Here is a 57437-nt window from a genome sequence, read left to right as displayed (position 1 = left end):
AGGTATTGAAATAACTGACCTCCACGTTTCTTATCAGACCAAATATAAAGATAAATCGTTTCATGGCTAATCCGCACTTTGTGTTCTTCTCGCAACCATCCTGATATTTGCTCGGGACTCCATTCGAGTCGAATCTTTGAGTTAATTAATGCAATGAGGCTACTCGTCATTTTAATTGCTTTACGAGAATGTAATCGACGATGATGTGCAAACGATTGGGCTTGTTTAATGCGATATCCTCGCTTACCTGTATTACGAGAAAGCTCTCTACTGATAGTTGATTGACTAACTTTTAACTGTTGCGCAATTTTATTTTGACTCAGACCTATTTTCTTTAAAGCATAAATCTGGCATCTTAGCCCATAGGTCAGTTGTTTATATGTTTTCATTGTTGCATCTCTTGCCGGAGAAAAAGCGATAAGCATATATTCAGCTGACCGCTTTTTCTACTAATTCAAGTTATGCACTTATAATCTGAATCCAAGACATTAGGTTCACCTCTGCTCTATCAAGTAGAAGTAAAATAGCTATTTAACTGTCCTAGTTCATGTCTCTGTTCATATTAAATATATTATGGGCAGGGACATAAGTGCAGGCAATGATATAAGTGATTCAAATAAAGGTAAATCACGTGCTTAATTATCAAATATTATTACCACAGCAGTACAAATCGATGCCTTGGAAAAATGGCCTTGGTAATACGCTTGAAATTGAACGTTATGACGATAAAAATGGGCTATGTTTTCGCATTAGCCAAGCGAGTGTAATTGAAAATGGTCTTTTCTCTGACTTTAGTCAATTACAACGGACTTTGGTATTGCTGTCAGGTAAAGGCATAACACTTAAACATTTTGCAATTGAGTATTTGGATCAACAACAGAACCATAAAGTTAGGTATGTTAATGAATTAATCAAGCCATTAGATATGGCTCACTTTGATGGAGGCGATAAAACGTTAGCAACACTCCATGATGGAAAAATTGAAGATTTAAATATTATGATTAGAAAAACGGATACAACTGCAAACGTTACTGTAATGGAGTTGGGGCGACCATTGGTAATATCAGAATCCCATAAACTATTATATAGCGCTTATTATGCTAATAGTATTTGTAGCTTGCGCCTAAATGAATATAAAGGAAATTCTCATGTTGTTGAATTACCGAAACATAGTTTAATACGTTTAAAAGTAGATCCCAGGTTAATAAACAGTTCTGACAGTAATTTTGCTACTGGCTCGAGTGATGCAAGTGAACATACTCAGGTTACTTCTATAATAGTAACTAAAGGCTCTGGTGTATTCATCGACATCTCAAGTTTAACGGATTAGTTCTAATATTTGTTTGAACTCGGGATCTCGGCAATCTTTTACTAATTCATATAAGCACATTTCTAAACCAGTCGTATTAACACCGCTATTTTGTAATGCATTAATAGCAAGTTGTTTATTCACTGCAAGGCGAGAGCCAATACAATCACTAACAAGTTCGACCTTGTAACCTAGCTCCGTCAACCCTTTTGCAGTTTGATATACACAAATATGCGCCTCAATGCCGCATATTAACCAAGTTGATACATTGGTAGCACCGATTAGATCTAGAAAATCAGGTGAATCACAGGCATTGAAGGTATATTTTGTTATCAGTTCAATATCATCAAGCAAAATGCTTAACTCATCAACGGTAGAACCTAACTTTTCTGGGTTTTGCTCTAGCCAAATAATAGGTAAATCAAGCGCCTGTGAGCCTTTGATTAACTTTTCACAATGACTTATCAAAGTATCACTATCATCCACTAAACGCGCTAGTTTTCCCTGAATATCAACGACAATAAGTCCGGTATTTTCTCTCATTAACATATGAACCTCCTATTCGAGCGACTATGTTTCTGATATTAATCTGAATCATTGATAATCTAAAGCTATTTTCTAGTGCGTCTTGGAGATGGCTGTACTGCTACAAATAATCAATTCCTTTGAATATAGATTAGCGAAACGCTATAACCGCCACCTGTCACCTTCTATTTATACCCGTTACTTATACCTGTTGATGCCCATTAACGATATCCATTATTTGGGCACCTTGCAGTTTTATATTTTCACTTTAAAAGTAACGGCTATAAAACAGTCTCAATTCGCACTTGAATTAAAGCCTAGATTCGCATAAAAAGTGCAAGTGCAATTATTTTCGAGGAACAATAATACTCAGTAAAAACAATAAACAACCACTCACCACAATCGACGGGCCCGATGGTGTATCGTAATAATAAGAACCAAGTAATCCACCAATCACCGAAAAGCAGCCAATAACAATAGCTAATATAGCCATCATTTCTGGTGTGCTTGCAAAACGACGAGCGGTCGCAGCGGGAATAATCAATAAAGCCGTTACTAATAACATACCCACCACTTTCATCATGATCGCGACGGTTAAAGCTATCAAGCCTAAGAAAAGCCAGTTGGTACGATCCACAGGAAGCCCTTCTACTCGCGCTAAATCTTCATGAATGGTGATCGATAACAGAGGCTTCCAAATCCACATTAACCCTAAAAGAGCAACGCCACCTGCACCATAAATCCAATACAGATCGGTAGCACTTATTGCAAGAATGTCACCAAATAGATACCCAACCAAATCTATTCTTACATCATCCATATACGCTAAGGCGACTAACCCCAAAGAAAGTGAACCATGTGAAAGGATACCTAGTAAGGTATCACTGGTTAATTGACGTTGATATTGGCTAACAAAAAGTAATATCGCCAATGTTTGGCAAATAATAAAAATGCCTAGTGTCAGGTTAATATTTAAAATAAAACCTAATGCAACGCCTAGTAATGCTGAATGAGATAAAGTATCTCCAAAATAAGCTAAACGGCGCCAGACCACGAAAGAACCAAAGGGACCCGCTACTAATGCTACGCCAATTCCCCCTACTAAAGCTCTTAATAAAAAATCATCAATCACTTTTTTTACCCTCTAAATGTTCACAAAATTGGTTATGTTGATGGCTGTGATCATGCTCAGTAAGTGCATGGTTGTGCTCGTGACTTTTTTCATGAACGTACAATGCCAAATGACTTGCTGCATGCTTTCCAAACAACTGTGCATAAGCAGGATGACTAACAACGACTTCAGGCGTACCACTACAACATATATGCTGATTTAAACAGAGCACCCTATCTGTGGATGACATGACAAGATGAAGATCATGTGACACCATCAAAATGGCACAGTTTCTCTCAGTTCGAACTCGGCTGATAAGGCTATATAGTTCAGATTGGCCATGCACATCAACACCTTGTACAGGTTCATCAAGCACTAATACATTGGGATTACGTATTAACGCACGCGCCATCAGCAAACGTTGTAGTTCACCGCCTGATAATGTGTGTAACGGAGCATCAATGATATGTTCTGCACCGACTTCTGCTAATAATTCTTCAAACGGTTTTTTATGAGTTGTTTTTGCTAATGCTAAAAAACGCCTAACTGTCATTGGAAAAGTGGGATCAATATGAATTTTTTGAGGCACATAACCAATGGTTATATTGTCGGCAAGCTGCACCGTACCGGAGGTTGGTTTTTGTAATCCAAGTGCGACTCGTAAAAGCGATGTTTTACCTGCGCCATTTGGCCCAACGATGGTCACTATTTCGGCGGGATTTAGTTGTAAATTAATATTCTCTAAAAGCGTTCGTTCTCCTAATACTAGGTTAATTGCATTTAAATTAAGTAATGCTTTATTCATATAATTTCTTATTCCTTACTCGGCTACAAAGTTATAATTTTTGGCCTGTTCAATGACTACTTGCTCTTGTTTAATTATTACAAGCGACTATTTACTAATAGAAAATAGTGCAAGAAAAATATAAATTAAAAATAAGTAATGTTATCTTATAACAAAATAATGCGTTATATTATAACACCACGTACCGTTATAATATAACAAATTTCATATACTACTTAAGAGAATGCAAGATGAAAAAATTATTATCCCCATTCATATTGATTACAGCCCTACTACAACATTCAGTAAATGCGGCTGAAAGCCCGCAGGTTGCTGTTAGCATTAAACCGATTCACTCCCTGGTGAGTGGTGTTATGGAAGGGGTTGGTACACCACAGCTGATCGTTAAAAGTGGTTCACCACATGGATATACTTTGCGCCCATCAGAGGCAAGAACATTATCACATGCAGATCTAGTTATTTGGGTTGGTCATGAGCTGGAAAGTTTTCTTGATAAGCCGTTAAAAACCTTAGCAAAAGATGCCAAAAAACTTGAACTGGCAGACCAGTTAGCTGGGTCATTGTTGACAAAACGAGACTTTGGAAACTGGGAACATCATGATCATAGTGAGCATGCTGCACATGATGATGACCACGACGATCATAAAGAGCATGTAGCACATGATGATGACCACGACGAACATGAAGAGCATGTTGCACATGATGATGACCATGAAGATCATAAAGAGCATGCAGCACATGATGATGACCACGGCGAACATGAAGAGCATGAAGAGCATGTTGCACATGATGACGACCACGACGGTCATGAAGAGCACGCTGCACATGATGATCATGAAGGTTCTATGGACCTACATATCTGGCTTTCACCTAGTATTGCTCAAAAAGTTGTTGATCAAACTAGCAAAATGTTAATTGAAATAGATCCAGCTAATGCTAAGCAATATGAAATAAACACAGTGAAAATGACAGCGAAAATAACAAAGCTTGATCAACAATTACAGCAGAAACTAGCACCAATACAAACAGTTCCTTACTTAGTGTTCCATTCTGCATATCAATATTTTGAAACGAGTTATAACTTAAATGCTGTTGGTTCTGTAACCATTGACCCTGAAAGAAAGCCTGGAGCGAAAAGAATTACTGAGATACGAAAAAAAGTGCGTGATTTGAAAGCACGTGCAGTATTCAGTGAACCTCAATTTGAATCAAAATTGGTTACTACCATTATTGAAGATACTGGTGCAAAAACAGCAACCTTAGATCCACTGGGTGCGAATATTACGGCAGGACCAGATGCTTATTTTGAATTAATGAATAACTTAGCTGACGACTTAGTCAAAGGTCTTGAATAAGGTATTAAGTAAGTTCTAAAATTAAGAAACTGATGTTAATAATGTTTAACAAAATAATTTTACCGTTTACCTTATAAACATTAATTAAAAATCGGTCTTGTGATCAATTTTCAAAGTGATTCAAGATCGATTCTCCTTAGCTTTATGTGTCACCGTTATTTACTGCAAAACTATATGCTTCAAGGTTACAAATTCCATTACGATTAATGACTCTTCCCTCTCCTATATTGTTGATTAAGTACTACAAATACATAGGCACCTACTGCCAATTAAGATGCGATTTCCCGTCACTAAACAAACTATAAGGTAAGATGTCAGATGATTACATTTAGAGAAATGTAGGGTGTTGATGGTTAAATTAATGGATGCAGAACTAATAGGATTAATGTATTAAAAAGTAGTTATTAACATAAGTTACTTGTTGCAATGCTTGCTGATTTATAAGGAATTGAATTGACATGCATCAGGCATAGAAATGATATAGGCAAATGGAACAGTACACTGAAGGAACTTGGGAAAACTGTAAAGGAAAATCTATTCGGTGATAATAAAACCTCACATAGGATAAGCAAAGCAAAAAAATACTGCTACTTATGTGAATGTTTATCTTTAACAATCGACCAATAATTAATTAATGGTTGAGTCGTTAACCTTGAACAACACAAAAATAACAGTACTGTTAAATATCTATTTAACTCCTTGATATAATGCAAGCTTTCACTTTCATTATATCAAGGGTAGTGTAGTGATATATTTTTTGAGTATTATTTGTTTAGCTTTAAAAAATAATCAAAGATTTCTGGAACGTTACCGTTACCCATATCTGCATCAACTGCCGCTTGCAGATTTGCAGAAGTACCTTCAGCAATTTCAGAAACAGTGCCTAAATCTTTAACCATTTCTAAGAAATAACCTAAATCTTTATTTGCATTGGCAATAGAGAAGCCTAAGTCACTTACGCCATCTACTGCATATTTTTTACAAAAGCCCATAAATGGTGAGTTAGATGGGCCTGTTGACATGATATCGAACAATTGTTGGCGATCAACACCCGCTTTATCTGCAACTGCAAATGCTTGAGACATTGCTGTTACTGTTGTCATACCCATGAAGTTATTGATCAACTTAGTTGTATGACCAGCACCTAAAGCACCAAGGTGGAATACGTTTTCACCTTGTTCTGCAAGTACAGGTTTAACTTTATTAAATGTTTCTAAGTCACCAGCAGCCATGATGTTTAATAAACCATCTTTAGCGTGTGCAGGAGTACGACCAAGTGGCGCATCAATCATACCTGCGCCTTTAGCTGCAAGGTCTGCACCAATTTTACGAGTTGATGCTGGAATAGAAGTACCAAAATCAACTAATACAGAACCTTCTTTAATACCAGATAGGATACCGTTATCGCCGTAAACAACCATTTCTACAACTTTAGAAGTTGTAAGACAAAGCATAACGATATCACTTTTTTCTGCTAATTCTTTTCCAGTAGCAACTTCAGTTGCATTACCGCGAGCGATAACTGCAGCAACTGCATCTTTATTAAGATCCATTACATTAACTTGAAAACCACGTGTTTGTAAGTTCTCAACCATATTGCCGCCCATAAGGCCAAGTCCGATGAAACCGATGACTGGTTTAGTCATAATCTAACTCCTTAAATAGTGTTTATTTGTATGTTTGTATTATTATATAATTGATGTATCTAGAATATAGACCTATTACACAATAAGCAACGTCGAAGCACTCAAAAATGTAGATAAAGTCGATTATTTACTTAATTAGTTGCTAGTTATGTTATCCAGCGCTAATTATTTAAATTGAATAGATTATTATTTAGACTACGGAAAGTGATTTAACACATTGATAAAATACGTAATACTCGCAATTATTTTAGGGATACCAAAACTAGAATATTATAACGTAAAGAAATGTGAGGCCCTTGAAGTGAAGAGTTAACATGGAAATAAATAGAGTGAAAGGCAAAATTAGGATGAGGTTGACTTGTTGTTGTAATCATCATATTTGCAAGTAATAACAAATACCAATCCGCATAAAAACTGATCAATATTGCTGGTTAAAATTAATGAACACTTCGTTGTGATCAATCTCAATAGCTAGCTATTACTCAATCAAACGCCTTGCCCTCATTGAGTTTCCTTCGTAATTTTTGACCATTTAACTTTTAGCCATTTAACTTTTAACCATTTAATTAAGCGGGACAGTATGAGACGCAATAAATGCAATGTAATAGCTTGAGGTGACGTCAATGTAACGTTTTTGTTAATATAACTACTAAAGCTCTCAAGAGTTATAGCTGAAAGCTTTAGCAATTTGATGATGAAGTTGACTGTAATATTCATTCAAGGTTGAATTAACATTATAACTATAAAAACGTTAACTAATCCCAATCCCATTCGTAATAAGCATCCACGGCTTGATATAGACCACTAGAAGCTTCTATATAAAACTGTTTAAACAATTCATAACGTATAGCAAAAATGGTAAATGAATCGAATACACCAACACCATAGCTGATTTCAACGCCCGGTGCGATAGTCCCTTTAATGCCTACAGATTGTTGGTCACCCTGCCCACTTGAGGCGAGTGATAAATCATCAATACCCACACTTTTACCAATGTTACCCATTACACCATCGGTTTGGCCTGCCCCTAAATCTATTAATATAGAAGCAAGTTGATTGTTATTGCTATCACTTGAAGCATTAGCAATAGAGTAACCTCGAGTAATGTAAGATAAAGCATTCTGTTGCGACATCGCAGGCTCAGAGAAAATAGTTAACTGCAATTGGTGTGGTGTCCCTGTTACTCGCACACCAGCGGTTACGTTGTCTTCGGTATCATTAGGATCACGTATAGCTTCAATGTTGAGATAAGGTGCATCCGGTTGTCCTTGAAAAACGATACGACTATTTTGTAACACTAACTGTTGTGCTAAGGCTTTATAACTTCCCTTTGAAAAGGTCAATTCACCGTTAACAGTCAGTTCTTTTTTCAGTGCTTTTTTAACAATTAAATCTCCGTGAATATAAGAGTCTAAACCGATTGCTTTTAATCGAAGCTGGTCACCTAATGATACTTTTACTTTCATTTTAATCGGTAAATCAGCACTAGTCTCTTTTTCTTTGGCATCGACAACTATCACATCGTTAGAGACGCTAACGGCACCTTCAGGTAACTCTTTGACCGTAATATTCCCTTTATCAACGGTGATCACGCCATCTACACGGACATGGTCATCTAAAATAACATCAATATTAGGACTCACATAAAGCTCAATTTTTCCGTAATCTTGAATTAACATCTGATCGGCTTCGAAGTGTATTTTACCTTTCAAATTTTGGTTCCAATCGAGCAAACCATTGATATCAGCACGCCCATTCGTTTCTTTATTAGCTGCATCCGAATTACGCATGTTAGCAATACGTTGCGGTATATTAATGGTACTGACTGCTGTGTCTTTAATTGCGACTATGGTATCCAGTAATACATTTGATTTTTTCTTAGCTGGCTTTTTAGTATTTGTGAAAAAATAACCATCAATTTTTGCTTGATTGTCATCTATATCTACTTTTGCATTTAGATCAGTAATTCGTAAAGGTGCACTCGGCGCTTTTACAGATGCATCTGCGATTAATACCTGTCCTGCTAAAGAAGGTTTTTCAAGTTTTCCTTTAACTTTAATATCTGCTTGTAGCTGCCCTGTTAGCTTATCTACCTGTGGAATTAAAATGGCAAAGTTGTCGAAATCAGGCACTGATAAATCTAGGGTTGCATTGATTTGTGGAGTTGCCTGATAAGGTGTTATGTACCCTTCAACGTTTGCGTTAATAAGACCTTCAGATAATGCTTTTACACTAAAATCAGTTTGTTGCTTACCTGTCTTCATTTCAATATGAAATTGTTCTACAGGATAACGAATAACTTCTTTGGTGTTTTTATCAGTATTGATATTTAAAGCCATTGCATCACCGTTAACTTCTAGGTCAATACTTGGTTTCTGATTATTTTTCCAAAATACATCTACATTTGCAGCAAGTGCGCCTTCAAGTGTTAATGTATCGGGAATAAAAGGCGTTAATGATGCAAGTAAAAAGTCATCAATATTGATTTTTATATCACCATTTTCACCTGCACTAAATTTTTTAATACAAAGTTGGCCATTTTGATCTTTGTTATTGTTAGTTGCTAACCAACAATGAGGGGTTAAATTTATTGTTTGTTGCTCTGTGGTAACAGTAAATGGGTCTTTTAAAACTAATAGTCCCTGTACCGTTTCAATAACTCCCTTATCTAGAATAGCCGACCAAGTATTAAGTTGTTGTTCAAAAAGCACCGTTAAGTCGGTGTTGACCATTTTACTTTTTAAATCGACATTAACTTGATGCTGGACTTTTATATCGGCGACCGCATTAGGTTTAACATCAATTTTTATTGAATCTATTTTTTGACCATTGCTTCGAATGTTGTTGGCGTTAATGGCAAGGTTAGCCACAGGCAAATCAGATAGCATTGCTTGCCCTTTAATGCTTAAAGCTTCAATATCGTTATCCAAATAACTTAAGTCTTCGACATCTAAGTTACTGTCTATTTCAATTTTATCAATGCTACCCGCTAAGTTAACCTTGCCTTTGATTTTACCGCGACTATCTGCAATAATGTTAGTTAGGTTTTGAATATCCAAATCGATACTCAGGTCATTTTTATCTGCCACTTTACCATTCACTAACATTGAATTTTCAGCATTGTTAATCGCTAGATTATTAATGCTGAAACCTTGATTGGCATCACCACTTGCTTTGCCTTTAATCGTTAATGGGCGTTTAAGGTAGGAGCCATTGAGGTCTATAACAGGTAAATTAAAGGTCCAAGCTGGTTGTTTGTTGTCGGCTAACGGCACACTAACAGAATGTTGAATATGGCCACTTAATTGACCTGGGTAGTCTTTACTTAATTCATTAAAGTTAATGCCATTAATACTTAAATCACCCTTCCACGCAAGGTTGCTTAGCCAATTTAAATTCCCGTTAAGTTGTACGTCTCCCTGTAATGTTTTAACCATTAACGTTGATAAATCAAAGGACTGTAAATTACCTTTACCCTTTAAATTGATATCCGCAGGCGGTAAGTCAGTCAGGTTAAGGTGACTATCAAGCTGTAATTGGTAATTATTCAAGTTGCCTTTACTAGCAAGGTAACCTTTGCTACTGGAGATTTCAGGCTCACCGGATAAAGGCCAGTTGAATTGATCCCACTTAACGGTTAATTGATGTGGTAAGTTTTCACTGTATAAATCCACCGCACTATCAATTTTTGCATTAATTAATTGGCTCAACGTAATTGAAGAATGTAAATCAGCTAAATCGCCTTGACTGTTTAACTTTAATTGTTGGCCTTTTAATAATGTTGTAGGCTGAAGATCTTTAATTTCTTTGAGTGTTGCTTGTAAGGCTAAATCCATCGGATAACGTTGACTAAGGTCAATATCACCGGAGATGGCTAGATTTGCTTCAGGCAAATCCAGGTCAAACTGTTCAATAGTTAATTTAGAACCAAAAAAGGTAAATTGGCTGTTTAATTGATTAATAGAAACTAAATCTTTTTTGTTTTGGATTAGTTTAAAACCCTGCACGTCTAATTGTTTAACCGTTAAGTTAACGGGTAAGATTATTTCAGGTAACGTTTTGTCAGTTAAAATAGCGGGAAAACTTGAAAGTAGTTGCTGGCGTGTTTGTTGGTTTGTTTGAGAGTTACTCTTTTTAGTTGCGCTATCAACTTCAGCATCCGCTAAAATAACCGTTAATCCTTTAATACTGTTACTTAGTGCTAAATTATTATCTTGCCCATCAGCTTTTAACAATAGCTGTTTAAGATCAACCTCTACACCTGCCACCTTCACATGGGTATTGTTAATCGCCAGATCTTTAATATTTACACGTAGAGGAAACTCTAAAACAAATGGTTCTGCATTTGGGTCTTCTGGTTGTGCGGGTGTTTCTGATTCTGGTATATTTATATCTGCGCTTGCGATTGTTAATGACTCCAGGCACAGCTCTTCTATTAGACAATTCCAATCAAATTCGTAACTAAGATCCTTGAATTCATACAACGCATCACCATCGACCCAACGTATTTTTTCATAAACAGGTGAATAAAAAAGACTGCCCTGCTTTAATGACATGGTTAATCTAGGTTCAAATTTTTGTATGGTATTAAGAATTAAATTATTACCTTGGTGCGTAAACAGACCTAAACCAGTGATAAAAAGCACTAAAATAATGAAAACAAATAGAGTAAAGAAAATACGTTTGAGATATTTTCTAGTTAACAACAGAAAACTCATAGTTCAGGCCCAATCATTAAATGAATCTTGAATGCATCACCGGTATCAGTTAAAGGTACGGCAACATAAAAACGAATAGGTCCGACGGGCGATGCCCATACAACTCCTGCGCCAGTGCCTACTGAGAGAGGTTCAGAAAAATCTTCGGTTGCTGTACCGACATCAGAAAATGCAGCTATTTTCCAGTTTGGTGCGACTGGAAAACGATATTCAAGGCTCGCTGTCGCAAGGTATGAACCACCAATCAAATAATCTTCGGAGTCCCTTGGTGCCACTTCTTCGTAATCATAACCCCGTATACTTTGGTCCCCACCTGTAAAGAAACGCATCGATGAAGGCACGTTATAGATTGAATCAGAAAAAATGGCGCCGGCTTCAGCTGACGCAATAAACTGGTGGCCACTATAAGTTCTGATAAATTTAGTTTGCCCATAGACTTTGATCGCATCCGCCGTAGAAAATAAACTTTCATTAGCAAACTCAAAATATACTAACTGTTTGTCCCCCCAATCGATATTGATTCCACCTTTACTTCTAATTCGGCTAAAACTAACACCAGGTAAAACTAATGAGGTAGAGAACTCCTGTTGACCCTGGGTACCGGACTCATTATCAAATCGAAGATAAATAGTACGCAACCAATCATTATCTAAACGCCAATTACGATTAAAACCAACTACAGACTGTTCAGTATCGGTATCGTTTTGATCCAGCACTTTATAACCGGCTTGAATTGAAAAGTAGTTATAAAGCGGATCTTCTAAGGGGATTTTATAGGTGGCAGACGCTTCCTGTTTAGGGACTGAAGCGGTAATATTTGTTTCAAATGAATGACCATATTGATTGATCCATGGACGTGTCCAACGAAATTTACCTCGCACACCTTCATCGGTGCTAAACCCTAAACCTGCATTAAATGAATCCTCTGGTTGCATATAAGTTAATACGTGCAAAGGAATCAATCGACCTTGCTTTTTTCGTATGTCGGGTAAAATAGTGATGCTTTTAAAATATCCAGTATCGTTAAGGTCTTGATTGAAAGCATTTAATATTCCCGTATCAAATGGGTCACCTTGTTTAAAATTAAGTAATGATTTAACAAACTCTTTAGCGGGCGTTTCTAGGTCAAAAATTAAATCGCCAAACTGATATCGCTTACCACTTTCAAACCATAAATGAATAATTGCGGTATTGTTTTTTTGTGTAACCTCAACTGACGACTTAGTATATTTTGCATCAAAAAAACCATAGCGTAAGGCCAAGCTTCTAGCACGACTTTTAGCAGATTCGTATTCACCGTGATCTAAAAAGTCACCTTCCTTGATTGGAAAGTTAAGCATTAGTTGCTGGAAGTTTTTATCGTGTAATGCTTCACCTGTAATACGTAAATCAACCGCTGAAATGGTGGTACGAGTACCAAGATCTACATCGACGGTAACGGTTTGCTTTTTCTCATCGCCAGTCACTGAAGGAGTGATTTTTGCTTGGTAATACCCTAATGCCACTAAACTCTCTTTACCTGTTACAACGACTTCATTCAAATAGGTCTCATCATCGGCGTTGTCAGGTACCGATAGGCCATTTAAAAAAACTTTTAAATTTGCACTGGCTTTATTGTCTTTGATACCTTTTATCTCGAAGCTTACATTTGCAACTACGTTGCTTGAAACAAGACTTAGTAAACAACATAAATAGAGTTTATAAATATTTTTCATTAACTATTAGGCTTCTCAAGTTTGATTGTCGAATTTTGCAATTTAGTTTCTTTGTCTTTCCTACTATTTAATAATTTTTGGAAATCGATGGTCGTTAACGGTGCACTTACCAGATACCCTTGGAACTGACTGCACCCTTTATCGATCAAAAAGTCCAGTTGTTGCTGTGTTTCAACACCTTCAGCCACAACCTCTAGATTAAGGGATTTACCCATATTAATAATAGCGGTCACAATCAGTTGTTGACTGTGTTGTTGCATCAAATTAACAATAAAAGATTGGTCAATTTTAAGTGCTGAAACCGGTAATATACTTAAGTATTGAAATGAGGAATAACCAGTACCAAAGTCATCGATAGCGAATCGAAAACCAAGTCGGCGTAACTCATGTAATTTATTGATAATCAATTCAGTATTAGAAACTAACACTGTCTCAGTAATCTCTATTTCAATCAAGCTTGGATCCACGTCTGTTTGTAATAAATATTGTTCAATGGTCTCAATAAAGTTGTCTTGTAATAATTGTTTAGGACTCACGTTAAGTGATAAAGTTTTGAAATATTGCGGTAATCCGGTTTTAACCCAATGCTTCAATTGAGTAAACGCATTTAGAAGAACCCACTCCCCTAGGGGAATAATCAAATCAGACTCTTCTGCTACAGGGATAAAATCTGCGGGTTCAACCCAAGTGTTATTACCTTGATACCAACGGCAAAGGGCTTCTGCCCCAACTAAGTTGCCATTACTGTTAGTACGAGGTTGAAAGCAAAGCGTAAACTCATTGTTATCCAATCCTTGACGTATTTTGCTTTGTAATTGATGTGTACGATTAATTTTTTCCTCTATTGCTTTTGCAAAAAAGCTAATATTACTTAAAGGGTTATCTTGCGCTGTTTTCATTGCCATTGCTGCTTGGCGAAGTATGTCTTCAGCTTGCAATCCTTCACTTGGGAAATGTGTAATACCGTAGGCAAATTTTAAGGTTAACTTTTCACTGGTTAAATTAAACGGCTGTTTGAGTGTTAATGCTATTTGCTCAGCAAAGCGCATTGATATTTGAGCCGCATGTTCACGGTCTGAGTGTAAATCAGATAAGACGACGACAAACTCACAACCTCGAAGACGTGCAACATAATCAGGCACACTAATGAGTTTTTCTAATCGTCTGGCAATTAAACTTAATAATTGTTCTCCTTTGTGATTACCATCAAGCTCATTAATCGCTGAAAACTGTTGGGCATCAATGACGATTAACGCACCAAATAATCCATTGTTTTGCTGTCTGATATTTTCATCTGAAATATGAGAGATTAAACCTGTCCGATTCGGCAATTCAGTTACTTCATCATACTGTGTCTGATATTTAATTGAGGTATGTAACACCTTGTAGGCAGAAACATCAGTCATAGTGCCGATCACACGTAGCGGGTTACCTTTGTTATCCCATGATACCGTTTGACCTCGCGTTAATACCCAACGGTAATCACCATTTTTGCAGCGGATTCGATGGGAGTTTTCAAAAAATGAATCTCGACCAACAAAGTGCTCACAAAAATCATTAAACACATTGTAAAGGTCATCCTCATGAATGCGAGTTTCCCATTCTATAATGTCTGCTTTTATATCTTCTGGTTGATAGCCTAATATCTCTTTCCAACGGTTGGAAAAAAAGACCTGATCCTGTTTTATGTCCCAGTCCCATACCCCGTCTCGTGCGCCTCTAAGTGCATATAATAAACGTTGCTCACTACCCGCTAGTTCGTTCATGTTATCGGACACATCGACAATTAATTCAGAAAAAGCACGCTGTAAAAAACCTATTTCGCCAACACCTTTTTCAGTTAATTCAGATAGGCTTGTTAAGTCATAGCTACGCATCTCATTTACAAGGCGTTTAAGTGGCACTATCACCAATCGATTGAGTGAATATACGGATAAGCTAACCGTCAGCAATAATAAGGCACACTGCTTAATGAGTTCAATGAGTTTACTGTGTGCTAGCTCACTGTAGGCACTCTCTAATGAATAGCGTATAAAAATAATGCCATTAAATTTACGGTTTAAGCTGTTACCTTTAGAGATCATCTGTAAAGGGGCATAAACCACTAACTCTTTACTTTGTTTGAAGTATTTGACTACTATTTCATTATCATTAATAACACGATTTAATACGGCACCTTCATAACGTTCAAGTTGTAGTTTTGAAAACATGTATTTTTCACGGAAGTTATTACTGAGAATAATTTGTTGATTTTTGTCTACCACTGCGACCGTTTGTACGTTCTCATTTAATGCAGCGGTGGATACAAAATCTTGCGCACGCGCCTTTTCAAGGCGCATTAATGCATTGGACAGTGAAGTTTGTAATTGCCCAGCTAAGCCTTTGATATCTTGCTCTGCTTCAACATATAGCTGGTCTTGACTTTGACGAAAATCTTGAATAAAGATCATTGTTTGAAAAACAAAAAATATACTTAGAAATATTGCGGGCAATATAATTAATAGTGAAACTCTACGAATTTTATTCATAAATTGCCTGCTCTAAGATACGTGTTGATATTAGCGTGGCTAGGTTTGTTTGTATTTGACTTAACATCCTTCTATCACTCATCAACTTACTTAATTCTTCTGCTCTCAATTGCATATTTGAAGGCGAACCAGATAAGAGCATTAACGCCTCTTTGGGAGGAATAAAATGCGTATTCGCAAAGGCATTTTTTAGAATATAAGGATATAGTTGTAACCTTACTGACATGCTGGCTAAAGCCTCCGCGGTATGATCTTCATAGAATGCTTGAGCACGGTAAAACTGTTTTAGAAAGTGTGTTATTTGCACTTCTTTTTCTTGGTCCAAATTACCCCGGACGACCATAAGATTAATAATAGGTAAACTTAAGGATTTAGAGTTAATAAGTTCTCTTGCGCCCAATGCTAATAATTGTTGTTTTACCGGCTCTTTAACAATTAAGGCATCTATATCGCCTCGTAAATAAGCATCTTTAAGCTCATTTTGTTTGACTTCAAAGAGTTGTACTGTTTGATTATTTAACTCTGTTAACGAAAAAACTTTATCTAATAGCAAGGCACCTGCTGCTTTGTTTTCATAACCAATAGAATGCCATTTTAATTGTTCCAGTGTTTTGATTTCTGGCTTTGCTATTAACGCGTCCCCGCCTCTAGAACGATCAATCACTGAGACTATTTTTAAATCAATTCCTAAAGCTACTAGCGTCAAAACTTCATCCAATGAAAGAAAAGCAACATCGAGTTTAGCTGTCTGAAAAGCTTGAATGACACTAGTAGGGGAAGTCAGTTCAAGTAATGAATATTTATCTTTATCTAGGTAGCCAAGTTCACCGGCCAAAAAAGCAAACTCAAAATTTGGCCAAGGTGCGGCACCAATAGTCAGCGGCTTTTGATACGGAGTACATGCCACTATAAACAGAGTAAGGCATAGAGAGCTGACAATTTTTAGGCATTTGTCGATATAGATATTCATAACGAGTACATCAGATTAATTAGGAGAGCATTGATTTTACAGTAAAACAGATAAAAAAATAGCGCGTAACAAGTTACGCGCTATAAATACGGGTTGCGGATCAAAATACAAAAAATTAACTACCGGTGTAATCAACTGATGACAGGTCTAAATGTACCTAGCACAGCATTCTCCTTACACCTTTAATATCTTCCTACCTCCATACTTTGATTCCTTTCATAAAGTTACATCATCTGACTATTTTGTAATGCTTTAATACGATCTTCTAAGGGAGGATGTGACATAAATAAACTTCTTTTCTTTTTACCCGATATACCAAATGCCATTAAGCTACCCTCTAGCTGTGGCTCTGATGTTCTTTGTAATTTTTGTAATGCGGCAATCATCTTATTTTTACCGACCAGTGAAGCAGAGCCTGAATCAGCTTTAAACTCACGTTGACGTGAATAGTACATAACAATCGTGCTTGCAAGTACACCAAATACCATCTCTAATATAAATACAATGATGTAATAAGAGAAACCATGTCCTGAATTTTCATTGTTATTACGCATCGCATTGTCAATTAACCCACCTATAACGCGTGCTAGGAAAATAACAAAGGTGTTAACTACGCCTTGGATTAACGCAAGCGTTACCATATCTCCATTTGCCACATGACTAACTTCATGGGCTAAAACGGCTTCGGCTTCATCACGTGTCATTTGCTGTAACAAGCCAGTACTAACTGCTACTAACGCATCATTCTTTTTCATTCCGGTGGCAAAGGCATTCATATCCTGTGCGTTATAAATTGCCACTTCAGGTGTTTTAATACCCGCTTGTTTAGCTTGTTTTGTTACTGTTTCTAGTAACCAACGTTCAGTATCATTACTAGGGGAAGTAATAACGACAGCACCTGTACTTCGCTTTGCCATCCACTTGGACATAGCTAATGAGATGAAAGAACCACCAAAACCAAATACGGTTGCTAGCACCAATAACCCACCGATACTTCGAGAGTCCATGCCAGTAACTGAAAAAACAATACTTAATACAATACCTAACACTAATATAACGGCTAAGTTAGTTAATAAAAATAATGCAATACGTTTCATGCTGACCTCAATTAATAAATAATACGCCACGAACAGTGGCTTTTGTTGATGTTACTTACGCGTGATAAGTGAGCAATAAATAACAATCTTTTTGACATAATATGACTTTATTTGCAATATGCAAGTAATAAAACCAATATAATTTATAAAAAATACATTACTCTGACCACTGACATTTGCACCTTATATCTTCTGCCGTTACAATCATGCTCTTTTATACCATTTAAGGAATTACCATGGCTTTAGCTCAAGCACGTCACATATTAGTTAGCTCTGAAGAACAATGCTTAACATTAAAAAATGAAATCGAAGCAGGTACTGATTTTGCTTCAATTGCTAAACAACATTCATCTTGCCCATCGGGTGCACAAGGTGGTGATTTAGGTGAATTTGGTCCAGGTATGATGGTTCCTGAATTTGATAAAGTTGTATTCAGTGCGCCAGTGGGTGAAGTACAAGGTCCAGTTAAAACACAATTTGGTTACCATTTATTAGAAGTAACTAAACGTAACGATTAATGATTAACCTTTGAAGTGATTTATTTCGCTTATTTTTTTATAAGCCAAATAGAGTGAACTCAAATAGTAACCATTAATAAAAATAGTAAGCATTAACAAAAAACCGCTTTATAAGCGGTTTTTTATTGCAAAATTAAAATGAAAAGTTAACAGCAAGGTTAGCCTGCATTTTGAAACGAAACCCATTCCTGTGGTTGCGATTCTAAACATGGCGTTAATTTATCAGCGGTGACTTTAATAATTTGGAATTGTTTAAATATTTTTCCATTAGAAAAATTATGTATTTCGTCAAATAGCATGCACAAACAAAAGTTATCCTGTTGTTCTAATACCATATACTTAGCAGACTCAGGCATGCCAGAGGTTGTTAACATGGCTAACTCACCGTTATTATATTGAGTTTGTTGATGTTCTGATGTTTGAAATAACCAACTTTTAGGCATCATTGGTTTATGAAACAGATCTATCGCGATTAAATGTAAGATTATCTTACAACGCAGAGACTCTTCAAAGTGACTTAATGATTCACTTTCAAATAATTCAATATAACGCGACACATCATCTACGGTAAACGACAACACTTGGCTTTCTCGTAAACGTAACATATTAGTTTCGTAAACAATGGGGAAAGTTCGCTCACGGTCTACAACAGATAACTTTCCCTGTTGCAGGTCAAAGACCCATTGCCATTCTGCTTTTGGAATATAATCCATTACTTTCTCCTCATGTTCTATAACTATCACTTAACCTTATATATAAAAAGGTAAAGCCCACTAATAAAGTACCATTAATAACGCGCCAATAATAAAGTAATGTTAAATACTTGGGGCAATGACTCTTATTTCAAGAGTCGAAGATATATCACGTTGCTGTTTTTAATCGCTAAGCAACATGATTATGGCGTTTACTTGGTGGCCTTATTTTAAATATAGTTAACGATATTTTTAACTAATGGTGGGCCTTGATAAATAAAACCTGAATAAATTTGCACCAAGCTTGCACCGGCATTAATTTTTTCTTTTGCTGCGATAACGCTATCGATACCGCCAACACCGATGATTGGAATTTGGCCATTAAGATGTTGTGCAAATTTAGCTATCACGGCAGTACTTTTACTTTGTACCGGTTTTCCACTCAAACCACCTGCTTCTGAAGCATGCGACATACCTTTAACCATTTCACGGTCTAAGGTTGTATTGGTTGCAATTAACCCATCTATTTTGTATTTCAATAATGATTGAGCGATAGATTCAATTTCTTCGTCACTTAAGTCTGGCGCTACTTTCAATGCAATAGGTACATATTTACCATGTTTTTCCGAAAGTTCTTGTTGGCGTGTTTTTAAGGAATCTAATAAGTCATCTAATGCTTCACCATATTGTAAAGAACGTAATCCCGGTGTATTTGGAGATGAAATATTGACTGCGATATAACATGCGTGTGCGTAAACTTTATCCATACACAGCAAATAATCCTGCTTGCCCTGTTCCACTGGCGTATTAATATTTTTACCAATGTTTATGCCAATCACACCTTTAAAATTACTATTTTTTACATTTTCAATGAGATTATCTACACCGTCATTATTAAACCCCATACGGTTGATGATCCCCTCACCTTCTAATACACGGAACATACGAGGAGAAGGGTTTCCAGGTTGACCAACTGGTGTCACCGTCCCCACCTCAATATGACCGAAACCCATTGCACCAAAGGCATCAATACATTCAGCATTTTTATCAAGACCAGCAGCCAGGCCAAGTGAATTAGGAAACGTTAATCCCATTACTTGCACTGGGCGATGTTGTACTTTTTGGCGGTATAGAAGATCTAATAATGTACCGTGCGTTAATTTGAGCTGCTTAATTGAAAGATCGTGCGCTTTTTCTGGATTCATTTTGAATAATAAACTGCGCATAACTCGATATAACATAATAGGACCTTGTATTATTGGGTATTTATTAATGAAATTTTCATTATTGTATAGAAAAAATGGAAAAATCAACACTCAAATAATGACAAAAGGATGAAATCAGAAAGTTAATACTGTCAACTATTGCATTAATAAAGAGGAAATTATTGATAAGTTGCAAGGAACAATCAGCAACTCTTGGCATGAATACCAAGAATATTTAATCAGATCAATTACTTGCTAAAATTCGGTTATATTATTGAATGTTACTAGAGGTAATGTTTAATGAGGGATAATGATGAATACGTACTCTCCATCCTTTTAACCACATTAGCTCATCTCTAGGTGCATTTTTAACACGTCTTGTAAGCATTTCATCGGCGGCCAAAGCAAAGCTACGTAATATATTATCTGTTTTTTCAGGCATCGCTAACAACACTTGTTTTAAGCCCCAGCCATGACCTTGATATTTTTCCTTATCGGAAGTGCCCTCGCCCTTAAAATTAATATAATCTAATAAAACAAAAATACCTTCAGGTGTTGCTTTTAATGCGTCTAAACTTTGATTTATTTTAACTCTTTGTTGTTTAGTGCTATTCGCTAAGATCGCAGGAATACCCTTTTCTAAGCGTTGAATAATAAACTGAGCTTGTAATGCAGCAGTATCTTGCATTAATTGTCTTAATTGAGTCAGTTTTTCATTGTTAAACTCACGATAAAATTCTTCTCTTGTTTTCCAAGGAGCTGTTTTTGCGTTAATTAACCACTTAGGTACAGGGACTTCATTACTAGTAATATAATCAAGTAAAGCTGGGAATTGTTCGATGTATGGCCCTTTTTTTACCGTTGGGTACCAAATAAAATGCCCGATCCCCATCGAAGGAAAATCTTCATTTCTATTCCATACCGTAAGATGCTCCTTTTTACCCGCACCTTCATTTTCCCAGATTAAAGTCGCCAGCACATCGATTTGCGCCAGTGAAAGTGGAATCGGGTAAGTCTCAGCAAAAGATTTAAAGGGAGAGATAGCAAATAATAAAGTAAGTGACAGTATAAAATGACGCAACATAATTTACCTAAGAGATTATAAATAGTGGAGTTGATAGACTGTGATATAAATTTAAGGTTCAATTTAGCGGTAGTTAATACTGGATAACGTTAGTTAAACTACAAAATGAAAGCTCATGCTATCAATCACTTGTTCTCGTTTTTCTTGTGTCGCTACTTGATGGTATGCATCTAATGCGCCACGCCCTTTAGCACTTGGCTGGTCATAACCGATGGTGTCATTGATCGACTGTTGCTGTTCTGAAGAAAGGATTAAAGAAAACTCAGTTGAATCAGATTTCTTAGAGACAGGACTAATTTCGCTAACGGGTGGCGTATTTTCATTTTTTTTAACTTGCGACAATTTACCCGTGTTAATTGGGTTATTTGTCATTGCAACATTATTATAAATGGCCATAGGTTATTAGAACTACCTCTAAGTGGATGTTATTTCTATCTGAACTTTTATAGTTGCATTATAGACAATTATTCACGACCTGGTAGTTTTTTCCACGTCACAGTGTCACGTAAATAGACCGGCGTTGCATTTTCAGGATGCACTGCAGCGTTATCAGCGATTAATTCACAAGCAGATTGCAACATAAATGCAGCATTAGGGTATAAAACATCAGAAACATGACTGGCTTGAAATGCGTTTAATAACTCAGGATATGCCGCCCATCCAGTACCGACTAATAAGCTATTTTGTTGAATAGATTGACCTGTTTCAGACATTGAATTGATCAAGTCCAGTGGTTTCACTACCGTTTCTTTGCCCTGTAATTCCATGATGCCATTTACATTTAGGTAATGAGCAAAATACACTTCGCCCATACGAGCATCAATAGCCGCATAAATATGTTCAACTGCTGTGTTTGCTTGCTCACTCGTACTAAGGGTTAATGCTTCCTGAGCCATTGCTTGTAACGTTGAAACACCTACCATTTTCTTTTCTAGGCCAAATGCCAGTCCTTGGGCGATACTGATTCCAATTCTAACGCCAGTAAAACTCCCTGGACCTTGCCCATAAGCAATCACATCAATATCTGCTAAGGATAAGTTTGCCTCTTTAATCACCTCATCAACGGTTGGTAATATACGTTGAGTATGTTCGCGAGGAGCCAGCATAAAGCGTTGAAAAATGGTTGCCTGTTTAGTTGACACTGCAACCGAACATGCTTCTGTTGAAGAATCAATGCACAGAATATTGTATGAAGATGACATAAATTGCCTATTTAATGAATATGAAAAAGTGGCCGGCGTTACGGTTAAATAACTGATGTATACCGTCATTAAGTTAAATTTTTTATGTGCTTAGGCACAAAATATTGTTTTAAGTAGTTCCTTTTTAAGCAGTACCTTTGTAAGTAGTACCGTTCTAAATAAGATTGTTCTAATTAGTTTTGTTTTAAGAACTCACATTTTAAAAACTACTATAAATTATAAAAAGCATTAGAAATCGATATTAAGAATTAGCTTGTCGATTTTTTGGCCGTTTGTGTGTTAAAGCATTTTGGTAATACTAGTTACAAACGAGCCATTGAAAAAGGCGTTAGTTTATTCGATTAATTTATTCAATTAAAGTAAGAAAATCGATTGCCTTGTTAAGGTCCCTAGTTCGCGGCATGCAAGGTAAACTATTAAGGAAGAGATTGCCATATTTTCGACTCACTAAACGGGTATCACAAACAATTAACACACCTTTGTCTTGTTCCGCTCTAATTAAACGCCCAACCCCCTGTTTCAAGGTGATCACCGCTTGTGGCAATTGTACGTCAAAGAACGGATCTCCGCCTTTTAACTCTGCATCTTCCATGCGCGCTTTTAACAAAGGTTCTTCAGGCGATGCAAAGGGAATTTTATCGATAATCACACAGGATAACGTTTGTCCGCGTACATCAACCCCTTCCCAAAAACTGCCCGTTGCCACCAATAGTGCGTTACCGTGATTAATAAACTCATCTAACAGGGCTTGTTTACTTTTTTCACCTTGCAATAGGACGGGTAAAGTTAACGATTCACGAAAAGCTTGTGCGAGCTGATTCATCATCGAATGACTGGTACAGAGGAAAAAACAACGTCCTTTACTGGCATTAATAACAGGCGATAGCATATCAACTAATTTTGTCGCTAATCCAGGAGTGCCTGGTTCAGGTATTAATCGAGGAACCACAAAAAGGCTCTGTGTTGCATAATCAAAAGGACTGCTTAATTGTAAGCAATTAGCCGCAGTTAACCCAAGTAACTGAGTAAAATGTTTAAACTCGCCTTTGACTGACAAAGTCGCGGAGGTGAATATCCAACTAGCTTGCTTTTTTTGACACTCTGTTTGAAAACGAGTGGCGACACTAAGCGGCGTAATATTCAATGAAAAGTGTTGCTTAGTACATTCATACCAATAACTGAAACCGCTTTCGTGGGTGTTATTTAAACGTTCAAACAATAAACTGTATTGATTAATTTTTTCAAAACAGTGATCTAATACTTCGCTTTTACCCAAACGCTCGGTCAATACTTGTTTTAAAAAGGTCATTACTTGTTGTAAACGTGTAACATGCATTTGCATAGCGCGATCTTTACTTTTATCTCGCCAACTACCCGAGCCTTTTTCTATTGCAAAGGCTAGCCTGAAATCTAAAGATGCAGCTCGTAATTGCTCTGCCGCTTTTGCCATCTGTTTTGCTTCTTTTAATTCGGTGCGATAGACAAAATCGATTTCTTTGGCTAGTTCTGTAAGTTGCTTACTTGATAAGGTTTCACCAAAATATTGACTGGCGATGTCTGGCAGCTGATGGGCTTCATCAAACACATAACAATCTGCTTCTGGAATTAATTGACCAAAGCCTGTCTCTTTCACTGCTAAATCGGCAAAAAACAGATGATGATTAATAACGATAACATCTGCATCCATTGCTTTAGTACGAGCTTTTACAACAAAACAATCTTCATAACTTGGGCATTCTTTACCGAGACAGTTATCATTACTGCTGGTGATTGAAGGAATGATCATTGCATCTTCAGGCAAATCATCAACTTCTGCAATATCACCGGTCCCCGTGCTAATAGACCAATCTTTAATTGCGACTAATTCACTATGCAGATTGGGTTGTTTGAAACGAGTTTCAAGCATGAAACGGTTAAGTCGTTCAATACAAAGATAGTTCGCGCGACCTTTTAATAAGGTGCAATGTCCAGTGAAACTAGTGGCTTGTAATAGAAGAGGAAGATCCTTTAAGTATAATTGTTCTTGTAACGCTTTACTGCCCGTTGAGATAACTAGTTTTTGCCCTAAGCTTTTATCTAAATTCAATAGCGCAGGTGCTAAATAAGCAAAGGTTTTGCCTGTACCCGTTTCTGCTTCGACTACTAAAGAACTTTGTTGTTTAATTGCTAGGTCAACGGACTCGGCCATTTTAACTTGTGAGTCACGACCAATAAAGTGAGGAAGAATATTGGCAAGTGCGCCTGTTGATGAAAAAAATGAAGCAATCAATTTATTAAGCTCTGCCGTTGAATAATGTATAATATTCTACGTTAATAATCTTAAACTGAACATGCTTTAGTGCGCAGTAAAACACAAACAGTTTTTACTCGTAAGATCCGCTACGATTACTGAAGCAATAGCGTTCACTAAAGCATACCATCACAACGGGAAACGACTACGGGGACATAATGGCAGAGCAAAAAAAGGCAGTTTTATTAACAGGTCATTTAGCCGTCGAACTCAACACCATTCGAGCGATGACGACGATTTATTGTAAAGCACACCATCAGCATTGTGTTTGTGAACAATGTTTAGCTCTGATTGAACATGCACAACAAAAATTAGATAGATGTGTATATGGTGATAACAAACCTGCTTGCAAGCACTGCCCTATTCACTGTTACAAACCTCAATTTAGGCAACAAGCACAAGTGGTGATGCGTTACGCTGGCCCTAAAATGTTGCTTAGACACCCCGTGTTAGCTATTAAGCATTTAATCAAATCAACTAAGAAATTTCCGAAAGTCATTCCAACTGGATTATCTAATTACCATCAACGTAAAAACAATAAGTGATTCAGCTATAGTCACTGAATATAGTTTCTGAAAACAGTCACTGAATATAATTTCTGGATATAGTTAAGTTTACTTATTCCTTAAATACAAAATTTAACCATCAAATGGTGATGTCGATATGTTTTGTTTCTGGCTTTTCATCCTGATCTGTTTTTTTAGTGGCTGTGATAGGTTTCAGAAAGTGTACACTTTCTTCTATATCTTCAGGTGAGGCATTATTATTACGGTTGGATGCTTGATATTTAACCACTTTACCAGTGGACATTTTATTGGTTTGGAAAGGTTTAAACACATAGGTTCTGTTAATGAAGTCATTAATGAGATGTTGGCTCATATTCCCTCCCTATTCAGATTGTGTGCATTGATAGATAAATGGATTGTCATTGTTATCAAATTGAACTTTGAATTTATCCCTAGACTCTTTACAATACAACTCATATTAATAAGGGTTTTAACATGAATCGCAAAAAGAAACTAAATAGTATCCTCAAAAAACGCATGAAAAAGATTAATGCAAAAGCAGCACCCAATACAAAGGGCAAATATATTTCTAAAGCTGAAAGAGCAAAATTAGAACAAATAGATGCACAAAATAGTGAAAATGAATCTATAACGGGTGAATAATCAAAGTTTTTGCATAATTATTCCAATTTGGTCTTAGATATGTACAAAAATAGTTTCACATTTTGGATTGAGATTGGTAGGCTTAGTGTCAATTAAATTACAGAGTTTTAATCACAATGAAGAAAGTAAATCTGAAAGCACATCACCATCATATTACCTAATCTTTCAGGATTTTTCTTGGAAGAGATGTTATGTGCTTCCAGTGGTTACCCAAATTTAAACCCTCGGAAGTAAATCTCCCGAGGGTTTTTTAGTTTTAAATGCAAGGAAATGAGTTTATGTCAGAGCAACGTTTAAGAATCGCAATACAAAAAAAAGGTCGTTTAAGTGACGATACAGTTAAATTATTAAAAGCCTGTGGAATTAAAGTTAATTTAAATACCCAACGTTTAATCGCACACAGTGACAATATGCCAATTGATATCCTACGCGTGCGCGATGACGATATCCCAGGCTTAGTAATGGATGGTGTTGTTGATTTAGGTTTTATTGGTCAAAACGTGCTTGAAGAAGAAAGCATGATGCGTAAAGTTGCTAACGAACCGACTGCGCATAAAGTAGTGAAAGAATTAGCCTTTGGTGAATGTCGTTTCTCTCTAGCTGTTGACAATGACTTTGATTATCAAGGTGTTCAATCTTTAGCAAACCTTCGCATTGCAACAACTTATGTACATATCCTAAAACGTTTCATGGCTGAAGCTAACGTACCTTACACCTCTTGTATGCTAACTGGTTCAGTTGAAGTTGCACCACGAGCAGGTTTAGCCGATGCAATCTGTGATTTAGTTTCAACGGGTGCAACACTTGAAGCGAATGGTTTAAAAGAAGTTGAAGTGATTTACCGCTCTACTGCCGTATTAATGCAACGCAATAAACCTTTAACGGACGAAAAGCAAGATTTAGTAGACCGTATTCTTACTCGAATTGATGGTGTTCAAACGGCAAAAGAATCTAAATATATTATGCTAAATGCACCAAAAGCTAACCTTGCTGCGATTACTGATCTATTACCTGGTTCTGACTTACCAACGGTGATGGAATTAGCGGGTAGTGAAGATCATGTTGCATTACACGTGGTCAGTAAAGAGAATCTTTTCTGGGAAACAATGGAGCAATTAAAAGCATTAGGTGCAAGCTCAATTCTAGTATTACCTATTGAAAAAATGATGGAGTAATCCAAAAATGGCAATGCAAACGGTCAATTGGGAACAACTAACACCTGAACAGCAAGTTAAATTACTTGCTCGCCCTGCAATGGCAGATTCTTCAGGTTTAACCTCTACTGTTTCTGAAATTATTTCTAATATTCGTCAACATGGTGATCAAGCATTAATTGAGTACACTAAACGTTTTGACAAATTAAGTGGTGATAATTTCACATTAACGCAAACGGATATTGAAGCCGCGACCAAGCGCCTCGGTAGTGATATCAAAAATGCGATTACGGTAGCTTATGAACAAGTCGTTAAGTTCCATAAAGCACAACAGCAAGATGTGATCCGCGTTGAAACAATGCCAGGTGTTGTATGCGAGATGCATACCCAGGCAATTGAATCAGTTGGTTTGTATATTCCTGGTGGCAGTGCACCATTGCCTTCTACGGTAATTATGACTGGAGCTCCTGCTCAAATTGCAGGTTGCACAAGATTAGTGCTGTGCTCTCCACCGCCGCTTGCAGATGAAATTTTATACGCGGCATCACTATGTGGTGTTAATGAAATTTATTCCGTAGGTGGTGCGCAAGCTATTGCAGCTTTAGCCTACGGAACTGAAACTATTAAACCGGTGGATAAGATTTTTGGACCAGGTAATTCGTTTGTAACAGAAGCAAAACGTCAAGTCAGTAATGACTTTGCAGGCGCAGCCATTGATATGCCCGCAGGCCCTTCTGAAGTATTGGTAATTGCAGATAAAGATGCAGATCCATCTTTTATTGCTTCAGACTTATTATCACAAGCTGAACATGGTCATGATTCACAAACTATTTTAGTCACGCCCTGTGCAAAAATTGCAGAGCAAACAGGGCATGAAATAGAAACGCAGCTTGCTTTATTAGAGCGACGTGAAATTGCTGAAAAAGCGATTGCAAATAGCGTTAGTATCGTCTGTAAAGATATTGAGCAAGCTATCACTATTTCAAACCTTTATGCACCAGAACATTTAATTGTACAAACCGAGCAACCAAGAACATTACAACCTTTGCTTAAAAATGCCGGTTCTATTTTCTTAGGTGCATGGACACCAGAGTCAGTAGGTGATTATGCCAGTGGTACTAATCATGTATTACCTACCTACGGTTACACTAAAACCTATTCAAGTTTAGGATTAGCTGACTTTGTGAAGCGTTATACAGTCCAAGAGTTAACGCAGGAAGGGTTACGCAACCTCGCCCCTGCTGTAACTTGTTTAGCAGCCGCTGAAGGCTTGACTGCACATAAACGTGCGGTGACTATACGTATGGAAAAACTACAGCAGCAATAGGTCATTTGATAGCCTGAAGCTTTGCGGTTCAGGCTATTATTTAAAGGTATTATTTAAAGGCTTTATTTTAGGAAACTATCATCGATGAGTACTATTCAGCAGCTTGCTAGAAAAACAGTGCAAGCATTAACACCTTATCTTTCTGCACGCCGAATTGGTGGCCGTGGTGATGTTTGGCTTAATGCTAACGAAGCACCCGATTGCAGTACCTACCAACTTGATTCATCCAATCTAAATCGTTATCCAGAATTTCAACCGCCACAAATTATTAATGCCTACGCAGCTTATGCAAAACTAAACTCAAACCAAATCCTTACCACTCGTGGTGCCGATGAAAGTATTGAAGTATTAATAAGAACATTTTGTGAAGCTGAAATTGATAGCATTTTGATCTGTCCACCTACTTACGGTATGTATGCGATCAGCGCTGAAACCTGTGGCGTTGGTATACAGCAGGTTGCATTACAAGCAAACTTTGATGTTGACTATGAGGCTGTTGAAGCGGCAGTACTCGCATCAAATGGACAAGTTAAAATTGTCTTCTTATGTGCACCGAATAATCCAACTGGTAACATGCTAGATAAACAAAAACTGGCTAAGTTATTAACGGCAACGGCAGGTAAAGCATTAATAGTCGCAGATGAAGCTTATATTGAGTTTTGTCCTGAATTAAGCCAAACCGACCTGATTGCTGAGCATGAAAACTTGGTGATCACTAGAACGTTGTCTAAGGCATTTGCATTAGCATCAATTCGTTGTGGTTTCACCTTAGCGCAAACTTCTGTGATCGAGATGATGGGTAAAGTGATAGCACCTTACCCAGTGCCCGGCCCGGTTGCTCAAATTGCAGCTCAAGCATTGTCTAGTGATGGCTTAGAAATAATGCGAGACCGTGTTGTTGTATTAAATAATAACCGTCAAGTATTAGCCAATGCAGTTCGTAAGCTGGACTGCGTAACAGAGGTATTCCCAACAACTGGAAACTTTTTATTGGTACGTTTTAAGGACTCTGCAAAGGTATTTCAAGCTTTTGCTGACGATGGCATCATCATGCGCGACTTTGCAAACAAACCTCGTTTAGAAAATTGTGTTCGTATCACCATTGGTAACAGTGATGAAATGAGCAGAACATTAAAGACTTTAAACTCACTGTAGGGAACAAAAATGAGTACACAAAAATTTCTATTCATCGATCGCGATGGCACCTTAATTGATGAACCTATTAGTGATAAACAGGTTGATAGCTTGGATAAACTGGTTTTTGAACCCTATGTGATTCCGAGTTTATTAACTTTACAAGATGCTGGTTATATCTTGGTAATTGTTTCTAACCAGGATGGTTTAGGCACAGATAGTTACCCACAAAGTGACTTTGATATTCCCCAAAACAAAATGATGGAAATATTTGCATCACAGGGTGTTAAGTTTGAAGCAACCCTACTTTGCCCTCATTTCCCTGAAGATAATTGCAGCTGTCGTAAACCACACTTAGGTATGGTTAAAGAGTATTTACAGTCTGGTCGAATTGACCACAAACATTCGTATGTTATTGGTGACCGTCATACTGATATCGGTCTTGCTGATAATATGGGTATTAACGGTATTCTTTATAATAAAGAAACCTTAGGTTGGAAAAAAATAGTCCAACAATTAACGACCCTAGGCCGCACCGCATCGGTGACTCGTACTACCAAAGAAACAGATATTAATGTATTTGTTGATTTAGACACAACAGGCGAGAATAAAATAGATACAGGTATGGGATTCTTTGACCATATGTTGGATCAAATTGCTACGCACGCAGGATTCCAAATGAATGTTAGCGTCAAAGGTGACTTGCATATCGATGACCACCATAGTGTAGAAGATACTGCATTAGCGCTAGGTGAAGCATTAGATAAAGCACTAGGTGACAAACGTGGTATTGGCCGTTTTGGTTTTGTATTACCAATGGATGAAACCAAAGCAAGTTGTACTTTAGACTTATCTGGTCGCCCTTTCCTCAAATTTAAAGCTAACTTTCCACGTGAATTAGTGGGCACTATGTCTACAGAAATGGTTGAGCACTTTTTCTATTCACTAGCACAAGCAATGCGTGCAACCATTCATTTAGAAGTTGAAAATGGTAATGCGCACCACATGGTGGAAGGTTTATTTAAAACATTTGGCCGTACTTTGCGTCAAAGTATACAGATCATTGGTACTGACTTGCCATCAAGTAAAGGTGTTTTATGATAGTTATTATTGATACTGGTTGCGCTAACTTATCATCGGTACGATTTGCAATTGAGCGTTTAGGTTACGAAGTTACCGTCAGTAAAGACCCAGCTATTTTACAACAGGCTGATAAACTATTTTTGCCCGGTGTTGGTACTGCAAAAGAAGCTATGGCAAACTTAATTGAACGCAATTTAGTTAATGAAATTAAAAAGCTAACTCAGCCTGTTTTAGGTATCTGCTTAGGTATGCAAATGCTTGCGCAAGGTAGTGAAGAAGGTTTTGGCGATCAAGCGATGATAGATACATTAGGCTTAGTTGATGGTTACGTTGAAAAAATGGATGTCGCTCCTTTACGTTCTCCTCACATGGGTTGGAATCAAATCACGCCTAAATTAGACGAGCCTTTGTTTAAAGACATTCCTGCAGGCAGTTACTTTTATTTCGTGCACAGTTATGCGTTACCTGTTAACGAAAACACCATCGCAAGTTGTGAATACGGTTCACCATTCACTGCCGCTGTGAATAAAGATAATTTTTACGGTGTACAATTTCATCCAGAGCGCTCAGGAAAAGCAGGCGCTCAATTAATCAAAAACTTTTTGGAGCTTTAAAATGATTATTCCAGCACTTGATCTTATCGATGGTAAAGTTGTGCGATTATACCAAGGTGATTACGATCAAAAAACGGTGTACAGCGATGATCCACAAAGCTTATACACTATTTACAATGAACAAGGCGCTAACTGGTTACACCTTGTTGATTTAGATGGCGCTAAAGATATTACTAAACGTCAATTAACTGTGATCGAAAGTTTGATTAAGAATACGCCTGCTAAAGTACAAATTGGTGGTGGGGTTCGTACAGAAGAAGATGTTAAAGGTTTATTAGATGCAGGCGCTCACCGTGTTGTTATCGGTTCAACTGCCGTTAAAGAACCTGAAATGGTCGCGGGTTGGATGGAAAAATACGGGCCGGAGCATATTGTATTAGCGCTTGATATCAATATCGATGCACAAGGTAATAAAATTGTTGCTGTATCTGGCTGGCAAGAAGACAGCGGCCAGACAATTGAATCTTTACTAGAAATCTATCTGAAAGTAGGTTTAAAGCATGTTTTATGTACTGATATTTCTAAAGATGGCACATTAACAGGTTCTAATGTCGACCTTTACAAAGAGATGGTAGTTGCTTTCCCTAGCGTCTCTTGGCAAGCATCTGGCGGTATTGGTTCTTTGGATGATATTGCTGATGTAGCTCGATCTGGTGCTCAAGGTATGATTGTAGGACGTGCTTTACTAGAAGGTAAGTTTACAGTTGCAGAAGCGATTAACTGCTGGCAAAACGCCTAATTTTTAGTAAAAATTTTAGTAAAAAGTTCAGTAAAAATATTTGAAAAAAATGCCCTAAGATTTTTAAATCTTCGGGCATTTTAGTTTCTAAATTAGAACAATAATATTGAGTAAGTATTCTAATTTTGTTTGATGGTATGTAGTGATACAGTACTTGTTTTATTTTCGAGCAACTAAATGCACTGTGCTGATTGAACGTTCTAAAAACGCACCTTCACAGTAAGCAAAGTAATATAACCAAAGGCGTTTAAACTGTTCATCATAACCAAATTGCGTTAATTCAGTCCAAGAATCAAGAAAACTGCTACGCCAATCTGCGAGTGTTTTAGCATAATCCAGCCCAATGTCGTGTAAACCTTCAATCACCATTTCGCTACTTTCAGTTAACTGTTCTGATAACACATTAACAGACGGTAAAAAACCACCTGGGAAAATATAACGCTGGATGAAATCGACATTATTTTTGTAATGTTCAAAGCGTTGATCTGCGATAGTTATTGACTGAATTAATAGTTTACCGCCCTCTTTTAAACGGTCATTACATTGTTCGAAAAAACTAGGTAAGAACTCATAACCCACCGCTTCAATCATTTCAATGGAAACGACTTTATCGTAAGTACCCGTCAGGTCGCGATAATCTTTCTTCAATAAAGTGATTTTACCTTCCAAGTTTAATTCTTTCACTCTTTGCTCAGCATATTCATACTGCGCATCAGATATAGTAGTAGTCGTTACTTTACACCCAAAGTTTTGTGCCGCATAAATGGCTAATCCGCCCCAACCAGTGCCTATTTCTAATAAATGATCATCCTCAGTTAAAGACAAACGTTCACATATTGTTTTTAACTTGTAAAGCTGAGCATATTCTAAAGAGGTTGTCGGAGATGGATATATCGCTGATGAATACATCATTTGAGGGTCAAGAAAGCGAGTATATAATTCATTACCAAGGTCATAGTGAGCGAGTATATTTTTCTTTGAACCCGATTGTGTATTTCTATTTTGCCAGTGCGTGATAGCATTTTTAATTTTATTAAAAAAAGATTTTTTTGATTCTAATTTATCGGTTTGTTGCTGAGCTTTAGCAAATATTCGAATTACATTGGTCAGATTTGGACTACTCCACTTACCTGCAATGAATGCCTCAGCGACACCGATACTTCCGCCTTTTACAAAGTCTTTATAAACACTCATGTCATGGATATGAATTTTACCTTTTATAATATCCTTATGATTGTCTGACTGAGTGTTTTCTGGAAAAAATTGACTATGCGATGCTTCTACTAACTCTAATTGACCATAGCTAAGCTTTGAAAATACAGAATGGACTAAATGACGACAACGTTTATCAAACCACCCCGTCGTATTTTGTGTACTAACATTTTGTATTTCTTCCATTACGTTCTCCTAAAAAATAAACTGTCTAGCTAACTGATTTTTTGATAACCCACAAAAGGTATTTTTTTAATAAATAATCGTAATGCTTGCCAATAAATACTGGTTACGATCTTAATGGTCATTATTGGTAATTGGATCCACACACCTAACATATTGCGTTTGGTAAAAGGCTGCTTTCTCAGTACTAGACTTGCTTCGAATAACTTACTTATATCCCCAGTGTTTTGGTTGAAACGCTTATTTTCAATTTTTATTAGTAATTTATCATCGTCTATTTTTGGTGCTTTGATATGCCAGGTATAACTCATATCTAAATCCATAAATGGCGAAACTTGAAACACTTTATCGGTAATTTTAGGTTCATCTTGTTGTAATAAATCAACCAAATAATAGTGTCTTTCATTCCAAGGCGTATTACTCACTTCTGCTAACATCTGTGTACATTGTTGTTGCTTGTCATAACAAAAATAAAAATTAACTGGGCTAAAGTAGAGACCAAAACACCTGACCTGTACAACCATTAAGATCCGTTCTATATCAGCGTAACCCTCTAATTGCATTACTTTATTCTTTATACGACGCGATAATGAATCTGGTTCACTTCTGAGATAATCTTTTTCCACAAATCGTAAAGGATGATACCAAGCAAACCCAAAAATCCCTTGATTCTTTGGTCTCTTTTCAATCTCATCTACGTCTAATGCGAGCATGTATAACGTTGAATTAAAGCTATGCTTCCTCGGCTGAAAACGTTTATGAATAACTTGTCCAACATAGATGGCACTTTGGCTAAGCGGCGATGAGTTAGGCATGTTTTTATTCCTTGTTGTAGAACAACCTTTTATACCGAGTGCTATTAATTACGGTTTTCTGCAAAGGCATCTAGGTGGCAATCAAAGCGCTTAGCAACTTCTACTGCGCTTCGAACACCATCTTCATGGAAACCATTATGCCAATATGCCCCTGCAAAGTGTGTGTGATTAATCCCGCAAATAAGATCTCTTTGCTGCTGTGCTCGAATCGATTCAGATGAAAAAATGGGATGGTGGTAAATAAACTCCCTTATAACTTTACTTGGGTCGATATCTTGTTTTTGGTTCAAGGTAACGCAGAAAGTATGCTCGCTTTCTAATCCCTGCAAAATATTCATGTTATAAGTTACACTCGCCGCTTTCTCTCTATCTTGACTTAATTGATAATTCCAACTTGCCCATGCTGCGGTTCTATCGGGCAGTAAACTAACGTCAGTATGCAGTATCACTGAATTTTCACTGTATGGCATTGAAGATAGCAAGGTGTCTTCATCTTCCGTTGCATCGACCAATAAGGCTAACGCTTGATCCGAATGGCAGGCTAGGACTACTTCATCAAAGGTTTGTGTGTTGATATAATTATTGCTAACGGTATCATTCTCGTCATTGTTAACAACATTGCTAAAATGCAAATGAACTTGATCGTCTCGTCGGGTAATACCGGTAATATTAGCGTTTAAATGAATACGCTCTTTGAACGGTTCACAAAGTGGTCCTAAATAACTACGAGAACCATTAGGCACAACATACCACTGTGGTCTGTCGGCGATATTAAGCAGGCCATGGTGGTGGAAAAATTGCACAAAGAAACGAAATTCGAATTCTCCCATTTGTGATAATGAACTAGACCAAATAGCCGCACCCATTGGTAAAATATAATGCTCAGCAAAAAAGGCACTAAATTTATTATCATTCAGGAACTGACCAAGTGTTAACCCTGGTAGGTAAATATCCTGTTCAAAAATAGACTTACACAATTTATTGAAGCGCAGGATCTCTTTTACCAACTTCCAGAATGAAGGTCGAAATAAATTGCTTCTTTGTGCAAATAAAGAATTTAAATTGTGACCGTTATACTCCAAGCCAGTTTCACAATTATGTACTGAAAAACTCATCTCAGTCGCTTGCTTACCAATCCCTATTTCATCCAATAAAGCGAGGTAATTTGGATAAGTTTTATCATTGAAGACAATAAAACCTGTATCGATAACATAGGGTTTACCATCTTTTTCAATATCTACAGTGGCAGTGTGTCCGCCAATATAATCATTTTTCTCAAACACAGTGACATTGTGCTTTTTCGATAATAAGTAAGCACTAGTGAGTCCAGAAATACCGGAACCGATAATTGCAATATTTTTCATTATTTTTGGTCTCTTAAGATAATTTTTTGCCACATAGAAGCAGGAAGGAAACTGAAGAATTTAAGTAATAACGTAAGACGTTTCGGGAAATGAGTATATTTTTTACGTTGATTAACGGCGTTGATTATTTTTGTTGCTGCCACTTCACTGGTTAATAAAAAAGGCATCGTAAAGTCATTTTTATCCGTTAAAGGGGTCTTAATAAAACCAGGGTGTACCAAAGTCACGTCAATCTCTTCTTTGGCTAAATCTAGGCGTAAGCTCTTAGCTAAATAATCAATACCAGCTTTTGATGCACCATAGGCTTCACTTCTTGGGAAAGGCACGATAGTTGCGCTTGAGCTGATAAATACAACTTGTCCGCCTGGTTTCACCTTAGGCAAAAAATACTCTAGCAACCACCCTAATGAGATTAAATTGGTAGTCACAACATCAGCAAAGAGTTCTCCATCAAACTGTTTAGCATTGTCGATATAACGACAATTTCCTGCATTCAAAATTAATATATCTAAAGACTCAATAGATTCAGCATAAGCAGCAATTTCTGATTTAATAGTAATATCGAATGCACAGGTTTTATAAGCTAGTTTTTGCATTTTCTGTAGCTGTAATTGGTTCCTACCACAAGCAATAACTTGTTCACCAAGTTCACTGTATTGTTCAAAAAGTGAATGCCCAATACCTGAAGTGGCACCAGTAATAAGTATCCTTTTATTCGCCATTATTTAGCCGCCTTATTTTTTATCCAGCTTACTATTCGACCAAATAAAGGAAGTTGTTCGTACAGCATTGCACCAAGGTCTAAATAGTCACGATGATAAATAACTTTGCCTTTTTTAGCACATAGGTGCGAGGTGCCAAACACACTAACTACTTTGCCTTTATTTAATTTAGGATGCTGATAAGTCATTTCCCAATATATCGATGCTTGATTGGGCTGTGCAATCACATTACTTATCTTGAAGTCACAACAGCTTAGGTTTTGATACAGATTTTCAAAGTACTGATGTAAATTTTTTAAACCATTTATTTCATGAATAGGATCGATAAAGGTAACCTGTTGATCATAAATCGATTCTAATAGCATCAAGTTATTGGCTGATAGGTTTTGATATACTTCCATGAATGTATTTAACCAGTCAGGATGAGGGTCAAAATAAGGAAGATGTGCAGGATTATCTGTTGATTCGATTGCTTGAGAATGATCTGACTTGGAGTCTTTTAAAACTGCAAAGTCTTCCTTCTCAAATACATTTTGTTGTTGAGTCGTACCTGAATTTTGTTCATCTTCGGTGGCAGGGTCACATTGCTGTGGCTCGGAAGCTAATGCTTGCTCCTTAAATTTTTGATCGCTTAATGGTTTATCGCTCATCATATTTACCGTCATCAAAATAACACTCATGGAAGTCATAGTGTTGTAAGTGAATAAACTAAATCAACTATATACCTGTGATTAAAACCTACTGTAATCTACCAACTTACAATATCGAATATTGCATCACAGCAATCACGACATTAACAAGTATTTATCTTACATATTGATAGCTATGTTACATATCAGGATTACGTACAAATGTTACGTATCAATATTCGAGTATTTATTAAATTACAACTTCTAGCATAATGATTTAGTGTGATTTATAGAAAGCTAAAGCATTTAATCTGGCTTCTTTATGATCAACAATCGCAGGCCAATAAATAGATAAGTGATTTTGCTTAATATATTTATGTGGAAAATGAATTTGCTTATCAGGTATTTTGCTTAGCTCCGGTAAGTACTTACGTATGAAAGTTCCTTTAGGATCAAACCTTTCACTCTGTGTAATTGGATTGAAAATTCTAAAATAAGGTTGTGCATCACACCCAGTACTCGATGCCCATTGCCAACCACCATTATTCGAAGCTAAATCTCCATCAATGAGATGTTGCATGAAGTATTTTTCGCCTAAACGCCAATCAAGTAGTAGATGCTTTGTAAGAAAGCTAGCAACAACCATACGTAAGCGATTATGCATCCAACCCGTTTGATTCAACTGACGCATTGCAGCATCAACTAATGGGTATCCTGTTTTACCTTCACACCACGCGTTAAAAAGTTCCTTGTCATAAGGCCACACTGATTGATGATATTTGTCATTAAAACATTGGTGCTTACAGAGTCGTGGCTGGTCAAACATCAAATGACGATAAAATTCTCGCCAAATTATTTCATTTAACCAACAAAACTCTTCACTATCACTTGAGATTAAGATGTCTGGAAATTTGTTTAATAATGAGTTCAATACATAGTTAGGGCTCAATACACCGGCTGCTAAATAAGGTGAGAGGCCACTGGTACCTTTTATTGAAGGAACATCTCGGTTAGTTTTATAACGTGATATTTTGTCTCTATAAAACTGTGGCATTGCTTTTTTCATTACCACATTGATTAAAGGCCATTTGTTAGAGATAGAATCAGATTCTTTGCTTTCTTGCTGTTCATTTACCTGTTCATTTTGAATTGCTTTACTGTTAGTAATAGCAGTCGCATCCCCAAGATAATTGAAACCAAATTCTCGAATATGAGCTAACCAAGAACGCTTAAAGGGGGTAAATACTTTATACATTTGACCAGACTGATTAAGCACTTTGCCCTTGGGTACAATAACATCAGCTTCAAATAGCGTTAATGAAATGCCCTGCTCTGAGAAAGCAAGATCACGCTGTTGCTCATTAACTTCAAGTTCACTATTGGCGATCACGTTAGTAATATTATTTTGTAAGCAATAATGTTTAAGATAATCGACTTGTGCATTAAAATCATCAACAGTAACAATTGTTAAATTTATATTTAACATAGCTAGTTCACTGACTAAAGCTTGAGCATGACGTTTTACAAAATCAATTTTTATGTCAGACCAATGATGAGCTAACCATTGCGGCTCGGAAACAAAGAAAATAGCTTGAGCTGTGGTGTCAGAATCTGATTGGTTAATGAAGTATTGCAATGCAGGGTTATCATTAGTTCTTAAGTCATTACGAAACCAAAGCAGTTTTGAAGATGTTTCATGGGATGAGTTTAGTAAAGAAGAGGAAGACAAAATAGTTCCTTTTAACATTCAAGATGAATAATTGTCCTTCGAAAGAAGGACAATATAGTGCGTTTATTAAACCCGCTTCGTAATGTTGACGATTGTTAGTACGCGTCTAAATTAGTAAGCGTATCTTAGTCTCAAACTATCAGGGTATGGCGACAAGTACGACTGCCCTTTCAAGTAATCTTTTGGATACTGCAGTAAGTAGTGATTAATCAATGTTAACGGCGCAATTAAAGGTAACAAACCTAATCGATAACCATCTATCTGTTCACATAATTCCTTACGTTGTGGAGCCTCTAAATGCTTAGAGAAGTATCCTTGAATATGAGTCAACGTATTAACATGGTTTTTACGCGTAGCAGGGATTTTTAACGCATCCATTAGTCCCGAAATATACTGTGATGCTTTCTCGGCTAGAGGCAAGTCAACATCTGCAAGTAATTGACCTAACTTTCTGTAAGCAACTAAATTATGGCTCATGACGGTATATTTATAATGACTGTGGAACGTTGTTAACTTGTGTTTTGTTAAACCAGAGTCACTGACCATTTGCCAGTGTTTGTAAGCATAAATACGTGCTACAAAATTCTCTCTGATATGCATATCATTGAGTCGACCATTTTCTTCACAAGGTAATAGTGGGTTTGCTTCCATTATCTCTTTTGCAAAGGCTCCAATACCGTCCGATGTCAGAGAGTTTCCTTCGGGTGTGTATACTTTAACGCGCTCCATTCCACAGGTTGGGCTTTTTGCGCAGAAAACATAACCGCTCAAGTGTTTAGTCATGTCGGCTACTTTTTTACCGTAAGCCTGTAATGCTTCTGTTACATCGCCGCTTCCATCTGGTCTTGCAATGGTTATCATGTCATCTTTTTTAATCTGACGTATAGTTGGTCGTGGGATCGGTAAGCCGATAGCAACTTCAGGGCAAAATGACTCGTATTGAACGTGCTCCCCAAGTTCATCAATACAAAAACGAGATGGTTTGTTGCTCGCATCAAAGCGAACTTTTTGGCCAATTAGACAGGCACTAATGCCAATTTTAATATCTTCTTTTTCAACTGAATAAATCATTATTCACTCCATGAACTAATAACGAGAGTTGCTAAACTACTTACGTATTTAAGTAATAGTTTATTTGGAAACAAGTAATTAGCAACTAACAATCTAACCTAAAAAGGTAATAAACACTTAATATATAAAACTTCCAATCGGGTTAAGTAGTTTATTAATACCTTGTGTAAAATGTAAAGCGTCATTGGCAACGGTGTAACATAAACACCCTTTTTCAGAGATTGGATTATGTGTAAATGTACCGTCTAACATAATAAAGTCGCCTTTATGATATTCACCTCGGTCATCACTAAAGGATCCGTCTAACAAAACCGTTAATTCAAAACCTTTATGTGTATGTTCTGGTACACCGCCACCTGGATTAATGTGCAATAAATTTGAATGAATCTCATTTTCATCCAATTGCAGACGTGCTCTTGAAAGCTTGCCAACATTCGCAGCTTTTCCCATGGAAACATTATTCAGTGCACTCGGCAGCGTATAAGACTTATCTTTAAAGATAACCTCCTTAGGCGCTACTTCTACTAATGTGTCAATGTCATTTGAGTCAGTAATATCATTGATCATTGAGTCAAAAAAATCATCTTCAATATTATCACTCTCAAAATCAAGTTTGTTCAACTCATTTAAAAGCGGATTACTTAATTGCTCAAAACTACGCTCAGCTACTTGCTCGGTGAGTTGTGCGATTTTTTGTTGGCACACAGGACATAGTTCAGCGTGCAGAGTGATACCTATTGATAATGAAGCTGGCAACTCACCATTAACATAAGCCTGAATTAATTCGAATTTAGGATGATGTTTAATCATGCTCTTCTCCTAATTGCACTTTCATTTTGACTAAGGCTAAACGTAACCTAGATTTAATCGTGCCTAATGGTAAATTAAGATGGGTAGCGAGTTGTTCTTGTGACATTTCCATTAAATAAAAGCCTTTTACAACTTCTTGCTGTGGTACAGGTAATGCTTCAATGACTCGTAATAATTGTTTATTTTCAAGATGATCTTCGTAGCTATGATCTTCAGCGACAGCATTTTCAGCTATTGGCCAAATATCATCACTTAAATTATCTTCACGGTTATTTTTTATTTTTCGTAGTAGGTCAAAAGTAACATTACGCATAACGGTATAAACCCATGTAGTTGCAGCACCTTTGTTTGAATCAAACAAGTGAGCCTTACGCCAAACATTGCTCATGGTATCTTGTACTACTTCATGTGCTTGTGCTTCATTAGGGAATTTACTACGCGCAATACGCTGAATTTTAGGTGCAAAGAACTTAAACAAATGTGTAAATGAAATTTTGCATCGGTTTTCTGCTACTGCTTTTAACCACTCACAAAGTTGAGTGTGATCTGTATTTTCTGTCATGTTAGTAGATCTAACATGACTGACTTGTGTTGGCAATTTAGTTTGTACAGCTACCATAATTAATTCTCAATTTTGGACTCTGCATAGTAATACGCAGGTAAATTAAAAATGGATCACCTTCTTACTAAAATAATTGTATTAATTGAAATAATTATATTTATTAAAGCATTACATTCGTAATATAAGTCACAGGAATAGTTTTGCGGAGGTTATGTGATAATTGATGCGGTCACTGGATATAAAATAAACACATGCCGATACTTCAGTTGTCGCATTTAATTTTAATCCAGCATAGTAGCCATTCACAAGGTAGTTATTCACAGCTTCTTAAGCACTCATAATTGCTCAGCAATGATCGAACTAACCAGTTTTTCTGCTTCAGAATATGTGGATTCGTAAATGAACGAGTTTTTGACATCAAATGGGATAGGTAACAATTCAATCCACCTTGCTACAACCCAATAAGGATTTAGTTGCAAGTTATGATCATATAAGTCTTTCAATAAACCATTACTCTCTACTAACGACTGTAATGAATCCATTAACAGAGGAATTGCTACAGATGATTCATTTTCCGCCCAGTGTTTGAAAGGAACAGCGGTTGCAAAGTGAAGTTGCTCCTTATTTTGATCAACCTGATTTACTTGTACTAACGTTTTACATTTTACATCTATTTCTAATACACCATCATCACCTTGATCAAAATTAATAATCTCAACCCAGCTTCCCCAAATAGCCAACTGCTCTGACTTATTGTCTATATCAGGACAAATAATAAAGCCGCCATTACTTGTTGCTAAGCTCACCATTTTTAAATAACGCGCTTCAAAGATCCTTAAGCGAGTTATGCCACCTGGTAGCAAAAAGATGCTCAGTGGAAAAAGGGGTAAATTAACTGTTTTATTGTGCATTTATTATCCTATTTAATACCTTTGTATTTATCTCTTCTGATTAGTCATTAATCGTTAATCACGAAATAATTTTTTTCTGTAAGACGCTCTATTCATTTTTATTGACACTTTTTAACGGGCAATTGCTTATCAAAAAACAACGTCACATTCGCAACATTAAAACCAAGCTTAGATATTGACGTTTTGTTCATTACTCGATATTCATCCAACTGATACATCCAATCATTCATGGTTACGTTGTAAGTGCTTTCATCAACTTGCAGCGCTAATGTATATTGCAGTTGGAAAGCAAAACCTTGATGCTTACCTACTGCTGCACCAATAACATCTTCAGCGGTACCTAAGTAACTACCATCATGTTGTTTAGTCAATAACCAATTTCGGTAACTGATTTCGCCATCGTCAAAATAAAATTTCTCAGCTAATACTCCGCTATCACCCTGCCACCTACCGGATAATTCAACACAGAAACGTCTCGTTACTTTATCGCTTCTATCCTGTAATGTTCCCCAGGCGATTAAGTCGCCACTAAAATACTTTTTAAGGTCAAATTGTTTACCCTGCTGTTGGTAATCTTCTATATTTGCAGAGCAACTCATTAGTAGTGTCGATGTTAAAACACACGCTAAAGTAGCCGATGTAACTTTTTTATATTTAAGTAGAGATTTCTTAGCATTATTCATTACTTTTTTAAACTTAATCATTAACAGTTCTCCCTAACAATTGCTCACGTAATTTAGGCTCGCTGGTCTCTTTTGATAACCAAATATCTAAAAATAAAAGAGCAAAATTCTCTCCATCCATAGCACCTAACAATTCACCGTTGTGATAAAAGGCACTTGAATTATTTTTCACTACTAACGCCAAACTATCACCTGCTTTTATGTTCGGCCAAATAGCCTTTAATTGCGGTAAGTAGTCTTTATATTGTTGCTCACTTACTGCTAAGTACTGCCATTGTTCAATGGTGTAATCAACTAAATCTACAGCCGTTACATCCTTTAAATAATCAATTTTATAAATTAAGTTATCGTGATTAGATGATTGTGGATATTTACCTGAACCTGTTGATAATTGGCTCTTATAAAGATCCCAAAAAAGTACTGAAAAAATCGCATTGCCAACCACTTTCAACTCATTCTGTTGTTGAAAAGAAGACAATGTTGTAGGCCACTGTGCTTTATCATCTGTCTTATTTTGCGCATTTATGGCATTGCTGAAAAACAATGCAAATGATAACAACCCCACATAGCTTATTTTTTTAAACATTTGGATACTCTCTATCTGCCGATTTATCTGTTTTTAATTTAGTAAAAGCAACATCGTTTGATCGTGTATTGGCTGATTTAAACGAATCAGCACTGCTTTTAACCAAGATCAGTGACTTTAATAAAAATATAACAATGAATAACAACGCCCAAATTACGCCAAGCACTAGATACGTTTCAACGAGTGGATATGAAAAATCAACGGCATTGAATTTCTCTCCAGCCACAATATAACTGAGAGGTGCAATAAAAAATCCGACACTGACTTGTAACAATTTAGAATGCTTTAAAAAAGATAAACTATGTGAAACCGTACTTGCAAAACATGCCCACAGTACGATTAACCAGAACGGCGTATAACCAGAACCCATAAAAATGAAGAAGTTACTGTAATTAAGCATTGAATCGATTGAAACACCGATCACGGTGATCACTAAAACAAGCTTTGCCTCATTTTTATTATCAGACAAAATCAGTAAATGAATAGCTAACATTAGTAGCGCAACAGGTATAAATATGTTCCCCCAATATATGAGGCCAAACCAAGCAAAATTAAATCCAATCATATTCACTAGCATGTTAACTCCTAACCATCTTTCTATTCGTTGGCGGTTAATACGAAACTAAAATGCATTTAGATCTTTTATACTGTTTTATTTATCCTAGATCCGCATAATAAGTTCGATTAATTAATGCACTTCGAAAAATAGCAATACAGACAAACAATAATGGATTTGATCAATTAGCCTCTGAGACTATTTAAATATTATGATTTTATGTCGCGATAATGACCGAATAAAGCCTTGTGGTAGGTAATGCTCTTTGATGAGTATAAATTGAAGCACTAAAATTAAAATAGTCGTTCAAGATAAGTGAGAATAATTATATACTTAGTGCATTGACGTGAATAACAAACTAAAAATATTAGTGAGTAATTATATTTCTCTGTGCATTTACAATGCTGATGGAACTAAAGCTAATGAATAAAATAGGTAACATATTGATGTATAATAATTTATTAAAGGGATTTTTATTATGTTAGCAAAACGTATCATTCCTTGTTTAGATGTTAAAGATGGACAGGTAGTAAAAGGTGTACAATTTCGTAACCACGAAATCGTAGGCGATATCGTACCGCTTGCTAAACGTTATGCTGAAGAAGGTGCTGATGAACTGGTTTTTTATGATATTACAGCAAGTTCAGATGACCGTGTTGTTGATAAAAGTTGGGTAAGCCGCGTAGCAGAAGTGATTGATATTCCTTTTTGTGTTGCCGGTGGCATTAAAACTGAACAGGACGCACAGCGTATTCTGGAATTTGGAGCTGATAAAGTTTCGATCAACAGCCCTGCTTTAGCCGATCCTAGTCTAATTAATCGTTTAGCGGAAAAATTTGGTACACAGTGCATCGTTATTGGTATTGATTCATACTTTGATCAAGAAACAGGTCAACATCAAGTGAAGCAATTTACCGGTAATGAGCATGCAACAATTACAACTAAATGGAATACCTTTGATTGGATTAAAGAAGTTCAATCACGTGGCGCTGGTGAAGTTGTTCTTAATGTAATGAATCAAGATGGTGTTCGATGCGGTTATGATATTGACCAATTGAGTCAAGCACGAGAAATATGTACCATTCCGTTAATAGCTTCAGGTGGTGCTGGTGAAATGGTACATTTTGCAGACGTTTTCAATCAAGCCGATGTAGATGGTGCTCTAGCAGCAAGCGTATTCCACAAACAAATAATTAATATTGGTGAGTTAAAATCTTACCTTCAAACACAAAAGGTAGCGATTCGTTTATGAGTTTAATGAAACAAGAACAGCTTCAATCACTGGATTGGGCAAAAGTAGATAACCTAATGCCAGTAGTTGTGCAAAATAAAACGTCGGGCAAAGTTTTAATGTTGGGTTACGTTAATCAAGAATCATTAGCGGCAACGCTTGAATCTGGAAAAATGACATTTTTCAGCCGCACAAAACAACGTTTATGGTGTAAAGGAGAACAGTCAGGTAACTTTTTAAATGTTATCGAAATTAGTTCAGATTGTGACAATGACACATTACTTGCCATTGTTGATCCTGTTGGTCCAACTTGTCACCTTGGTACTGAAACATGTTTTAAAGGCGAACAACAACCGGCTTTAAGCTTTATGTCAGACCTTGAGCAAGTGATCAAAAGCCGTAAAGGTGCAGATCCTGAAAGTAGTTATACAGCCAGTTTGTATGCACGTGGCACTAAACGTATCTCACAAAAAGTAGGTGAGGAAGGTGTTGAAGTTGCACTAGCTGCAATGGCTAAAGATATGGATGAGTTAACTCGTGAAAGTGCAGATCTTATCTACCACTTAACCGTATTGCTACAAAACGAAGGTTTATCACTAGCTGATGTTGCTGCTGAGCTAAAACAACGTCATAGCAAATAAAGTTAACTGCCCTACTAAATTTATAAGCTAAATGTAATCAGCCTAATAGTTTTAGTACATTTTCTTAGCTTTAATAAATATAATAAAGCCGCTAGTAGCTACCTACTTAGCGGCTTTTTTGTAGATGATTTTTTCCTGCCATTCTTTACTTTCACAAAAAAGGCCACCAATTATTGGTGACCTCATCTCTATTTTGGTACTGTTTTTTATCGGAAGCGTTGCTATAGATTATTTACCTATAGAGGTTTTACGACGCCATAAACCGAGACCAAGTAAAGCAGCCGCAAATATAAATAAAGAAGAAGGAGCAGGTACGGGAGTAGGAACACTTACTGTCGGAATTGGGTTATAAGCGATATCACCATTAAACACTGGGTTGTGTATCTCACCGTTTTGGTAAAAGTTATCAACTACTACAGAACCTTCAATATAATTAGAAATAGTTAATGTTGCTAAAGGTGCTAATAGACTACCCTGCAAACGTTTATCTAATTTAATATCAATAGCTTCATAAAAATTCCAAATTATAAAATCACTATTCGCTTTGTTAAATCCACCGACGGGATTACCCAAACTTGCATCTGTGATATTCTCTCCTGCGACATTTATTACTACAGCAGATGGAGATTGGTTAGCAAATTTAATATCGTATTGTTGTACTAAACCATTACCAAATAAGTCACTAGTATCGATATTAAATACAGCCATTCCATTACCAACACTTGAATCAACATTAAAATTTGCAGCGCTTGGTTGGTTACCATTTGGTGAGTCCAATAAAGAGTTGGCATTGAGGTTAGCTAAGTAAGATGAAAAAGCTGTCAATTCATTTTTCACTAAACCAAAATCCACTGGCGAAGACCCTGTAACGGTAAGCGCTGAGTTTATTGTTCCATTATTATTTCCAGCAACCGTGACTGTGTGTCCATTTGCATTGATAGTCGAGCCTGATGTTACGTTACCACCTACCACTAATGCATTAACAGCAGGTGCTAGCTTAATACCATAATTTGATGCAGGACCTGAGATATTGCCACCGACTAACGTTTTACCTTCAACTTCACTATTTGACTGTAAATCACCAAATACAATCAGGTTATGTTCATTGAGCAACTCTATCGGCCCCGCGACACCAACCTGTGAATATAAACCTGTGACTAACGCTATAATCGTATAAGTTTTTTTCATGTTTACCTCTTAATTAATCATTACGATGTAATAAGCAATTATAAGGCCAAGTTAGCAAGCCATTGTTACTACTACTATTTATATATACCAATGTAGGTAGAATTTAAAAATGTAAATTATTTCGACACATCTATAGTTTTAAATTAACACTTTCAAACTATAGATGGCAGCTTGCGAAAGAGTATTTAAATCATCATGATAGACTAATATTCCTTCAAATCCATTGATAAGCATCTATATAGCTCACGGCAATTTGTTAAAAAGATAGTTACTAAAACATAAGTCGCGATGGCTAAATTGCCTCTGTTTACAGCAATCAGAAATGTTTACTTTATTTTAGTTAAGGTGTTTTTATCATTATGATCAAACTCTCTACCATAAATATCGAGTAACATATTTTGTTGATATTGAAGTGTATTACCCGATACCTGTAATTGTTGTTTGTAACTTTTAGTTTTCGCTTTTTGTACCAAGAAGCTACTTTGGATAATAGGACACTGTTCATTATCTAACGATGCTGCCACTGAGAATATTGTTGTATTTTCTTGTTGCGATGATGTGCCGCCCGCAAGTACACAAATACCACGAGGAATAGTTAAAGAATGCATTACTTTATCAGTCCCCTGTTGCCACATCCAATATCCAGTTTCTTGGTGAATTATTTTATTATTACTAATACGTTTTACTTTTTGAGTGTAATGTACAGCGCTCAATCTTTCTTCTTCTGCATTTGCTAAATCAACGGCTTCGGTAAATACAATAGTTTCATAATATTCATTATGTTCAGTGCCATCGGGTTCCGGAGCAAGGTCTTTACCTTTATTTCCTTCCCATGTGCCTACTAACACCGCCAACGGTCCATAGTCGATCAATTTTTGCTCTTGCATTGTGAAATCCTTTATTTTTAAATTAATGTATTTGAATTAAAAGTATTGAAATCGAAATTAACTAATGGCTAGCATTATAACAAATAAATGTAGTTAAATAGTTGAATTTAAATGTTAAATGATATTTATCAAAGAGATGTTTTGATAAAAAATTTAAAGGCAGAGAAGTTAAAGAATAAGCTTGTATAGTGGTTGATTGTTGTTTTTGTATTTACCCGTTACCATTCAAACTGTATTACTATTTCTATAGCTGAATGATGACGGATACAAAATAATCAAGTTTACTAACCTAAAGTTAATATCCTTTTTTTAACGCTCTTTTTACAAATGCTTTAGTACGTTGATGCTGCGGATTTTCAAAAATTTGTTGTGGCGAACCTTGTTCGACAATATATCCATCTTCCATAAAAATAACCGTATCAGCGACTTCTTTTGCAAATTGCATTTCATGGGTAACGACAATCATGGTCTGTCTTTCAACGGCCAATTGTTTCATTACTGCTAATACTTCATCAACCCATTCAGGATCCAATGCCGAAGTAGGCTCATCAAATAGAATAACTTCACCCTTCGCTGCCATTGCTCTAGCAATACCAACACGCTGCTGTTGACCGCCAGATAATTGTGAAGGATAAATGTGAAGTTTATCTTTTAAGCCGACTTTTATTAGAATAGCCTCGGATTTTGCTAACGCTTCCGTTTTAGGTACTCCCCAAACCGTAATTAAACTTTCAGCTACATTTTGCAGCGCAGTTTTGTTGGCAAATAGAGAATAGTTTTGGAATACAAAGCTACTCTGTTTACGTAATGCAGTCACTTCTTTTGCGGTATGTGACGATGCATCAATATTGACATCACCAATGTGTATTAGACCACTAGTTGGTGTTTCAAGGTAATTAAGGCAACGCAATAAGGTAGATTTACCGGTACCAGATGGACCAATAATAACAATTATTTCACCCTGAGACACTTCAAAATTGATATCTTTAAGTACTTCTAAATCACCAAACTTTTTGCTCAGACTGGTTACTTTGATCATGATTAATAAGCCTTATTAAGTTTGTATTCTAGAAGATGCTGTATACGTGTAAAGATGATAACAACAACCCAATAAACAATGGCTACAGCAAGAAAACTTTCAAAAAACTTGAAGCTTGAAGAGGCTTCCATTTGCGCTTTCGCCATAATTTCAACAACACCTAATGTAAACGCCAATGACGTACTTTTGATCATGTCGATGAAATAGTTCATTAATGAGGGGGTTGCGACACGTGAAGCCTGTGGCAAAATAACACGTTTCATTGCTTGAAAACGTGTCATCCCTAAACTTAAACAGGCTTCCATTTGTGATTTATCAATGCCTAAAATTGCAGCTCGAATACTTTCAGCCATATACGCAGAAAAGTGTAATGAAAGGCCTATAATAGCTGCGGTAAAAGCATCCATACCAACAAAAATAGGCATGAATTGTGGGAATCCATAATACAAAAGAAACAGTTGTACTAATAATGGCGTGCCACGAAAAAAGGAAATATAGAGAGAGACAAGGTGTTGTATAAAAGTAATTTTAAATACACGCACTAGGGCTAAACCCAGCGCGAGTATTAATGCAAATACAAACCCCCAAAGTGCCATTTCCATTGTCACCCCAAGATATTTTAATAAAATGGGCATTAATTCAATAATGTATTGAAAATCAAATGAACTTTGCATAAAAACGACTCTTTAAGGATTAATATTATTGCGTGATGTCAGTATCAAACCATTTGTTTGAGATTTCAGCTAATTTCCCATCTGCACGCATTGCTTCAAGTGCCTTATTAACTTTGTCACGAATAATCAATTGTGATGGTTTATTTAAAAATGGCATTGCATTTTCAATTTTTTCAAAAGGTTTACCTGCTAATTGTAAAGGTAACCCAGCTTTTTTAATTAACTGTGCAGAAGAAACTCGGTCCATTACGAATGCATCAGCACGGCCTAATGCTACATCTTGCGCAATACCTGTATCGTAAGTAACAATATTGATTTCATTGCTTGTATCAATTTTGCGTAATACTTGCTCAAAGTTACTCCCTAAATTAACTGCAACTTTTTTGCCCTTAAGATCTTCAACACCTTGGATATCATCCCGTCCTTTACGAACAACGATTTGAACACCGTCGATCACATAAGGAATTGAGAAAGCATATTTAGCAGTACGTGCTTCTGTAATGGTAATTTGGTTTGCTATAGTATCAATGTGCCCTGCTTCTAACATGCCAAATAAACCAGAAAAGCTACTTGTCACAAATTCAACTTTATAATCAGCGCGTTTTGCAACTTCATTCCATACATCCACTTCAAAGCCCTGAAGTACATCACTTTTAGAAAATGTAAATGGGAAGTAACGACCAGACATACCCACTTTAACTGTTTCCTGTGCAAATGCAGGTACGGTTAATAAACTTGTTGCAGCTACTAGCGCAACCAATGCTTTTTTAAAAAATACGTTCATATTATTCCTAACTAAAATCAATTTGGGTTTATGTTATGTGTTGGCAATGCAACATCAATAACTGGATACTTTACAGCGACTATTTACGATATTTAAAAACTAACCAAACTAAATACATAATACTAAGCACCATTCAGTTGATAAAAGCTGAACCATTTATAGGTAACACTATCGATTGATGTTAAGAAGTAATATTTTGTTGTCAGGAAAACATCTATAAATAAATTTAATTTATTATTAGCAGTTCACTTAAATTCTACAGTAAAACCTGAGGGTAAGGCATAATAATCATTATATTTTAGCCTAATTCAGTCTGATTGAAGCGAAAGTGTGCACATCTGTAATTTTGTATTAAACCATTAAGTGTTATCCCTGTCTTTAGTAATGTTATAACGAAATGTTATAACTTAGGGTAACTTGAACGATCGTGTACACTTTATAATCAGCGCATGTGACACAGTACAGTATCTAACAAAAATTACCCTATATGGATAAAATCTTTCTGATGCTCAATGCGAGATATCCAAGCAAGGATCGCGGGAAATTCATTTAAATCAAATCCACCTTCATAGGCCACATGCGTATAAGCAAATAAACTAATATCGGCGATAGACATTTCATCCCCTAATAAATAAGGCGTTTTCTGAAGCTGTATTTCCATCACCGCTAACGCCCTATTACCCCCTTCCTTTTTACTTTCTAGCTCCTGCAACCTATCTGCAGGGCTGCCTAGGTATTTATTAATGAAACGAGCAACTGCTATATAGGGTTCATGGCTATATTGTTCAAAGAACATCCATTGTAAACACAACGATTGTTGTAAGACAGATTGTGGGAACAACTGACTATCTTGCGCAAGGTAATAAAGGATAGCGTTAGATTCAGCAAGCGGTTGTTTTTGTTTGGTTATTAATAAAGGTATTTTAGCATTTGGATTAATAGCTAAAAACTCACTAGTGCGAGTTTCCCCTGCCATAATATTAACTTCAATCCACTGGTGTTCTATATTCAATAGCGAACAAAGTAGCTTAATTTTATAACAATTACCCGACAAACTATCACCGTAAATAATCACTGACATATTCAATCCTTAGGGTACCGATAATACGGCACAGTTACATAAATCATCACTTTCAAAAGCAGTCATATCACCCTCTTCTAAACCAGGTACTGGAAACAACCTAACCGTAAGTGGTTTATTTAATCGAAAGGCCATCGTACCAGTATCGCGCATTAAAGCAGAAATTTTATCAATTGGTGTGTCTCCAGGAATAGGCACAGTATCTAATCCAATGCCACACACTGCGCTATAGGTTAATAATGAACGTATATCGAAATTCTGTAGTTGGCTACCTTCCGCTAATCCTCTATCTTCGGTTAGAGCTAGCATCAATCCAGAAAAGCCCACCAGCGGAATATGTTTAATGGATTTAAATACACGGGTTAATAATGCAGAGGCTTCAACTGTACCCGATGCACCAAAGTACTCAACGCCTAATAATTCATAGACTTCTGTCATACTTGCACAATCTTTTGAAGGCGCGGCTGAACTGTCTAAACCTGCAAACTTGAAATCTTTATCAAGATGATCGTTTTCAATAACCGTTTTAATTTGATCCACATGGTATTGCAATTGTTGGGACAATGATTGGTAATAACCTGCACTTGCTTGCTGATGATTTAAGACCGGATTGTGATGACTAAATGCTTTCAGTGTTGCCACTAATAAATCAGGGGTTTCTAATCCAATAACAAAACTGTTTACACTGGATTGATTGCTGTAACCAGCGGGAAAATAGGGTATCAAAGGATCGCAATTGAAATTAACAGTGAAGTTAAAATTACCTTCTCCGCGGGGTGTGATCTGGCTGATCTTATTTACTGCTTTGGTCGCTTCTTCAATCAATTGATTATCTAAAACACCATTTTCATCCATCTCTATATTGACGCAGACATTACATAAATCGCCAAACTCTTTAATCAACTCTGGTATTAATCCTAATTGATGAGCACTGGTGGCTTCACCGATCGCAAATCGTAATCTTAAACCACTTTGCTGACCATTATTTAACATCTCATTTAAGATACGAAGATCCCGTTGAGCAGAATCTAGATCCGTAGTATCAATATATTCAGCGAATGCATTAGTCACAATACGAATAGATTGAACAGTATAACCATTTTGTTTTAAATCATTTGCTAGTGTTTGGCAAAACGAGTTCGCTTTTTGAATGATTTTAGGCCATTTGGTTTGATCAAAGTCTAATCTAACAAAAGTGGTAATTGTTCTAACTTTACATAAATTTTTATCCAATAAAATTTCAGGTAATTGCATATGACATCCTTTTATAATTAATATTCAACATAACATACTCTTTTCGCTTTCGTCACATTGAAGCAAGCACCATATACTTTTTATGGAGTTTATACTGATATAAGCAATATTTTTAGTCCCTTAACTATAATGAAACACCTATAAATTAATTGGAAATAATCAGATAATATATTTGAATCAATATGTTAAATATAAAAATTTACATAAAAGGTGACCTTTTAAAGGATAAAGTTGCGGCCAATACCAAATAATCGATATCACTAACATGTTATTTTATTGCATATAAATGGATTAGGTTAAGCAGGGATTTTAAATGGCAGTATTGATCATGGATAGCCTCAGACGCAGAGTGACTTTGTTATGGCTATTTTTATATTGTTTAACCTTGTTAGTAAGCATCCACTGGCTATGGCAGTACAGTTATCAACAATTACAAATAACTAACCAACAACAGCTAGATAGATTCAGTCGTCATATCGATAGCCAACTCGGCCATTTTTCATTTATTCCTCAGCTATTGTCTCGCCAAGGTATTATTATTAACGCTTTAATGGCTTCTGATAATAGCGCGCAACTTGATTTAACTAATCGACACCTTAATACCATCAACACAATCGTCGGCGCTTCAGATACCTACCTATTAGATAAAGATGGCACTACCATTGCGGCGAGTAATTGGAATAAAAAAAGCACTTTTATAGGCAATAATTTTGCGTTTCGTCCCTACTATCAAGATGCTATTCAAGGCTCTCCTGGACGTTATTTCGCATTAGGGTCAACCTCAGGAAAACGTGGTTACTACTTTTCATATCCTGTTAATTATGCAGCTGAAACGATTGGTGTGGTAGTGATTAAGATGAACTTATCTTTGATAGAAAAAGATTGGGCAGGCAAAGAACAATCCTTTTTGGTGACCGACCTTAATAATGTGGTTTTTATCTCATCTGAAATCAAATGGCTTTACCACAGTTTATCTCCACTCTCAGAGCAGCAAAAAAATGATTTACGAGAAACACGTCGCTACCTTGAGCGTAAAATAGACTATGTACCAATTTCAGGGAATTTAAACACTAACGCCGACCTCCTAAAGTTAGATAATAAAAAATTAGATAATAAAAAGTGGCTACCTACTTATTACCTCTCATTAATTAAAGCCTTTGATGATGAACAATGGAATGTTCGCGTGTTAGCGCCTATTACCCCAATCCTGTTCGATATCCTTTTGTTGTTCTTATTGATTACTTTACTGTATATGCTTTTATACCTGACCCTTATTTTAATTAAGCAAAAGCAAACTCGTCATCAGGAACAAGTGCTTGCAGAAATAAAGTCCAAACAAAAGTTAGAATTTACCGTAATGCAGCGTACTTCTGCATTACAAGCTGAAGTAGAGGAGCGACATAAGGCTGAAGCCGCGTTAAGATCTACACAAAAAGAATTGATTCAATCTGCTAAGTTAGCCGTATTGGGACAATTGTCTGCCAGTATTAGCCATGAACTTAATAATCCCTTATCGGCTATTCGCACTTATGCTGAAAATGCAGTGCTTTTTCTAGAGCGAGATAAGTTAGATCAAGTGAGTAATAACCTTAGCCGTATTACCCACTTAACGGAACGCATGGCAAAAATAAGTTCACAACTTAAATCTTTTGCGAGAAAGTCCAATGGAGAGTTAAAGATAATTGCTTTGCAACCGGTTATTCTCGCCGCCCATGAACTGTTAAAACCACAATTAAAAGCCAATAGAACAGAGCTAACAATGCATTTACCTACACATTCCATTCATGTAAAAGCAGAACCTATTCAGTTAGAACAAATTGTTGTTAACCTACTCTCTAACGCTTTGCAATCGATGCAATACAGCGATCATAAATTGATTGAAATTGAATTAATTGTTGAATCCGATATTGCGAAGATTAAAGTATTGGATCAAGGGACTGGAATCGATGAAGCTCATCTCCCTCACCTTTTTGAACCCTTCTTTACCACCAAAGAAACAGGACTGGGCTTAGGTTTATCAATTTCTCAGCAAATCATCAATAATATGCAAGGTACATTAACGGCTAAAAATAGAGTATCCAGTGGTGCAGAGTTCTGTATCTCACTCCCCGTCAATAATAACAATATAAACACCAAACAATAATTAACACCGTCAGATTAAAGTAACAGAAGTAAATCAAGATTAAGGAAAATGAATGAGCACAGTATTTTTTATTGATGACGAAATAGATATGCGTCTAGCTAACCAACAAACGTTTGCTTTAGCCGATATAGAAGCAGAATTTTATGCAGATGCCGAGTCTGCATTAATTGCAATGAAAGAAACATTACCCTTGGTGGTGATATCGGATATCAGGTTACCCGGTATCTCTGGCTTACAATTATTAAATACCTTAAAAAAACGCGATGCCGACTTACCGATCATCTTGATAACAGGGCACGGGGATATTTCTATGGCCGTTGAGGCGATTAGAAATGGTGCCTATGACTTTATCGAAAAACCCTTTGCATCGGATAGATTAATTGAACATACACGCAAAGCCTTAGAGAAACGTCAACTCACACTTGAAAATAGAGAATTAAAAAAAGCCTTACAAAATAAAGAAACATTAGGGCCACGGATCATCGGCAACACACCCAGCATGCTCACACTCAAGCAAATGGTTAATCGCGTTGCAGATAGCCATGCAGATATACTACTCTATGGTGAAACAGGGACAGGTAAAGAATTAGTAGCTCGCTCCTTACACGAACAAAGTCAACGTCGTTCCAATAACTTTGTTGCTGTCAACTGTGGTGCGGTACCCGAAAATTTGATTGAAAGTGAATTATACGGACATGAGAAAGGCGCATTTACCGGTGCAGATACACAACGAATAGGTAAATTTGAATATGCACAAGGCGGCACGCTATTCCTTGATGAAATTGAGTCAATGCCAATGCAGGCACAAGTGCGTTTGTTACGAGTATTGCAAGAACGCAGTCTGGAGCGTGTTGGTTCAAATAAAGCCATTGATTTGGATATTCGTATCATAGCGGCTACTAAAGTAAATTTAAAAGAAGCGCCCAACTTTAGACAAGATTTATACTATCGCCTGAATATGGTCACCCTTGATTTACCCCCGTTACGTCATCGCAAAGAAGACATAGCCAAATTGTTTCATCACTTTTTATTAATAGCGGCGGCTCGATATGGTAAAGCTGCTCCTGCGTTACCCGCAAATTCATTACAAGCGTTACTAAGTCATGACTGGCCAGGTAATGTGCGTGAATTAAGAAATGCAGCAGAACGTTATATTTTATTAGGTTCCTTATCAGACTTAAATGATGTCAATAATGATGTTAATGCAGGGTTAAGTTTAGCTGAGCAGGTAGAAGCCTTTGAAAAAACATTAATCGAACAAGCTTTAAGTATAACCAATGGCAGTATCAAAAATACAATGCATGCACTTAATTTACCGCGTAAAACGCTATACGATAAAATGCAAAAACATGAGATCGAAAAGCAAAATTTTAAAACAGAATAACGGTGACTGTTGACAATGATTAGCGAACTTTACTGGCGAGGAATATAAGTCATAAATAGGTAATTGAATTGGATCTCTTTATTCTGGTCTAATTGAACTGGACACTTTAATTTTGGATAATACTATCCACTAAAGAGGTGAACATGAATACGAGAAGACAATACAAAACTTATACCAGTGAATTTAAAACTGAAGCATTGGCATTAGTCAGTGAACAAGGCTATAGCGTTCAAGAAGCTGCTTCTGCTTTAAACATCACGACTAGCTTGCTTTACAGTTGGAAACAAAAAGCAGAGCAACATGCTAACTCAACTGTAGATTCAGATGAACGTGCTGAATTACTTGCCTTACGCAAAGAAGTTAAACGACTGCGTATGGAGAAAGAAATATTAAAAAAGGCCAGTGCCTTCTTCGCAAAAGAAATGAAGTAAAGTATCGGTATATTCGAGCGAGTCGCTCTAAATATCCCATAAAATTGCTTTGTAATGCATTACAAGTGAGTCGTAGTGCATTTTATGATTGGCTTGAACGCCCCGCTAAAGTCATCCGTGAAGAAGAGCTGAACATGTATCGAGCAGCACGACAGTTATTCAAGCGAAGTCGCGGTAGCCTGGGCTCTCGCCAGTTATGCAAGAAATTAAGAGAAGCGGGCTTTAAGGTGGGTCGTTATCGTACACGTAGTATCATGCGCAAGCTAAAGCTTGTCGTCGTACAGCGCCAAGCATATAAGGTAACAACAAAGCGTAAACATACAGATAGTGTTGCTGATAACCTATTGGGTCAGCAGTTTAACCCTAAACAAGAGAATCTAGTGTGGGCTGGCGACGTCACCTATTTGAGGACCAATCAAGGTTGGATGTATTTAGCCATTGTCATGGATTTATACTCTCGTCGGGTTATTGGCTGGTCTATATCTGGCCGCATGACGGTTGATTTAGTTGAACGCGCATTGCAAATGTCGATTAATATCAGGCAACCTAAAGCGGGTTTGATGTTCCACAGCGATCGTGGTTCTCAATATACTAGTGGGCGATTTAATCGATTATTGAGTAAGCATAAAATAATAGCCTCAATGAGTAGCGTGGGAGCTTGTTTAGATAATGCAGTTGTTGAGCGGTTCTTCGGCAGTCTTAAGAATGAATGGTTATTAAATATTGTTCACTTAACGCGTGAAACGATGAAGTTAGATGTTGAAGAATATATCCGCTATTACAACCATGAACGGCTTCATACAACACTCGGAGATCTAACTCCGATTAACTATGAAAAATTACAAAGTCAGGTGTCCAGTTGTGCTTGACCAGAATA

52 protein-coding genes, 1 pseudogene and 1 other annotated feature are annotated in these 57437 nt (G+C 36.6%); of the genes and pseudogenes, 16 read left to right on the top strand and 37 right to left on the bottom strand.

Annotation, left to right across the window (positions count from 1 at the left end):
• A partial coding sequence (locus tag GQR44_RS17200; protein WP_166371881.1) for a helix-turn-helix domain-containing protein occupies window positions 1–389 on the bottom strand: 389 nt, incomplete at its 3' end.
• Window positions 390–631: 242 nt separating this feature from the next.
• On the opposite strand from GQR44_RS17200, the gene GQR44_RS17195 reads away from it, so the two are divergent.
• Window positions 632–1330: a HutD family protein gene (locus GQR44_RS17195; protein WP_166372917.1), complete on the top strand. Its 699-nt coding sequence runs from the start codon at window positions 632–634 to the stop codon at window positions 1328–1330.
• Here the strand turns inward: GQR44_RS17195 and GQR44_RS17190 are convergent.
• From GQR44_RS17190 to znuC, 3 genes are all read right to left on the bottom strand, one after another.
• A complete protein-coding gene (locus tag GQR44_RS17190) occupies window positions 1319–1858 on the bottom strand; it encodes an isochorismatase family protein (protein ID WP_166372916.1) in 540 nt (179 codons plus the stop codon). The two genes, GQR44_RS17195 and GQR44_RS17190, sit on opposite strands and share 12 nt — an antisense overlap.
• Window positions 1859–2180: 322 nt before the next feature.
• Window positions 2181–2966 (bottom strand): iron chelate uptake ABC transporter family permease subunit, encoded by a 786-nt coding sequence (locus GQR44_RS17185; protein WP_346774370.1) that lies wholly within the window; start codon window positions 2964–2966, stop codon window positions 2181–2183.
• Window positions 2959–3750 carry a zinc ABC transporter ATP-binding protein ZnuC gene (gene znuC, locus GQR44_RS17180; protein ID WP_166372915.1) on the bottom strand — a complete coding sequence of 264 codons (792 nt, stop codon included), beginning with the start codon at window positions 3748–3750 and terminating at the stop codon, window positions 2959–2961. Before znuC ends, GQR44_RS17185 begins: the two co-directional genes overlap by 8 nt.
• A gap of 230 nt (window positions 3751–3980) precedes the next feature.
• Between znuC and GQR44_RS17175 the strand changes: the two genes are divergently transcribed.
• Window positions 3981–5105 carry a zinc ABC transporter substrate-binding protein gene (locus GQR44_RS17175; protein WP_166372914.1) on the top strand — a complete coding sequence of 375 codons (1125 nt, stop codon included), beginning with the start codon at window positions 3981–3983 and terminating at the stop codon, window positions 5103–5105.
• 764 nt (window positions 5106–5869) lie between these two features.
• Here the strand turns inward: GQR44_RS17175 and GQR44_RS17170 are convergent.
• The 6 genes from GQR44_RS17170 to htpX form a co-directional block, all read right to left on the bottom strand.
• Complete coding sequence (locus tag GQR44_RS17170) at window positions 5870–6751, bottom strand: NAD(P)-dependent oxidoreductase (protein ID WP_166372913.1); 882 nt, start codon at window positions 6749–6751, stop codon at window positions 5870–5872.
• Window positions 6752–7506: 755 nt separating this feature from the next.
• Window positions 7507–11469 (bottom strand): translocation/assembly module TamB domain-containing protein, encoded by a 3963-nt coding sequence (locus tag GQR44_RS17165; RefSeq protein WP_166372912.1) that lies wholly within the window; start codon window positions 11467–11469, stop codon window positions 7507–7509.
• Entirely contained in the window at window positions 11466–13184 is a 1719-nt protein-coding gene (locus tag GQR44_RS17160) for an autotransporter assembly complex family protein (RefSeq protein ID WP_166372911.1), read from the bottom strand. Before GQR44_RS17160 ends, GQR44_RS17165 begins: the two co-directional genes overlap by 4 nt.
• Window positions 13184–15712, bottom strand: a complete 2529-nt coding sequence (locus GQR44_RS17155; RefSeq protein ID WP_166372910.1) for a bifunctional diguanylate cyclase/phosphodiesterase — start codon at window positions 15710–15712, stop codon at window positions 13184–13186. The genes GQR44_RS17160 and GQR44_RS17155 overlap by 1 nt, the downstream gene beginning before the upstream one ends.
• Window positions 15705–16682, bottom strand: coding sequence for an ABC transporter substrate-binding protein (locus GQR44_RS17150; protein WP_166372909.1), 978 nt, complete (start codon window positions 16680–16682; stop codon window positions 15705–15707). Before GQR44_RS17150 ends, GQR44_RS17155 begins: the two co-directional genes overlap by 8 nt.
• 224 nt (window positions 16683–16906) lie before the next feature.
• Window positions 16907–17779, bottom strand: a complete 873-nt coding sequence (htpX, locus tag GQR44_RS17145) for a protease HtpX (protein WP_166372908.1) — start codon at window positions 17777–17779, stop codon at window positions 16907–16909.
• Window positions 17780–18015: 236 nt separating this feature from the next.
• Here htpX and GQR44_RS17140 point away from each other — a divergent pair, with 236 nt between their 5' ends.
• On the top strand, window positions 18016–18297 hold the full coding sequence (locus tag GQR44_RS17140; RefSeq protein WP_166372907.1) for a peptidylprolyl isomerase: 282 nt from the start codon (window positions 18016–18018) through the stop codon (window positions 18295–18297).
• A 158-nt stretch (window positions 18298–18455) separates the two neighbouring features.
• Here GQR44_RS17140 and GQR44_RS17135 read toward each other — a convergent pair whose 3' ends face one another.
• The 6 genes from GQR44_RS17135 to GQR44_RS17110 all read right to left on the bottom strand — a co-directional run bounded on the left by GQR44_RS17135 (window position 18456) and on the right by GQR44_RS17110 (window position 24749).
• Complete coding sequence (locus GQR44_RS17135; RefSeq protein ID WP_166372906.1) at window positions 18456–19010, bottom strand: cell division protein ZapC domain-containing protein; 555 nt, start codon at window positions 19008–19010, stop codon at window positions 18456–18458.
• A gap of 209 nt (window positions 19011–19219) precedes the next feature.
• Complete coding sequence (gene pyrD / locus GQR44_RS17130) at window positions 19220–20230, bottom strand: quinone-dependent dihydroorotate dehydrogenase (RefSeq protein WP_166372905.1); 1011 nt, start codon at window positions 20228–20230, stop codon at window positions 19220–19222.
• Window positions 20231–20465: 235 nt separating this feature from the next.
• Complete coding sequence (locus GQR44_RS17125) at window positions 20466–21278, bottom strand: hypothetical protein (protein ID WP_240923721.1); 813 nt, start codon at window positions 21276–21278, stop codon at window positions 20466–20468.
• Between the two features lie 93 nt (window positions 21279–21371).
• A complete protein-coding gene (locus tag GQR44_RS17120; protein WP_166372904.1) occupies window positions 21372–21674 on the bottom strand; it encodes a hypothetical protein in 303 nt (100 codons plus the stop codon).
• 68 nt (window positions 21675–21742) lie between these two features.
• The gene (gene tsaB, locus GQR44_RS17115) at window positions 21743–22480 is read right to left on the bottom strand and encodes a tRNA (adenosine(37)-N6)-threonylcarbamoyltransferase complex dimerization subunit type 1 TsaB (RefSeq protein ID WP_166372903.1); all 738 of its coding nucleotides are present in this window, start codon (window positions 22478–22480) and stop codon (window positions 21743–21745) included.
• A gap of 346 nt (window positions 22481–22826) precedes the next feature.
• On the bottom strand, window positions 22827–24749 hold the full coding sequence (locus GQR44_RS17110; RefSeq protein WP_166372902.1) for an ATP-dependent DNA helicase: 1923 nt from the start codon (window positions 24747–24749) through the stop codon (window positions 22827–22829).
• 179 nt (window positions 24750–24928) lie between these two features.
• Between GQR44_RS17110 and GQR44_RS17105 the strand changes: the two genes are divergently transcribed.
• On the top strand, window positions 24929–25315 hold the full coding sequence (locus GQR44_RS17105) for a nitrous oxide-stimulated promoter family protein (RefSeq protein WP_166372901.1): 387 nt from the start codon (window positions 24929–24931) through the stop codon (window positions 25313–25315).
• 100 nt (window positions 25316–25415) lie between these two features.
• On the opposite strand, the gene GQR44_RS17100 is transcribed toward GQR44_RS17105, so the two are convergent.
• Complete coding sequence (locus GQR44_RS17100; protein WP_166372900.1) at window positions 25416–25649, bottom strand: hypothetical protein; 234 nt, start codon at window positions 25647–25649, stop codon at window positions 25416–25418.
• Between the two features lie 122 nt (window positions 25650–25771).
• Between GQR44_RS17100 and GQR44_RS17095 the strand changes: the two genes are divergently transcribed.
• From GQR44_RS17095 to hisA, 7 genes are all read left to right on the top strand, one after another.
• Window positions 25772–25939: a DUF2986 domain-containing protein gene (locus tag GQR44_RS17095; RefSeq protein WP_166372899.1), complete on the top strand. Its 168-nt coding sequence runs from the start codon at window positions 25772–25774 to the stop codon at window positions 25937–25939.
• A gap of 139 nt (window positions 25940–26078) precedes the next feature.
• Window positions 26079–26194, top strand: a sequence feature (His leader region).
• Window positions 26195–26217: 23 nt separating this feature from the next.
• Window positions 26218–27114: an ATP phosphoribosyltransferase gene (hisG, locus tag GQR44_RS17090; RefSeq protein WP_166372898.1), complete on the top strand. Its 897-nt coding sequence runs from the start codon at window positions 26218–26220 to the stop codon at window positions 27112–27114.
• Window positions 27115–27127: 13 nt separating this feature from the next.
• Complete coding sequence (gene hisD / locus GQR44_RS17085) at window positions 27128–28420, top strand: histidinol dehydrogenase (protein ID WP_166372922.1); 1293 nt, start codon at window positions 27128–27130, stop codon at window positions 28418–28420.
• An 84-nt stretch (window positions 28421–28504) separates the two neighbouring features.
• Complete coding sequence (gene hisC / locus GQR44_RS17080; protein WP_166372897.1) at window positions 28505–29575, top strand: histidinol-phosphate transaminase; 1071 nt, start codon at window positions 28505–28507, stop codon at window positions 29573–29575.
• 9 nt (window positions 29576–29584) lie between these two features.
• The gene (gene hisB, locus GQR44_RS17075; protein ID WP_166372896.1) at window positions 29585–30655 is read left to right on the top strand and encodes a bifunctional histidinol-phosphatase/imidazoleglycerol-phosphate dehydratase HisB; all 1071 of its coding nucleotides are present in this window, start codon (window positions 29585–29587) and stop codon (window positions 30653–30655) included.
• Window positions 30652–31251, top strand: coding sequence for an imidazole glycerol phosphate synthase subunit HisH (gene hisH, locus GQR44_RS17070; protein ID WP_166372895.1), 600 nt, complete (start codon window positions 30652–30654; stop codon window positions 31249–31251). Before hisB ends, hisH begins: the two co-directional genes overlap by 4 nt.
• 1 nt (window position 31252) lies before the next feature.
• A complete protein-coding gene (gene hisA, locus GQR44_RS17065; protein ID WP_028867935.1) occupies window positions 31253–31990 on the top strand; it encodes a 1-(5-phosphoribosyl)-5-[(5-phosphoribosylamino)methylideneamino]imidazole-4-carboxamide isomerase in 738 nt (245 codons plus the stop codon).
• A gap of 159 nt (window positions 31991–32149) precedes the next feature.
• Here the strand turns inward: hisA and GQR44_RS17060 are convergent, their stop codons facing one another.
• The 13 genes from GQR44_RS17060 to GQR44_RS17000 all read right to left on the bottom strand — a co-directional run bounded on the left by GQR44_RS17060 (window position 32150) and on the right by GQR44_RS17000 (window position 43844).
• Window positions 32150–33388, bottom strand: coding sequence for a cyclopropane-fatty-acyl-phospholipid synthase family protein (locus GQR44_RS17060; RefSeq protein WP_166372894.1), 1239 nt, complete (start codon window positions 33386–33388; stop codon window positions 32150–32152).
• A gap of 29 nt (window positions 33389–33417) precedes the next feature.
• Window positions 33418–34200, bottom strand: coding sequence for a DUF1365 domain-containing protein (locus GQR44_RS17055; protein WP_166372893.1), 783 nt, complete (start codon window positions 34198–34200; stop codon window positions 33418–33420).
• Between the two features lie 44 nt (window positions 34201–34244).
• Window positions 34245–35564: an FAD-dependent oxidoreductase gene (locus GQR44_RS17050; RefSeq protein WP_166372892.1), complete on the bottom strand. Its 1320-nt coding sequence runs from the start codon at window positions 35562–35564 to the stop codon at window positions 34245–34247.
• Window positions 35564–36286: an SDR family NAD(P)-dependent oxidoreductase gene (locus GQR44_RS17045; RefSeq protein WP_166372891.1), complete on the bottom strand. Its 723-nt coding sequence runs from the start codon at window positions 36284–36286 to the stop codon at window positions 35564–35566. The genes GQR44_RS17050 and GQR44_RS17045 overlap by 1 nt, the downstream gene beginning before the upstream one ends.
• The gene (locus GQR44_RS19915) at window positions 36286–36936 is read right to left on the bottom strand and encodes a nuclear transport factor 2 family protein (protein WP_240923719.1); all 651 of its coding nucleotides are present in this window, start codon (window positions 36934–36936) and stop codon (window positions 36286–36288) included. The genes GQR44_RS17045 and GQR44_RS19915 overlap by 1 nt, the downstream gene beginning before the upstream one ends.
• Before the next feature lie 256 nt (window positions 36937–37192).
• Window positions 37193–38644 carry a deoxyribodipyrimidine photo-lyase gene (phrB, locus tag GQR44_RS17035; RefSeq protein WP_240923717.1) on the bottom strand — a complete coding sequence of 484 codons (1452 nt, stop codon included), beginning with the start codon at window positions 38642–38644 and terminating at the stop codon, window positions 37193–37195.
• A 111-nt stretch (window positions 38645–38755) separates the two neighbouring features.
• On the bottom strand, window positions 38756–39715 hold the full coding sequence (locus GQR44_RS17030) for a DUF523 and DUF1722 domain-containing protein (protein WP_166372889.1): 960 nt from the start codon (window positions 39713–39715) through the stop codon (window positions 38756–38758).
• A 117-nt stretch (window positions 39716–39832) separates the two neighbouring features.
• Window positions 39833–40525: a ChrR family anti-sigma-E factor gene (locus GQR44_RS17025; RefSeq protein WP_166372888.1), complete on the bottom strand. Its 693-nt coding sequence runs from the start codon at window positions 40523–40525 to the stop codon at window positions 39833–39835.
• Window positions 40518–41144: a sigma-70 family RNA polymerase sigma factor gene (locus tag GQR44_RS17020; RefSeq protein WP_166372887.1), complete on the bottom strand. Its 627-nt coding sequence runs from the start codon at window positions 41142–41144 to the stop codon at window positions 40518–40520. Before GQR44_RS17020 ends, GQR44_RS17025 begins: the two co-directional genes overlap by 8 nt.
• Window positions 41145–41422: 278 nt before the next feature.
• The gene (locus GQR44_RS17015; protein ID WP_166372886.1) at window positions 41423–41998 is read right to left on the bottom strand and encodes an LON peptidase substrate-binding domain-containing protein; all 576 of its coding nucleotides are present in this window, start codon (window positions 41996–41998) and stop codon (window positions 41423–41425) included.
• Between the two features lie 98 nt (window positions 41999–42096).
• Window positions 42097–42702: a DUF3833 domain-containing protein gene (locus tag GQR44_RS17010; RefSeq protein WP_240923715.1), complete on the bottom strand. Its 606-nt coding sequence runs from the start codon at window positions 42700–42702 to the stop codon at window positions 42097–42099.
• Window positions 42695–43267 carry a chalcone isomerase family protein gene (locus tag GQR44_RS17005; protein ID WP_166372885.1) on the bottom strand — a complete coding sequence of 191 codons (573 nt, stop codon included), beginning with the start codon at window positions 43265–43267 and terminating at the stop codon, window positions 42695–42697. Before GQR44_RS17005 ends, GQR44_RS17010 begins: the two co-directional genes overlap by 8 nt.
• Window positions 43260–43844: a DUF2878 domain-containing protein gene (locus GQR44_RS17000; protein WP_166372884.1), complete on the bottom strand. Its 585-nt coding sequence runs from the start codon at window positions 43842–43844 to the stop codon at window positions 43260–43262. Before GQR44_RS17000 ends, GQR44_RS17005 begins: the two co-directional genes overlap by 8 nt.
• Window positions 43845–44301: 457 nt before the next feature.
• Between GQR44_RS17000 and hisF the strand changes: the two genes are divergently transcribed.
• A complete protein-coding gene (gene hisF, locus GQR44_RS16995; RefSeq protein WP_166372883.1) occupies window positions 44302–45075 on the top strand; it encodes an imidazole glycerol phosphate synthase subunit HisF in 774 nt (257 codons plus the stop codon).
• Window positions 45072–45695: a bifunctional phosphoribosyl-AMP cyclohydrolase/phosphoribosyl-ATP diphosphatase HisIE gene (hisIE, locus tag GQR44_RS16990; RefSeq protein WP_166372882.1), complete on the top strand. Its 624-nt coding sequence runs from the start codon at window positions 45072–45074 to the stop codon at window positions 45693–45695. The genes hisF and hisIE overlap by 4 nt, the downstream gene beginning before the upstream one ends.
• A gap of 228 nt (window positions 45696–45923) precedes the next feature.
• On the opposite strand, the gene GQR44_RS16985 is transcribed toward hisIE, so the two are convergent.
• From GQR44_RS16985 to GQR44_RS16955, 7 genes are all read right to left on the bottom strand, one after another.
• Window positions 45924–46883 (bottom strand): collagen-binding domain-containing protein, encoded by a 960-nt coding sequence (locus GQR44_RS16985; protein ID WP_166372881.1) that lies wholly within the window; start codon window positions 46881–46883, stop codon window positions 45924–45926.
• Between the two features lie 326 nt (window positions 46884–47209).
• Entirely contained in the window at window positions 47210–47770 is a 561-nt protein-coding gene (locus GQR44_RS16980) for a heme-binding beta-barrel domain-containing protein (RefSeq protein ID WP_166372880.1), read from the bottom strand.
• Between the two features lie 295 nt (window positions 47771–48065).
• Window positions 48066–48809 carry an amino acid ABC transporter ATP-binding protein gene (locus GQR44_RS16975; RefSeq protein ID WP_166372879.1) on the bottom strand — a complete coding sequence of 248 codons (744 nt, stop codon included), beginning with the start codon at window positions 48807–48809 and terminating at the stop codon, window positions 48066–48068.
• Window positions 48810–48811: 2 nt separating this feature from the next.
• A complete protein-coding gene (locus GQR44_RS16970) occupies window positions 48812–49483 on the bottom strand; it encodes an amino acid ABC transporter permease (RefSeq protein WP_166372878.1) in 672 nt (223 codons plus the stop codon).
• 25 nt (window positions 49484–49508) lie between these two features.
• Window positions 49509–50267, bottom strand: a complete 759-nt coding sequence (locus GQR44_RS16965; protein ID WP_166372877.1) for an amino acid ABC transporter substrate-binding protein — start codon at window positions 50265–50267, stop codon at window positions 49509–49511.
• 478 nt (window positions 50268–50745) lie between these two features.
• Window positions 50746–51342 carry a glutathione S-transferase family protein gene (locus GQR44_RS16960; RefSeq protein WP_166372919.1) on the bottom strand — a complete coding sequence of 199 codons (597 nt, stop codon included), beginning with the start codon at window positions 51340–51342 and terminating at the stop codon, window positions 50746–50748.
• Between the two features lie 15 nt (window positions 51343–51357).
• Window positions 51358–52602 (bottom strand): DUF711 family protein, encoded by a 1245-nt coding sequence (locus tag GQR44_RS16955; protein ID WP_166372876.1) that lies wholly within the window; start codon window positions 52600–52602, stop codon window positions 51358–51360.
• Between the two features lie 313 nt (window positions 52603–52915).
• On the opposite strand from GQR44_RS16955, the gene GQR44_RS16950 reads away from it, so the two are divergent.
• The 3 genes and pseudogenes from GQR44_RS16950 (at window position 52916) to GQR44_RS16940 (ending at window position 57429) form a co-directional block, all read left to right on the top strand.
• Window positions 52916–54745: an ATP-binding protein gene (locus tag GQR44_RS16950; RefSeq protein WP_240923714.1), complete on the top strand. Its 1830-nt coding sequence runs from the start codon at window positions 52916–52918 to the stop codon at window positions 54743–54745.
• 52 nt (window positions 54746–54797) lie between these two features.
• Window positions 54798–56129 carry a sigma-54 dependent transcriptional regulator gene (locus GQR44_RS16945; RefSeq protein ID WP_166372875.1) on the top strand — a complete coding sequence of 444 codons (1332 nt, stop codon included), beginning with the start codon at window positions 54798–54800 and terminating at the stop codon, window positions 56127–56129.
• A gap of 143 nt (window positions 56130–56272) precedes the next feature.
• Window positions 56273–57429: pseudogene (locus GQR44_RS16940) on the top strand (IS3 family transposase).
• The last annotated feature ends 8 nt before the right edge of the window (window positions 57430–57437 follow it).

Source organism: Psychromonas sp. SA13A (assembly GCF_011378715.1).
Lineage (GTDB): Bacteria > Pseudomonadota > Gammaproteobacteria > Enterobacterales > Psychromonadaceae > Psychromonas.
Note: the sequence above shows the minus strand (reverse complement) of the source record. Positions and strands in the feature narration are given on the sequence as shown.

Bases quoted from the DNA above. Each gene is read 5' to 3' on its own strand.
- GQR44_RS16955 (WP_166372876.1), bottom strand. From the start codon at position 52,602: ATGCAATTACCTGAAATTTTATTGGATAAAAATTTATGTAAAGTTAGA.
- GQR44_RS17095 (WP_166372899.1), top strand. From the start codon at position 25,772: ATGAATCGCAAAAAGAAACTAAATAGTATCCTCAAAAAACGCATGAAA.
- GQR44_RS17160 (WP_166372911.1), bottom strand. From the start codon at position 13,184: ATGAAAAATATTTATAAACTCTATTTATGTTGTTTACTAAGTCTTGTT.
- GQR44_RS17010 (WP_240923715.1), bottom strand. From the start codon at position 42,702: ATGATTAAGTTTAAAAAAGTAATGAATAATGCTAAGAAATCTCTACTT.
- GQR44_RS16985 (WP_166372881.1), bottom strand. From the start codon at position 46,883: ATGAAAAAAACTTATACGATTATAGCGTTAGTCACAGGTTTATATTCA.
- hisB (WP_166372896.1), top strand. From the start codon at position 29,585: ATGAGTACACAAAAATTTCTATTCATCGATCGCGATGGCACCTTAATT.
- hisA (WP_028867935.1), top strand. From the start codon at position 31,253: ATGATTATTCCAGCACTTGATCTTATCGATGGTAAAGTTGTGCGATTA.
- GQR44_RS16945 (WP_166372875.1), top strand. From the start codon at position 54,798: ATGAGCACAGTATTTTTTATTGATGACGAAATAGATATGCGTCTAGCT.
- GQR44_RS17170 (WP_166372913.1), bottom strand. From the start codon at position 6,751: ATGACTAAACCAGTCATCGGTTTCATCGGACTTGGCCTTATGGGCGGC.
- GQR44_RS17175 (WP_166372914.1), top strand. From the start codon at position 3,981: ATGAAAAAATTATTATCCCCATTCATATTGATTACAGCCCTACTACAA.
- GQR44_RS17105 (WP_166372901.1), top strand. From the start codon at position 24,929: ATGGCAGAGCAAAAAAAGGCAGTTTTATTAACAGGTCATTTAGCCGTC.
- hisH (WP_166372895.1), top strand. From the start codon at position 30,652: ATGATAGTTATTATTGATACTGGTTGCGCTAACTTATCATCGGTACGA.
- GQR44_RS17100 (WP_166372900.1), bottom strand. From the start codon at position 25,649: ATGAGCCAACATCTCATTAATGACTTCATTAACAGAACCTATGTGTTT.
- GQR44_RS16980 (WP_166372880.1), bottom strand. From the start codon at position 47,770: ATGCAAGAGCAAAAATTGATCGACTATGGACCGTTGGCGGTGTTAGTA.
- GQR44_RS19915 (WP_240923719.1), bottom strand. From the start codon at position 36,936: ATGAGCGATAAACCATTAAGCGATCAAAAATTTAAGGAGCAAGCATTA.
- hisF (WP_166372883.1), top strand. From the start codon at position 44,302: ATGTTAGCAAAACGTATCATTCCTTGTTTAGATGTTAAAGATGGACAG.
- GQR44_RS17140 (WP_166372907.1), top strand. From the start codon at position 18,016: ATGGCTTTAGCTCAAGCACGTCACATATTAGTTAGCTCTGAAGAACAA.
- GQR44_RS17120 (WP_166372904.1), bottom strand. From the start codon at position 21,674: ATGGCCATTTATAATAATGTTGCAATGACAAATAACCCAATTAACACG.
- GQR44_RS17045 (WP_166372891.1), bottom strand. From the start codon at position 36,286: ATGGCGAATAAAAGGATACTTATTACTGGTGCCACTTCAGGTATTGGG.
- GQR44_RS17125 (WP_240923721.1), bottom strand. From the start codon at position 21,278: ATGTTGCGTCATTTTATACTGTCACTTACTTTATTATTTGCTATCTCT.
- GQR44_RS17000 (WP_166372884.1), bottom strand. From the start codon at position 43,844: ATGCTAGTGAATATGATTGGATTTAATTTTGCTTGGTTTGGCCTCATA.
- pyrD (WP_166372905.1), bottom strand. From the start codon at position 20,230: ATGTTATATCGAGTTATGCGCAGTTTATTATTCAAAATGAATCCAGAA.
- tsaB (WP_166372903.1), bottom strand. From the start codon at position 22,480: ATGTCATCTTCATACAATATTCTGTGCATTGATTCTTCAACAGAAGCA.
- GQR44_RS17025 (WP_166372888.1), bottom strand. From the start codon at position 40,525: ATGATTAAACATCATCCTAAATTCGAATTAATTCAGGCTTATGTTAAT.
- GQR44_RS17020 (WP_166372887.1), bottom strand. From the start codon at position 41,144: ATGGTAGCTGTACAAACTAAATTGCCAACACAAGTCAGTCATGTTAGA.
- GQR44_RS17060 (WP_166372894.1), bottom strand. From the start codon at position 33,388: ATGGAAGAAATACAAAATGTTAGTACACAAAATACGACGGGGTGGTTT.
- GQR44_RS17165 (WP_166372912.1), bottom strand. From the start codon at position 11,469: ATGAGTTTTCTGTTGTTAACTAGAAAATATCTCAAACGTATTTTCTTT.
- GQR44_RS17190 (WP_166372916.1), bottom strand. From the start codon at position 1,858: ATGTTAATGAGAGAAAATACCGGACTTATTGTCGTTGATATTCAGGGA.
- GQR44_RS17150 (WP_166372909.1), bottom strand. From the start codon at position 16,682: ATGAATATCTATATCGACAAATGCCTAAAAATTGTCAGCTCTCTATGC.
- GQR44_RS17030 (WP_166372889.1), bottom strand. From the start codon at position 39,715: ATGATTTATTCAGTTGAAAAAGAAGATATTAAAATTGGCATTAGTGCC.
- hisD (WP_166372922.1), top strand. From the start codon at position 27,128: ATGCAAACGGTCAATTGGGAACAACTAACACCTGAACAGCAAGTTAAA.
- GQR44_RS16950 (WP_240923714.1), top strand. From the start codon at position 52,916: ATGGCAGTATTGATCATGGATAGCCTCAGACGCAGAGTGACTTTGTTA.
- GQR44_RS17155 (WP_166372910.1), bottom strand. From the start codon at position 15,712: ATGAATAAAATTCGTAGAGTTTCACTATTAATTATATTGCCCGCAATA.
- GQR44_RS17050 (WP_166372892.1), bottom strand. From the start codon at position 35,564: ATGAAAAATATTGCAATTATCGGTTCCGGTATTTCTGGACTCACTAGT.
- GQR44_RS16975 (WP_166372879.1), bottom strand. From the start codon at position 48,809: ATGATCAAAGTAACCAGTCTGAGCAAAAAGTTTGGTGATTTAGAAGTA.
- GQR44_RS17015 (WP_166372886.1), bottom strand. From the start codon at position 41,998: ATGCACAATAAAACAGTTAATTTACCCCTTTTTCCACTGAGCATCTTT.
- GQR44_RS17135 (WP_166372906.1), bottom strand. From the start codon at position 19,010: ATGGATTATATTCCAAAAGCAGAATGGCAATGGGTCTTTGACCTGCAA.
- GQR44_RS17055 (WP_166372893.1), bottom strand. From the start codon at position 34,200: ATGCCTAACTCATCGCCGCTTAGCCAAAGTGCCATCTATGTTGGACAA.
- znuC (WP_166372915.1), bottom strand. From the start codon at position 3,750: ATGAATAAAGCATTACTTAATTTAAATGCAATTAACCTAGTATTAGGA.
- hisC (WP_166372897.1), top strand. From the start codon at position 28,505: ATGAGTACTATTCAGCAGCTTGCTAGAAAAACAGTGCAAGCATTAACA.
- GQR44_RS17005 (WP_166372885.1), bottom strand. From the start codon at position 43,267: ATGTTTAAAAAAATAAGCTATGTGGGGTTGTTATCATTTGCATTGTTT.
- hisG (WP_166372898.1), top strand. From the start codon at position 26,218: ATGTCAGAGCAACGTTTAAGAATCGCAATACAAAAAAAAGGTCGTTTA.
- htpX (WP_166372908.1), bottom strand. From the start codon at position 17,779: ATGAAACGTATTGCATTATTTTTATTAACTAACTTAGCCGTTATATTA.
- GQR44_RS16965 (WP_166372877.1), bottom strand. From the start codon at position 50,267: ATGAACGTATTTTTTAAAAAAGCATTGGTTGCGCTAGTAGCTGCAACA.
- hisIE (WP_166372882.1), top strand. From the start codon at position 45,072: ATGAGTTTAATGAAACAAGAACAGCTTCAATCACTGGATTGGGCAAAA.
- GQR44_RS16970 (WP_166372878.1), bottom strand. From the start codon at position 49,483: ATGCAAAGTTCATTTGATTTTCAATACATTATTGAATTAATGCCCATT.